The 57,671-nt window shown below is 60.5% G+C and carries 46 protein-coding genes and 6 tRNA genes (1 of these 52 running past the window's edge); 6 read left to right on the forward strand and 46 right to left on the reverse strand.

What is annotated here, in order from left to right:
• Window positions 1–2 precede the first annotated feature (2 nt).
• From ACT9T4_RS17940 to leuC, 17 genes are all read right to left on the reverse strand, one after another.
• A tRNA-Val gene (locus ACT9T4_RS17940) sits at window positions 3–75 on the reverse strand.
• A gap of 97 nt (window positions 76–172) precedes the next feature.
• Window positions 173–934: an SDR family oxidoreductase gene (locus tag ACT9T4_RS17945; RefSeq protein WP_499118246.1), complete on the reverse strand. Its 762-nt coding sequence runs from the start codon at window positions 932–934 to the stop codon at window positions 173–175.
• The gene (locus ACT9T4_RS17950; protein ID WP_042553056.1) at window positions 931–2,142 is read right to left on the reverse strand and encodes an O-succinylhomoserine sulfhydrylase; all 1,212 of its coding nucleotides are present in this window, start codon (window positions 2,140–2,142) and stop codon (window positions 931–933) included. The genes ACT9T4_RS17945 and ACT9T4_RS17950 overlap by 4 nt, the downstream gene beginning before the upstream one ends.
• 66 nt (window positions 2,143–2,208) lie before the next feature.
• The gene (purF, locus tag ACT9T4_RS17955; RefSeq protein ID WP_042553057.1) at window positions 2,209–3,714 is read right to left on the reverse strand and encodes an amidophosphoribosyltransferase; all 1,506 of its coding nucleotides are present in this window, start codon (window positions 3,712–3,714) and stop codon (window positions 2,209–2,211) included.
• A gap of 28 nt (window positions 3,715–3,742) precedes the next feature.
• Window positions 3,743–4,309, reverse strand: a complete 567-nt coding sequence (locus ACT9T4_RS17960; protein ID WP_042553058.1) for a CvpA family protein — start codon at window positions 4,307–4,309, stop codon at window positions 3,743–3,745.
• Between the two features lie 73 nt (window positions 4,310–4,382).
• Complete coding sequence (locus ACT9T4_RS17965) at window positions 4,383–5,018, reverse strand: SPOR domain-containing protein (RefSeq protein ID WP_499118249.1); 636 nt, start codon at window positions 5,016–5,018, stop codon at window positions 4,383–4,385.
• Entirely contained in the window at window positions 5,002–6,309 is a 1,308-nt protein-coding gene (gene folC / locus ACT9T4_RS17970; protein ID WP_499118252.1) for a bifunctional tetrahydrofolate synthase/dihydrofolate synthase, read from the reverse strand. The genes ACT9T4_RS17965 and folC overlap by 17 nt, the downstream gene beginning before the upstream one ends.
• A complete protein-coding gene (accD, locus tag ACT9T4_RS17975; RefSeq protein WP_042553061.1) occupies window positions 6,306–7,190 on the reverse strand; it encodes an acetyl-CoA carboxylase, carboxyltransferase subunit beta in 885 nt (294 codons plus the stop codon). The genes folC and accD overlap by 4 nt, the downstream gene beginning before the upstream one ends.
• A gap of 172 nt (window positions 7,191–7,362) precedes the next feature.
• Window positions 7,363–7,995, reverse strand: a complete 633-nt coding sequence (locus ACT9T4_RS17980) for a phosphoribosylanthranilate isomerase (protein WP_042553062.1) — start codon at window positions 7,993–7,995, stop codon at window positions 7,363–7,365.
• 78 nt (window positions 7,996–8,073) lie between these two features.
• Window positions 8,074–8,940 (reverse strand): tRNA pseudouridine(38-40) synthase TruA, encoded by an 867-nt coding sequence (gene truA / locus ACT9T4_RS17985; protein ID WP_179538680.1) that lies wholly within the window; start codon window positions 8,938–8,940, stop codon window positions 8,074–8,076.
• Window positions 8,941–8,943: 3 nt separating this feature from the next.
• Complete coding sequence (locus tag ACT9T4_RS17990) at window positions 8,944–11,805, reverse strand: motility hub landmark protein FimV (RefSeq protein WP_499118254.1); 2,862 nt, start codon at window positions 11,803–11,805, stop codon at window positions 8,944–8,946.
• 146 nt (window positions 11,806–11,951) lie between these two features.
• Window positions 11,952–12,962, reverse strand: coding sequence for an aspartate-semialdehyde dehydrogenase (locus ACT9T4_RS17995; protein WP_499118256.1), 1,011 nt, complete (start codon window positions 12,960–12,962; stop codon window positions 11,952–11,954).
• Window positions 12,963–13,100: 138 nt separating this feature from the next.
• The gene (gene asd / locus ACT9T4_RS18000; protein WP_179538683.1) at window positions 13,101–14,213 is read right to left on the reverse strand and encodes an aspartate-semialdehyde dehydrogenase; all 1,113 of its coding nucleotides are present in this window, start codon (window positions 14,211–14,213) and stop codon (window positions 13,101–13,103) included.
• 54 nt (window positions 14,214–14,267) lie between these two features.
• Complete coding sequence (gene leuB, locus ACT9T4_RS18005) at window positions 14,268–15,350, reverse strand: 3-isopropylmalate dehydrogenase (RefSeq protein ID WP_042553067.1); 1,083 nt, start codon at window positions 15,348–15,350, stop codon at window positions 14,268–14,270.
• A 171-nt stretch (window positions 15,351–15,521) separates the two neighbouring features.
• Window positions 15,522–16,280, reverse strand: coding sequence for a class I SAM-dependent methyltransferase (locus ACT9T4_RS18010; protein ID WP_042553068.1), 759 nt, complete (start codon window positions 16,278–16,280; stop codon window positions 15,522–15,524).
• Window positions 16,281–16,307: 27 nt separating this feature from the next.
• Window positions 16,308–16,955, reverse strand: a complete 648-nt coding sequence (gene leuD / locus ACT9T4_RS18015; RefSeq protein ID WP_042553069.1) for a 3-isopropylmalate dehydratase small subunit — start codon at window positions 16,953–16,955, stop codon at window positions 16,308–16,310.
• A gap of 10 nt (window positions 16,956–16,965) precedes the next feature.
• Window positions 16,966–18,393, reverse strand: a complete 1,428-nt coding sequence (leuC, locus tag ACT9T4_RS18020) for a 3-isopropylmalate dehydratase large subunit (protein WP_042553070.1) — start codon at window positions 18,391–18,393, stop codon at window positions 16,966–16,968.
• Between the two features lie 156 nt (window positions 18,394–18,549).
• Here leuC and ACT9T4_RS18025 point away from each other — a divergent pair, with 156 nt between their 5' ends.
• Both ACT9T4_RS18025 and ACT9T4_RS18030 read left to right on the forward strand, forming a co-directional pair.
• Complete coding sequence (locus ACT9T4_RS18025; RefSeq protein WP_042553071.1) at window positions 18,550–19,455, forward strand: LysR family transcriptional regulator; 906 nt, start codon at window positions 18,550–18,552, stop codon at window positions 19,453–19,455.
• A gap of 93 nt (window positions 19,456–19,548) precedes the next feature.
• The gene (locus tag ACT9T4_RS18030) at window positions 19,549–22,476 is read left to right on the forward strand and encodes a bifunctional diguanylate cyclase/phosphodiesterase (RefSeq protein WP_042553072.1); all 2,928 of its coding nucleotides are present in this window, start codon (window positions 19,549–19,551) and stop codon (window positions 22,474–22,476) included.
• A 52-nt stretch (window positions 22,477–22,528) separates the two neighbouring features.
• On the opposite strand, the gene ACT9T4_RS18035 is transcribed toward ACT9T4_RS18030, so the two are convergent.
• Complete coding sequence (locus ACT9T4_RS18035; RefSeq protein ID WP_042553073.1) at window positions 22,529–22,975, reverse strand: Hsp20 family protein; 447 nt, start codon at window positions 22,973–22,975, stop codon at window positions 22,529–22,531.
• Window positions 22,976–23,091: 116 nt separating this feature from the next.
• Here ACT9T4_RS18035 and ACT9T4_RS18040 point away from each other — a divergent pair, with 116 nt between their 5' ends.
• The gene (locus ACT9T4_RS18040) at window positions 23,092–23,838 is read left to right on the forward strand and encodes an SDR family oxidoreductase (protein WP_499118260.1); all 747 of its coding nucleotides are present in this window, start codon (window positions 23,092–23,094) and stop codon (window positions 23,836–23,838) included.
• A 9-nt stretch (window positions 23,839–23,847) separates the two neighbouring features.
• Here ACT9T4_RS18040 and ACT9T4_RS18045 read toward each other — a convergent pair whose 3' ends face one another.
• Window positions 23,848–24,825 carry a tRNA dihydrouridine synthase gene (locus tag ACT9T4_RS18045; RefSeq protein ID WP_042553075.1) on the reverse strand — a complete coding sequence of 326 codons (978 nt, stop codon included), beginning with the start codon at window positions 24,823–24,825 and terminating at the stop codon, window positions 23,848–23,850.
• A gap of 183 nt (window positions 24,826–25,008) precedes the next feature.
• On the opposite strand from ACT9T4_RS18045, the gene ACT9T4_RS18050 reads away from it, so the two are divergent.
• The gene (locus ACT9T4_RS18050; protein WP_042553076.1) at window positions 25,009–25,398 is read left to right on the forward strand and encodes a hypothetical protein; all 390 of its coding nucleotides are present in this window, start codon (window positions 25,009–25,011) and stop codon (window positions 25,396–25,398) included.
• Window positions 25,399–25,401: 3 nt separating this feature from the next.
• Here the strand turns inward: ACT9T4_RS18050 and ACT9T4_RS18055 are convergent, their stop codons facing one another.
• The 9 genes from ACT9T4_RS18055 to uvrB all read right to left on the reverse strand — a co-directional run bounded on the left by ACT9T4_RS18055 (window position 25,402) and on the right by uvrB (window position 32,526).
• On the reverse strand, window positions 25,402–25,836 hold the full coding sequence (locus ACT9T4_RS18055; RefSeq protein WP_042553077.1) for an acyl-CoA thioesterase: 435 nt from the start codon (window positions 25,834–25,836) through the stop codon (window positions 25,402–25,404).
• 246 nt (window positions 25,837–26,082) lie between these two features.
• A tRNA-Glu gene (locus ACT9T4_RS18060) sits at window positions 26,083–26,158 on the reverse strand.
• Between the two features lie 47 nt (window positions 26,159–26,205).
• Window positions 26,206–26,281: transfer RNA gene (locus ACT9T4_RS18065), tRNA-Ala, on the reverse strand.
• Window positions 26,282–26,330: 49 nt separating this feature from the next.
• Window positions 26,331–26,406, reverse strand: a tRNA-Glu gene (locus ACT9T4_RS18070).
• A 58-nt stretch (window positions 26,407–26,464) separates the two neighbouring features.
• Window positions 26,465–26,540: transfer RNA gene (locus tag ACT9T4_RS18075), tRNA-Ala, on the reverse strand.
• A 146-nt stretch (window positions 26,541–26,686) separates the two neighbouring features.
• Entirely contained in the window at window positions 26,687–28,168 is a 1,482-nt protein-coding gene (gene gltX, locus ACT9T4_RS18080) for a glutamate--tRNA ligase (RefSeq protein ID WP_042553078.1), read from the reverse strand.
• A gap of 131 nt (window positions 28,169–28,299) precedes the next feature.
• A complete protein-coding gene (locus tag ACT9T4_RS18085) occupies window positions 28,300–29,913 on the reverse strand; it encodes an FMN-binding glutamate synthase family protein (RefSeq protein ID WP_499118263.1) in 1,614 nt (537 codons plus the stop codon).
• 79 nt (window positions 29,914–29,992) lie between these two features.
• A complete protein-coding gene (locus ACT9T4_RS18090) occupies window positions 29,993–30,514 on the reverse strand; it encodes a nucleoside 2-deoxyribosyltransferase (protein ID WP_499118265.1) in 522 nt (173 codons plus the stop codon).
• Window positions 30,511–32,526: an excinuclease ABC subunit UvrB gene (gene uvrB, locus ACT9T4_RS18095; protein WP_042553081.1), complete on the reverse strand. Its 2,016-nt coding sequence runs from the start codon at window positions 32,524–32,526 to the stop codon at window positions 30,511–30,513. The genes ACT9T4_RS18090 and uvrB overlap by 4 nt, the downstream gene beginning before the upstream one ends.
• 187 nt (window positions 32,527–32,713) lie before the next feature.
• Here uvrB and ACT9T4_RS18100 point away from each other — a divergent pair, with 187 nt between their 5' ends.
• Window positions 32,714–33,910, forward strand: coding sequence for an amino acid aminotransferase (locus ACT9T4_RS18100; protein WP_499118267.1), 1,197 nt, complete (start codon window positions 32,714–32,716; stop codon window positions 33,908–33,910).
• A gap of 67 nt (window positions 33,911–33,977) precedes the next feature.
• Window positions 33,978–34,053: transfer RNA gene (locus ACT9T4_RS18105), tRNA-Asn, on the forward strand.
• Window positions 34,054–34,730: 677 nt separating this feature from the next.
• Here ACT9T4_RS18105 and ACT9T4_RS18110 read toward each other — a convergent pair.
• From ACT9T4_RS18110 to ACT9T4_RS18195, 18 genes are all read right to left on the reverse strand, one after another.
• On the reverse strand, window positions 34,731–36,140 hold the full coding sequence (locus tag ACT9T4_RS18110) for a sigma-54-dependent transcriptional regulator (RefSeq protein WP_499118269.1): 1,410 nt from the start codon (window positions 36,138–36,140) through the stop codon (window positions 34,731–34,733).
• Window positions 36,141–36,142: 2 nt separating this feature from the next.
• On the reverse strand, window positions 36,143–37,348 hold the full coding sequence (locus ACT9T4_RS18115) for a sensor histidine kinase (RefSeq protein WP_499118271.1): 1,206 nt from the start codon (window positions 37,346–37,348) through the stop codon (window positions 36,143–36,145).
• A 223-nt stretch (window positions 37,349–37,571) separates the two neighbouring features.
• The gene (locus ACT9T4_RS18120; protein ID WP_042553085.1) at window positions 37,572–39,044 is read right to left on the reverse strand and encodes a sigma-54 dependent transcriptional regulator; all 1,473 of its coding nucleotides are present in this window, start codon (window positions 39,042–39,044) and stop codon (window positions 37,572–37,574) included.
• Window positions 39,045–39,279: 235 nt separating this feature from the next.
• A complete protein-coding gene (locus tag ACT9T4_RS18125; protein WP_179538693.1) occupies window positions 39,280–39,576 on the reverse strand; it encodes a flagellar protein FliT in 297 nt (98 codons plus the stop codon).
• 26 nt (window positions 39,577–39,602) lie between these two features.
• Entirely contained in the window at window positions 39,603–39,983 is a 381-nt protein-coding gene (gene fliS, locus ACT9T4_RS18130) for a flagellar export chaperone FliS (protein WP_042553087.1), read from the reverse strand.
• 244 nt (window positions 39,984–40,227) lie between these two features.
• Window positions 40,228–40,614 (reverse strand): flagellar export chaperone FliS, encoded by a 387-nt coding sequence (fliS, locus tag ACT9T4_RS18135; RefSeq protein WP_179538694.1) that lies wholly within the window; start codon window positions 40,612–40,614, stop codon window positions 40,228–40,230.
• Window positions 40,615–42,033 (reverse strand): flagellar filament capping protein FliD, encoded by a 1,419-nt coding sequence (gene fliD / locus ACT9T4_RS18140; RefSeq protein ID WP_499118274.1) that lies wholly within the window; start codon window positions 42,031–42,033, stop codon window positions 40,615–40,617. It lies immediately after the preceding gene.
• 78 nt (window positions 42,034–42,111) lie between these two features.
• On the reverse strand, window positions 42,112–42,492 hold the full coding sequence (locus tag ACT9T4_RS18145) for a flagellar protein FlaG (RefSeq protein WP_042553090.1): 381 nt from the start codon (window positions 42,490–42,492) through the stop codon (window positions 42,112–42,114).
• An 80-nt stretch (window positions 42,493–42,572) separates the two neighbouring features.
• On the reverse strand, window positions 42,573–43,733 hold the full coding sequence (locus ACT9T4_RS18150; protein WP_499118276.1) for a flagellin: 1,161 nt from the start codon (window positions 43,731–43,733) through the stop codon (window positions 42,573–42,575).
• Between the two features lie 257 nt (window positions 43,734–43,990).
• Window positions 43,991–48,853 (reverse strand): glycosyltransferase, encoded by a 4,863-nt coding sequence (locus tag ACT9T4_RS18155; RefSeq protein ID WP_499118278.1) that lies wholly within the window; start codon window positions 48,851–48,853, stop codon window positions 43,991–43,993.
• A gap of 73 nt (window positions 48,854–48,926) precedes the next feature.
• On the reverse strand, window positions 48,927–50,327 hold the full coding sequence (locus ACT9T4_RS18160; RefSeq protein WP_499118280.1) for a glycosyltransferase family 2 protein: 1,401 nt from the start codon (window positions 50,325–50,327) through the stop codon (window positions 48,927–48,929).
• Window positions 50,324–51,274: an FkbM family methyltransferase gene (locus ACT9T4_RS18165; protein ID WP_499118282.1), complete on the reverse strand. Its 951-nt coding sequence runs from the start codon at window positions 51,272–51,274 to the stop codon at window positions 50,324–50,326. Before ACT9T4_RS18165 ends, ACT9T4_RS18160 begins: the two co-directional genes overlap by 4 nt.
• Complete coding sequence (locus ACT9T4_RS18170) at window positions 51,274–52,446, reverse strand: class I SAM-dependent methyltransferase (protein WP_499118316.1); 1,173 nt, start codon at window positions 52,444–52,446, stop codon at window positions 51,274–51,276. Before ACT9T4_RS18170 ends, ACT9T4_RS18165 begins: the two co-directional genes overlap by 1 nt.
• A gap of 36 nt (window positions 52,447–52,482) precedes the next feature.
• Entirely contained in the window at window positions 52,483–53,847 is a 1,365-nt protein-coding gene (locus ACT9T4_RS18175; RefSeq protein ID WP_499118284.1) for a polysaccharide pyruvyl transferase family protein, read from the reverse strand.
• Window positions 53,844–54,887 (reverse strand): NAD-dependent epimerase/dehydratase family protein, encoded by a 1,044-nt coding sequence (locus tag ACT9T4_RS18180; RefSeq protein WP_499118286.1) that lies wholly within the window; start codon window positions 54,885–54,887, stop codon window positions 53,844–53,846. The genes ACT9T4_RS18175 and ACT9T4_RS18180 overlap by 4 nt, the downstream gene beginning before the upstream one ends.
• Window positions 54,874–55,767 carry a class I SAM-dependent methyltransferase gene (locus ACT9T4_RS18185; RefSeq protein ID WP_499118318.1) on the reverse strand — a complete coding sequence of 298 codons (894 nt, stop codon included), beginning with the start codon at window positions 55,765–55,767 and terminating at the stop codon, window positions 54,874–54,876. Before ACT9T4_RS18185 ends, ACT9T4_RS18180 begins: the two co-directional genes overlap by 14 nt.
• 149 nt (window positions 55,768–55,916) lie before the next feature.
• The gene (locus ACT9T4_RS18190; RefSeq protein WP_499118288.1) at window positions 55,917–56,561 is read right to left on the reverse strand and encodes an HAD family hydrolase; all 645 of its coding nucleotides are present in this window, start codon (window positions 56,559–56,561) and stop codon (window positions 55,917–55,919) included.
• Window positions 56,561–57,671, reverse strand: partial view of a thiamine pyrophosphate-binding protein gene (locus ACT9T4_RS18195; RefSeq protein WP_499118289.1) — the 3' portion only. Its footprint extends 719 nt past the window's final position; the window shows 1,111 of its 1,830 coding nt (coding positions 720–1,830); the start codon falls outside the window, past its right edge — the gene reads right to left on this strand; its stop codon occupies window positions 56,561–56,563. Before ACT9T4_RS18195 ends, ACT9T4_RS18190 begins: the two co-directional genes overlap by 1 nt.

Here is a 57,671-nt window from a genome sequence, read left to right on the forward strand (position 1 = left end):
GGTGGGTGATGACGGGATCGAACCGCCGACCCTCTGCTTGTAAGGCAGATGCTCTCCCGGCTGAGCTAATCACCCTTGGCCTTGCGAGGAGGCGAAATTTACGCGGGGACCCAACCTAAGTCAAGGCCGCTATTGAATTTTTTTCAAAAAAAGCCACGCGCCCTCGCCGCCTTCAACGGTAGATCATCTTGCGCGTCATACCGCCATCCGTCACGAACTCCTGCCCGGTCACGAATCCTGCTTCGCTCGACAACAACCAGGCAACCAGCGCGGCCACATCATCCACATGACCGACCCGCCCGACAGGATGCTGTGCATGGTCGTCAGCGCTCAATGGCTCGCCAGCCTGCTCTGCCGGGTCACGGGCGTCGATCCAGCCGGGACTCACGGCATTTACCCGAATGGTCGGGCCGAGGCTAATGGCCAGGGCGTGAGTCAACGCCACCAGTCCACCCTTGCTGGCAGCGTAGGCCTCGCTCTGCGGCTCGGATTGGCTGGCACGGGTCGAGGCCATGTTGACGATGGCACCGCCATTGGGTCTCAGATGCGCTGCGCAGTGCTTGGCCAATAGCATTGGCCCGCTCAGATTGACCGCAAGCACCCGATTCCACTGATCCAGCGACAATGCTTCAAGCGGATCGCCATGGGGACTGGCCACCCCGGCATTGCACACCAGCGCGTCCAGCCTGCCGAAGTGCCGGATGACCGCCGCCACGCCGCGCTCGACCTGTCCCTCGTCGACGACATCCATGGCCACGAACAACGCCTTGTCACCGAGCGCTGCCGCCACGTCGCCGCCCCGACTGTCAGCAAGGTCGCAGAGCGCCACACGCCAGCCGTTGTGCAGCAGCCAGCGGGCAATGCCCTCACCGATACCGCGCGCAGCGCCGGTGATCAGCGCGACGCGGCCTTCGGCTTGGCGGCCGGCACTCACAGCGCTTTCAGACCACGACTGAGATCGGCTTTGAGATCAGCGACGTCTTCCAGACCGACCGCCACCCGAATCAGGCTGTCACGAATACCCGCATTGGCCCGCTCCTGCGGCGACAGCCGACCATGGGAGGTGGTCGCGGGATGGGCGATAGTGGTCTTGGTGTCGCCCAGGTTGGTGGTGATCGAAATCACTCGCGTGGCATCGATGAAACGCCAGGCGCCCTCCTTGCCTCCCTTGACCTCGAAGCTCACCACCGCACCAAATGCGCTCTGCTGACGCGCTGCCAGCTCATGCTGAGGGTGGCTGGCAAGCCCGGCGTAATACACGTGTTCGATACCGTCCTGTTGCTCCAGCCACTGAGCAAGTGCCAGGGCACTGGCACAGTGAGCCTGCATGCGAATGCGCAGGGTCTCCAGCCCCTTCAGGAAGATCCACGCGTTGAACGGGCTGAGCGTCGGCCCTGCAGTACGCAGAAAGCCCACCACGTCGGTCATCAGCTTGGCGCTACCGGCCACTACGCCGCCCATGGCGCGGCCCTGACCGTCGATGAACTTGGTCGCCGAGTGCATGACGATATCCGCGCCGAGCTTCAGCGGCTGCTGCAGCGCAGGCGTGCAGAAGCAGTTGTCCACGGCCAGCAACGCACCACGCTCATGGGCGATCGCCGCCAATGCAGCGATATCCACCAGCTCTGCCAGCGGGTTGGAGGGCGACTCGACGAAAAGCAGCTTGGTGTTCGGTTTGAACGCAGCGGCCCAGGCTTGCAGATCAGCCAACGGCACGTAGTCGACCTGGACACCGAAACGCTTCAGGTATTTCTCGAACAGGCTGATGGTCGAACCGAATACGCTGCGCGACACCAGCACGTGATCGCCGGCGCTGCACAGACTCATGACGATGGACAGGATCGCCGACATGCCAGAAGCCGTGGCAACGGCCTGCTCGGCCCCTTCCATGGCCGCGATGCGCTCCTCGAAGGCACGCACGGTGGGGTTGGTGTAACGCGAGTAGACATTGCCCGGCACTTCGCCAGCGAAGCGTGCGGCTGCATCGGCGGCAGTACGGAATACATAGCTGGAAGTGGTGAACAGCGCCTCGCTGTGCTCGCCCTCGGGCGTGCGGTGTTGTCCGGCACGTACCGCCAGGGTGTCGAAACCTACACCGTCCAGATCGCTGTCGAGTCGACCTGCATCCCATTGCTGCGTCATATCGCGTCCTCCTCCAGAAACCAGTCCGGGCCACATGGGCCCGGTCATTTACTCGTTATTTGTCGATCAGTTGTTATACAGATCGATGATCTCGCTGACCGCCTGGCTGCTGGTCTTGGAGCCATCGTTACGGGCCAGATCGATGCGATTCAGGTAAGCCTCATCGACATCGCCGGTCACGTACTGGCCGTCGAACACGGCACTGTCGAAATGCTCGATCTTGATCTTGCCCCCGCCGACCGCCTCTTTCAGGTCATCGAGATCCTGATAGATCAGCCAGTCAGCGCCAATCAGCTCGGCAACCTGCTCGGTGGTGCGCCCATGAGCGATCAGCTCGTGCGGGCTCGGCATGTCGATGCCATATACGTTCGGATAACGCACGGCAGGCGCCGCCGAACAGAAATACACGTTCTTCGCACCGGCCTCGCGGGCCATCTGAATGATCTGCTTGCAAGTGGTGCCGCGCACGATGGAGTCGTCCACCAGCATCACGTTCTTGCCGCGGAACTCCAACTCGATGGCATTGAGCTTCTGGCGTACCGACTTCTTGCGCGCAGCCTGTCCCGGCATGATGAAGGTACGGCCGATGTAGCGGTTCTTGACGAAGCCTTCGCGGAACTTCACACCGAGGTGATTGGCCAGCTCCAGCGCCGACGTACGGCTGGTATCGGGAATCGGAATGACCACGTCGATATCGTGCTCGGGGCGCTCGCGACGAATCTTGTCCGCGAGCTTTTCACCCATGCGCAGGCGCGCCTTGTACACCGACACACCGTCCATGATCGAGTCCGGGCGAGCCAGATAGACATGTTCGAAAATGCACGGCTTGAGCTGCGGATTGGGTGCGCACTGGCGCGTGTGCAACTGGCCTTCTTCGGTGATGTAAACCGCTTCGCCCGGCGCCAAATCGCGGATCAGGGTGAAGCCGAGCACGTCCAGAGCCACGCTCTCGGAAGCGATCATGTACTCGACGCCTTCGTCGGTATGACGCTGACCGAAGACGATCGGGCGAATGCCGTTCGGATCGCGGAAACCGACGATACCGTAACCGGTGATCATCGCCACCACGGCATAGCCGCCACGGCAGCGCTTGTGCACGTCCTTGACCGCAGCGAAGACGTCTTCCTCGCTGGGGTTGAGCTTGCCGCGCACGGCCAGCTCGTGGGCAAACACGTTGAGCAGTACTTCGGAGTCGGAACTGGTGTTGACGTGACGCAGATCCGACTCGTAGATCTCCTTGGCCAACTGTTCGACGTTGGTCAGGTTACCGTTGTGCGCCAGGGTGATGCCGTAGGGCGAGTTGACGTAGAACGGCTGAGCCTCTGCCGAGCTGGAGCTGCCGGCAGTCGGATAGCGCACGTGACCGATACCCATGTGGCCGATCAGGCGCTGCATGTGCCGTTGCTGGAACACGTCACGCACCAGGCCATTGTCCTTGCGCAGGAACAGCCGCCCCTCGTGGCTGGTGACGATACCGGCAGCGTCCTGGCCGCGGTGCTGGAGGACGGTAAGGCCGTCATACAGCGCCTGATTGACGTTCGATTTACCGACGATACCGACAATGCCACACATGTGACGCAACCCCTACTCAGTGAAACGACTATTTACCAGTGCCAACGGGAATGGATCCCTGCAGCACATCTTTGAACGGCAGTTCGACCGGCTCGCGTATACCACTGGCCAACCACTCGCTGGACATCCCCAGAATGAGGTTCTTCGACCAGTCTGCAACCAACAGAAAATGCGGCAGCAGCGTTGATTGCTGCCACCAGACATCCTGCTCGACGGGGGCCAGGCTCAACAGCCCGACGGCGACCACGACCAGCAAGGCGCCACGTGCGGCGCCGAATACCATACCGAGAAAACGATCCGTGCCGGAAAGACCGGTCACCCGGATCAGCTCACCGATCAGATAATTGATCAACGCACCGACCAGCAGGGTCAGTACGAACAACAGAACGCAGGCGGCGATGACACGGGCGGACGGGGTTTCGATGTAGGCACCGAGATGCTGCGAGAGCGCGCCACCGAACATCCAGGCGACCACACCAGCGACGATCCAGGTGACGAGCGACAGGGCTTCCTTGACGAAGCCTCGACTCAAGCTGATCAGACTCGATACGACGATGATGGCGATGATCGCCCAATCGACCCAAGTGAATGCCACGATGCAGGCTACCGATGGAAGAGGCGCTGCATTTTAGCAGACCCCTGCCCATCGGTTAAGCGCAGATACCGAGTCAGTTGCTTTCAGGCTGGAAGCGCACCACGAAGCCATTGAGCTTGTGCTGACGATTGAGCTGATCGCGCAGCCGATCGGCCTCGACTCGCTCGACCAGCGGCCCGACGAACACCCGGTTCATGCCATCGGCAGCGCGAATATAGGCGTTGTAGCCTTGGGCGCGCAGGGTTTTCTGAAGGGTCTCTGCGCCTGGGCGACTGGAAAGGCTGGCCAGTTGCACCGACCAGCTGACCGGCAGGCTATTGGCATCCAGACGCTCGGCCGGCGCTTTCTGCGGCGGCGGCGCCACTTCGGCGGGCTTGCTGGGCGTTGGCTGCGGAGCAGGCGTCGCAACGGGAGGCTGACTAGCAGGCAGTTCGGCGATCGGCTGCTCGACCGGCGCCGAAGCCTGATCGGTGGCCCCACTGTCGCCGGGCACCGGCTCCTGCGGCAACTCCTGAGGATCGGGGACGATGACCGGCTGCATCTCGATTTCCGGCACTACGGGCTTGGCCGGGATGCTTGGCGCGTCGACCACCACATGACGCAACTCGTCAGGACGGGATAGCAGCATTGGCAGGAAAATCACCGCCAGCGCCACCAGCACCAGAGCCCCGACAATACGTTGCTTCGTTCCACTATCCAGCATTGCCATCCTGCACATCCTCCTGGGCGTGACGCTCCAGCCATATCAGGGCTTCGGCCACGCAGAAAAAAGAACCAAAGAGCAGAATTTCATCCCCTGCCGCAGCGCGCTCGCACTGTGCCTGCAGAGCACTCGCGACATCGGCGTACATCTCGACCTGTGCAGCACAGGCGATCAGATGCCCATGCAGCTCGGCCGCGGAGCGAGAACGCTCGGTCGGCAGCGGCGTGACCGCCCAGTGCGCAATCTCGCCCAGCAGCGGCGCGACGACGGCAGGCAAGTCCTTGTCGGCCAACAGACCGAAGACTGCCAGGCGCTGCCCCTCTGCAGGGCGGGCCTGCAGACGACCGGCAAGAAACTGCGCGGCGTGGGGATTGTGCCCTACATCGAGCAACAGAGTGAGGGACTTGCCCCGCCAGTTCAAGTGACGACGGTCCAGGCGACCGGTTACCCGGGTAGCGGCCAATGCTGCGGCGATGACGCCGGCATCCCAGGGCAGATCGAGCAAGGCATAGGCCTGTAGAGCCAGCGCGGCGTTTTCCATGGGCAGATCGAGCAGTGGCAAGCCGGCCAGACGCAGCACGTGCCCACGCGGCGTGAGCCCGTACCAGCTCCAGCCGTCCTCGGCGATGCTCAGGTCGAAATCCCGGCAGCGCAGGAAGAACGGTGCATCGATTTCCACCACCCGCTCCAGCAATGGCAGCGGTGGATCGAAGTCGCCGCAAAGTGCCGGCTTGCCGGGGCGCATGATCCCGGCTTTCTCGAACGCAACCGACTCGCGGGTATCCCCCAGCCAGTCGGCGTGATCCACACCGATGCTGGTGATCAGCGCCAGGTCAGCATCGATCAGATTGACCGCATCGAGGCGCCCGCCCAGACCGACTTCCAGCACAGCGAAATCCAGACCGGCACGCTCGAACAACCAGAAGGCAGCCAGAGTGCCCATCTCGAAGTAGGTCAGCGAGGTTTCGCCCCGTGCAGCCTCGACGGCGGCGAAAGCCTCACAGAGACCTGCATCGCTGGCGTCCTGCCCATCGATCTGCACCCGCTCGTTGTAACGCAGCAGGTGCGGCGAGCTGTAGACGCCAACCTTGAGCCCTTGGGCGCGCAGCAACGCGGCGAGAAAAGCACAGGTCGAGCCCTTGCCGTTGGTGCCGGTGACCGTGATCACCCGCGGCGCCGGACGGGAAAGCCCAAGGCGCTCGGCAACCTCCCGGGAACGCTCCAGGCCCATGTCGATGGCGCTCGGATGCAAACGCTCCAGGTACGCCAGCCACTCGGCCAGGGAGCGCTGGGTCATGCCGTGACCGGCAGCGCTGCAGGGGATGGCTGGTGAGTGAACTGCGCCAACAGACGAGCCAGACGCGAGCGCAGCTCGGCACGGTGGATGATCATGTCGATGGCGCCGTGCTCGATCAGGAACTCGCTGCGCTGGAAACCTTCTGGCAGCTTCTCGCGAACGGTCTGCTCGATCACTCGCGGGCCGGCAAAACCGATCAGTGCCTTCGGTTCGGCGACGATCACGTCACCCAGCATGGCAAGACTGGCGGAAACACCACCGTAGACCGGGTCGGTCAGTACGGAAACGAAGGGGATACCCTCCTCGCGCAGACGCGCCAGCACGGCGGAAGTCTTGGCCATCTGCATCAGCGAGATCAGCGCTTCCTGCATACGCGCACCACCGGAGGCAGCGAAGCATACGAATGGGCAGCGTTGTTCAAGCGCCACGTTGGCGGCACGCACGAAACGCTCACCGACGATGGCACCCATGGAGCCGCCCATGAAGGAGAATTCGAAGGCACAGGCCACGATCGGCATGCCTTCCAGCGTACCGCTCATGGAAATCAGCGCATCCTTCTCGCCGGTCTGCTTCTGCGCAGCGACCAGGCGATCCTTGTACTTCTTGCTGTCGCGGAATTTCAGGCGATCACTGGGCTCCAGATCGGCACCGATCTCTTCACGACCATCGGCGTCGAGGAAGATGTCCAGACGCGCACGCGCATTGATACGCATGTGGTGACTGCACTTGGGACAAACGTCCAGGGTCTTTTCCAGCTCGGGTTTGTACAGCACGGCCTCACAGGACGGGCACTTGTGCCACAGACCTTCCGGCACCGAACTCTTCTTGACCTCGGAACGCATGATCGATGGGATCAGTTTGTCTACCAGCCAGTTGCTCATGCTCTCAATTCTCCAACGCTGTAGGCTTCAACATGCTTGTTGCACATGACAAGCGAATTCACAAAGTGGCCGCCTCAGGGGCCGGCGTTACGCCCGCCACCTGACCCGACCACGAAAAAAGCACGCACTTATCGCGGCGATAGGAGTATGGACGGCTCGCTGCGCGACGTCGTCACATCGACTCGCCAACCGCCCGCACTGCGCGTACGAAGTCTTTTACCCGGCTGGCATCCTTGATGCCCTTGCTCGCCTCCACGCCGCCGCTGACATCGACCGCATAAGGACGCACCTGGGCGATTGCCGCAGCGACGTTACTCGCGGTCAGGCCACCGGCGAGGATGACCGGCTTGCTCAATCGCGCAGGCACCAGCGACCAGTCGAAGGCCTGCCCCGTCCCTCCGGGAACACCTTCCACGAAGGTATCGAGCAGAACTGCGCGGGCACCAGGATAAACGTCCACCAGCGCCGCCACGTCATCGCCTGCGCGAACGCGCAGCGCTTTGATATAGGGCCGGCCGACGGCTTCGCACTCGGCAGCGGTTTCATCGCCATGAAACTGCAGCAGATCCAGCGGTACCGCAGCCAGCACCTCATCGAGCTCGGCTCGCGACATGTCGACGAACAGACCGACCGTGGTCACGAAAGGCGGCAGCGCAGTCACGATGGCCCGCGCCTGCTCGATCGACACGGCTCGCGGGCTGCGCGCATAGAACACCAGGCCGATAGCGTCGGCACCAGCCGCCACCGCGGCGAGCGCATCCTCGAGGCGGGTAATCCCGCAGATCTTGCAGCGAACGACTGACAACAGACGAATACCTCCGCGAAAGGCCGGATGGTAACAAATGACCGTAGGCGATGGGCCATTAATTACTCTGCCCGCCGCCTACTCCGGGATTGCCACGTCTTTCAAGCCGGACAGGAAGTGCGGCCCCAGATAACGCGTCGGCAAATCGAACTCGGCCGGGTAATCCACTTGCACCAGATACAGCCCGTAAGGGTGGGCCGTTACGCCGCCAGTACGCCGCACACCGGTAGTCAGTACCTCGCCAGCCCACTCGACCGGACGCTCACCGGCACCAATGGTCATCAGCACGCCAGCGATATTACGCACCATATGGTGCAGAAAGGCATTGGCGCGGATATCCAGCACGATGAAGCGACCATGTTGCAGCAACTCCAGGTGGTGCACCGTTTTGATCGGTGATTTGGCCTGACACTGCCGCGCACGGAATGCGCTGAAATCATGGGTACCGAGGAACACGCGGGCCGCTTCACGCATGCGTTCGATATCCAGTGGACGGTGGTTCCAGGTGACTTCTTCGGCCATGTGCGCCGGACGTATCTGATCGTTGTAGATCACATAGCGATAGCGTCGCGCCATGGCGCAGAAGCGCGCGTCGAAATGCCTTGGCATGGCCTTGGCCCAGGTGACACTGATGTCGCCTGGCAGATTCATGTTGGCCCCCATGACCCAGGCGTGCATGGATCGCTCGACCGTGGTGTCGAAATGCACCACCTGCCCGCTGGCATGCACCAGCGCGTCGGTGCGCCCCGCACAACTCAGCGTGACAGGCGCACCGCCGGCAACCTTGGACAGGGCTTTTTCGAGGGAAGCCTGGATCGATGGCACGCCGTCACGCTGGCGCTGGAACCCACGATAACGGGCGCCACGGTACTCGACACCCAGGGCAATCTTGTAAATGCCGACGGCAGCCATTTCGGCTGCCGTCGAGGTACGCACATCAGACATGTATCAAACCAGTTTGCCGATCAGCTCGCGCGCTTCCTGCTGCTGACCATCGTTACCTTCGGCGATCACTTCGTCGAGGATGTCACGGGCACCCTCGGAATCACCCATATCAATGTAAGCGCGCGCCAGATCCAGCTTGGTCGCGGTTTCGTCAGTGCCCGAGAGGAAGTCGAAATCCTCGTCATCGTCGAGCGATGAGCTATCCGCCTGCAGTTCCCGAGGCTCCAGCTGACCTTGCTGCTCGAGACTTTCGGCCAGTTGGTCGAGCTCGGCGGTCACGTCATCGAGTTGGGCAGCGAAGCTGGCACCCGTGGTCGGCGCCGGCGCTTCCTCGTTGAGCGACAGGTCGAAATCAGCGGGCAAGCCGAAATCGTCCTGGGCCTTCTCATCAGCCAGAGCGGAAGAGAAATCATTGGCTGGCGCCTTGTCCGCGTCGTCATCGAGGCTCAGCAGGAAATCATCTTCCTGAGCAGCGGCCGGGGTATTGGGCGAGTCCAAGTCGAGGCTGAAGTCGGCCAGTTCGCCGCCCAACTCCTGACGGTTGTCGGCTTCGTTGCCGAGGTCGAGATCGAAAGCCACGGCGTCGTCCTTGCTGGCAGCCGGTTGCTCAGGAGCCTGCAGATCCAGATCGGAATCCAGGCCCAGGGTGTCGATCTCGTCGAAACGGTCAGTGCTCTGCTTGGCCTGCGGATCAGCGGCGAACTCTGCTTCCAGTGCATCCAGATCGAGATCGAAGTCGTCGCTGGCAGGTTGCGATGCCACGGGTCGAGCAGGCTCGTCCAGCGCCAGATCGTCCAGACTGAAGGTGTCCAGATCATCAGCGGCGGCAGCGCCCGCCAGCGCAGCGGTGCCACCAAGGGCGACCATGGCTGGGTAACGGCTCTTCAGCTGTTCGACTTCGGCGTTGGCACCGCCAATCTCGCGCAGCTCGCTTTCCTGGCGAGCGAAACCTTCGCGATCACCCAGTTCGGCATAGACTTCCATCAGTTTCAAGCGCAGATCGGTGCGATGCGGTTCGTCGTTGATGGCGTTGTGCAGCAGCTCGGCCGCCTGGTTGAAGCGACCGTAAGCGATGTAGATATCCGCCTCGCCGAGGGCGTCACCGGTTTGTGCAGTAACGCGCTCTTCACTGACAGGCTGCAGCGGAGCGTTCAGGTCGTCCGGCAGATCGTTCAGGCTGTCGGCTGGCAGCTCCAGGTCGCTATCGAAACGATGGGTATCTTCCTGGTACACCGAAAGGCTCTCTTCCTGCTCGGCTTCCTTGCGTGCATTGCGGCGCGACAGGATCAACAGCACCAGCAGCAATGCCAGCAACAGGCTGCCACCGATCAACCCCAGCAGCATCGGGTTGGCCAGCAGGTTGTCGAGGGCGCTGTCCTCTTCGACCGGCTCGGGCGCGGCGACTACCGGCTCGGGTACCTGGGCAACTTCAGGGGCAACTGGTTCGGCAGGGGCCGGCGCAGGGGCTATAGCGGGTTCTGCGGCCGGGGTAGCACCATCGACGGGTGCAGCCGGGGCGGCATCGGTACCGGTCTGTGCAGCAGGCTCACCGCTCAAAGGAGTCTGGCCTGCAGGCTCGGTCGGAGCAGCCGGTGCTTCAGCCGTCGGTGCGGCAGGCGTGGAAGCCTCGCTGCCTGGAGCGCCAGCCGGAGCGGCAGGAGCCTGCCCCTGGGGAGCCGCTGCCGCAGTTGCCGACTCTGCTGCGGCACCTGCGGCACCAGCGGCCTGACCGGCAGGTGCAGAGACGTCTGCCTGCAGTTTGGCCAGCTGATTGTCTTTCAGTTGAATGAGCCGCTGCAGCTTGTCGAGTTGACTCTGCAGATCGGTCATGCGGTCTTTCAACTCGTCGTTTTCACGACGGGTCGAATCCAGGCTTTCCTGGGTGACTGCCAGCTGGTTGCTCAGCGCGGTACTGTTGTTGGCGCCGTTTTCACTGCCAGCAGTGGCCTTGCCTGCATCGGCGGCAAGCAGCTTGAGCTTGTCTTCGGCCTGCACTTCGGCAGGCGCAGCGCCAGCACCGGTACGCCGTGTGGCATCGATCTGGCGGGTGCCGGCGGCGGCCGGAGCGCTACGCGCCTGGCGCCAGGAGCTGTTCTGTTCGCCGACCTGGGCCAATGCTTCGGATTGGCTGCGACTGGCAACCTGCGCTGCATCGGGCAGGCGCAGCACCTGGCCGCTCTTCATGCGGTTGATGTTGCCACCGATGAAGGCATCCGGATTGAGGTCCTGGATGGCGAGCATCGCCTGATGCACGCTGCCGTTGCCGCGTACGCGCTGGGCGACTTCCCATAGGGTGTCATTGGTGTTGGTGCGGTATTCGCCGCCCGGCTCGGCGGTCCCGGCACGGGGGGCGGCAGGCGTGGCCGCAGGTGCTGCTGCACGTGGCGGCGTCGCCGCGGGGGTAGCTGAACGCGGCACGGGGGCAGCGACAGGCAATTGCGGCGCAGCCGCAGCCTGCGGAGAATAAAGCGGCGGATCGAGCAGCAGCGTGTATTCACGCAGCAGGCGGCCATTGGGCCACAGCACTTCCACGAGGAAATTCAGGTAGGGTTCACGAACCGGCTTGGTCGAAGTGACGCGAATCACGCTCTTGCCGTTGGGTTTGACGATAGGCGTGAACTTGAGGTCGGTCAGGAAATACTGGCGATCGACGCCGGCCTTGTTGAACTCTTCAGGCGAGGCGAGCGCAGGGCGCATTTCCGCCGCAGAAAGATCGCGAACATCCAGCAGTTCAATTTCTGCCACCAGAGGCTGGTTCAGAGACGACTGAAGCGTCAGCTCGCCGACACCCAACGCATGCGCCATACCGGAAGACAACGCCGTCGCCGCAGCGATAGCCAGTACCAGTTTACGAACCCGAACCATAGCCTTTTCCTTTGTGTTAACTGCTCTCGCATAACGAGAGGGTTGGTGATCGTCGGCTGCCCCTTTTCAGGCCCCCCAGCCAACAATCAGCGCGCTCAGTATTTGCCAAGCTCGAATAGATCTTCAAATTTCCGGATAAGTATCTTTTACAGATGGTGTTTTATCAATAACTCGCCCAGTTGCACGGCATTCAAAGCCGCACCTTTTCGCACATTATCAGACACAATCCACAAAGTGAGCTCGCTGGGGTCGTCCAAACCGCGCCGCACGCGGCCTACGTACACCTCATCCTGGCCAACGGCATCGCCGATGACGGTCGGATAATCCCCAGCATCGACACGTTCTATGCCGGGTGCCGCATCCAGCGCTGCAATGACCTTGTCCAGCTCTACAGGTGTAGATGACTGAACTGTCACGCTCAAGCTGTCGCCGAAGAAAACCGGCACCTGGTGACAACTGACCGCGACACTCAACGAGGCATCATCGAACAATGCCTTGATGTCTTCGTTCACCCGGCGCTCCAGGCGACCGTGCCCCTGCGCGTCCGGCTCGTCTACCTGAGCCAGTACGTTGAAAGCCATCTGCCGATCGAACAGACGCGGTTCGAACGAACGGCCGTTGAGCAACTCGGCCGTCTGCCGGGCCAGCTCGGACACCCCTTCCCTGCCACGGCTGGAAACCGCCAGCCCGGCGTCGATCACCAACCGACGCACCGATACCTGCTCTCTCAATGCGGCCAGCACCAGCGTTACCGCCACGGCGACCGAGGAAGGGCTGCTGAGCATGAATGGCGCCTCACGCCCCTCGAGCGCAGCGGCATTGACCTCGGGCACGACGCGGGGAGCCTGCTCGCACGGCAAGGCACCCGTTATGTCGATCAACGAGCAACCCGCCTTGCGCACCGCGTCGACATGGGCGAGGGTCACAGCCTGATCGGCGGCGAAGAACACCAGCTTCACGGCGCGAAAATCGAAACCGTCCACGGCACGCACACGCAGGTTGCGCCCCTTGTAGGCTAGCGTACGGCCGGCAGATTCGCTGCTGGCGAGCAGATGCAGATCACCGACCGGAAAATCGCGCTCTTCGAGAATCTGCAGCAGGGATTCGCCAACGCTGCCGGTGGCGCCGACGATGGCGATATCAAAGGTAGAAGTCATGAGGGGGAGCCTGACGCTCGATAGCTGAAACAGACCCGGCACTCTACCGAAAAGCAAAGGGGCGGGCGATGGCAATCGCAATGCGACCGCCATACACCCGCCCCTTCACGGCACGCGTGGTAGCGTGCCGTCAGCAGATCAACGTTCCAGCAGGATCCGCAGCATGCGGCGCAGCGGCTCGGCCGCCCCCCACAACAGCTGGTCACCCACGGTGAAGGCGCCCAGGTACTGCGAGCCCATGTTGAGCTTGCGCAAGCGCCCCACCGGTACGCTCAACGTACCGGTAACGGCAGTCGGGCCGAGGTCACGAATGCTCGCTTCACGATGGTTCGGCACCAGCTTGACCCAGGGGTTGTGCTGGCTGATCAGCCCTTCGATGTCGGACAGCGGTACGTCCTTGTTCAGCTTGATGGTCAGCGCCTGGCTGTGGCAGCGCATGGCGCCGATGCGCACGCAGATGCCGTCGACCGGGATCGGGTTCTTGAAACGACCGAGAATCTTGTTGGTTTCCGCCTGGGCCTTCCACTCTTCACGGCTCTGGCCGTTAGGCAGCTCCTTGTCGATGTAGGGAATCAGGCTGCCGGCCAGCGGCACGCCGAAGTTGTCGACCGGAAAGACATCACCACGCATGGCCTCGGCCACCTTGCGGTCGATGTCGAGGATGGCGCTGGCCGGGTCGGCCAGGTCGTCGGCGACACTGGCGTTGACCGCGCCCATCTGCTTGATCAGCTCGCGCATGTTCTGCGCGCCGGCACCCGAGGCCGCCTGATAGGTCATGGCGCTCATCCACTCGACCAAGCCGGCTTCGTAGAGACCACCCAGCGCCATCAGCATCAGGCTGACGGTGCAGTTGCCGCCGATGTAGTTGCGTGTGCCCAGGTCGAGTTGATGGTCGATGACCTTGCGGTTGACCGGGTCGAGCACGATCACCGCGTCGTCGGCCATGCGCAGCGAGGAGGCCGCGTCGATCCAGTAGCCTTTCCAGCCGGCTTCGCGCAGCTTGGGGAAGACTTCGTTGGTGTAGTCGCCACCCTGGCAGGTGAGAATCACGTCCAGACCTTTCAGCTCATCGATGCTGTAGGCATCCTTGAGCGTTTCGGTTTCCTTGCCGATGGCCGGGCCCTGGCCGCCGACATTGGAAGTAGTGAAGAACACCGGCTCGATCAGATCGAAATCCTGTTCTTCCAGCATGCGCTGCATGAGCACGGAACCCACCATGCCACGCCAACCGATAAGACCTACACGTTTCATAACCACTACACCTATATGAACAAGCCGCCGGACACTTTCCAGCGGCCTGGAAGATTACAGACTACGCAGCGCTTCGACTACCGCATCACCCATTGCCGCGGTGCCGACCTTGGTCGTACCTGCCGAGTGGATGTCACCGGTACGCAGGCCCTGATCGAGCACGCGGCTCACGGCCAGTTCGATGGCATCGGCGGCCTGAGCTTGGTTGAAGCTGTAACGCAGCATCATGGACACCGACAGGATGGTCGCCAATGGGTTGGCAATGCCCTGCCCGGCGATATCCGGCGCCGAACCGTGACACGGCTCGTACATGCCCTTGTTGTTGGCATCCAGCGAAGCGGACGGCAGCATACCGATGGAGCCGGTGAGCATCGACGCTTCGTCGGACAGGATGTCGCCGAACATGTTGTCGGTGACGATCACGTCGAACTGCTTGGGCGCGCGCACCAGCTGCATGGCAGCGTTGTCGACGTACATATGGCTCAGTTCGACATCCGGGTAATCCTTGGCCACTTCCTCGACCACGGCACGCCACAGCTGGCTGGACGCCAGCACGTTGGCCTTGTCCACCGAGCACAGCTTGTTGCCCCGCACGCGAGCCATGTCGAAACCGACCTTGGCGATGCGACGGATCTCGCTTTCGCTGTAGGGCAGCGTGTCGTAGGCCATGCGCTCGCCATTATCGAGCACTTTGCTCTCGCGGGGCTGGCCGAAATAGATGCCACCGGTCAGCTCACGCACGATGAGGATGTCCAGGCCAGCGACCACTTCGGGCTTGAGCGAGGACGCATCGGCCAGTTGCGGATAGAGGATCGCCGGACGCAGGTTGGCGAACAGGCCCAACTGCGAACGGATTTTCAGCAGACCGCGCTCCGGACGGATGGCCGGGTCGATCTTGTCCCACTTCGGCCCACCCACTGCGCCAAGCAGTACGGCATCGGCAGCGCGTGCGCGCTCCAGGGTTTCGTCTGCCAGGGGTACACCGTATTTGTCCACCGCAGCGCCACCCAATTCGTCGAACGACAGTTCGACGTCCAGCGCGAACTTGTCGTTGGCCAGACGCAGCACCTTGACCGCTTCGGCCATGATTTCAGGACCGATACCGTCGCCGGGGAGAACCAGAATCTGCTTGCTCATCGCTATTTCCTTCACGAAGCTCGAGGCGCATGCGCTAGGCGGCAAACGCGACATTATTTAGAAACCTGAGCGGGCCTGCGCCTATCGCCCTGCCGCGAGGGGCGCCATGTTCGGCGCCCGCGGGGCATGGGTCAATGGGGCGTCAGGCCCACTCGCTGATAACACGTAACCTTATTTTTCCGCCCAGAGCACCAGCACATCGGTGCTGAACGAGCCATCGGCAGCGATCTCGAAGTACTCGCGCACTTCCTCGCCCACCGCAGCCTGCAAGGCGCGAATGGCCTCGCGCATGACCGCAGGCGTACGCATGCGCTCGACCCACGACGCGAACTCCAGCCGCAGACGCTGCCGGGTGTGGCTGCGCACCTGCAAACCCGCTTCGCTGATCTGCTGCAGCCATTCAGACACCGAGTAGTCACGCACGTGGCTGGTATCGCGCAGCACTTCGACGCTCTGCAAGTAGGTATCGAGCAGCGGCCTGCCCGGCGAGGCAACATCGATGAACGCCGCCACGCCACCGGGCTTGAGCACCCGCCGCACGTCGCGCAGGGCAACCGCCAGGTCGCTCCAGTGATGGGCCGAGTAGCGACTGAACACGAAATCGAACTCGCCATCGGCAAATGGAAGCGACTCCGCAGCGCCATGCACCGTACGCAGGTTGTTCAAGCCCCGCTCGGCGGCAGCCTTGTCGACCACTGCGAGCATCTGCGCGGAGAGGTCGTAAGCCACCACGTCGCCAACCAGCGGCGCGACCTGAAAGCTGACATGCCCGGCGCCACAGCCCAGATCCAGCACGCGGGCATCGCCTCGCCCCGCTACCTCGGCCTGCAACAGGGCGAACTCGCTGCCCTGTGCATGCACGGCGCTATTGAGATAAGCGTTGGCCTGCTCGCCAAACTGGCGTTGCACCACCTGCTCGTGACCTGACATCTATCCTGCTCCCTGAAGACCGCTGGCTTACTTGATCGCGCCGAACAACCAGGGCTGACGCTGCTGGTAACCGACTTCGAACGCGCGAATCGCATCGGCGTCCTGCAGGGTCAGGCCGATGTCATCGAGGCCGTTGAGCAGGCAATGCTTGCGAAAGGCATCGACTTCGAAGCGGTACTGCACGCCATCGGGTCGAGTGACGGTCTGCGCCGCCAGGTCGACGGTCAGTTGATAGCCTTCCTGAGCCTCGGCCTGTTCGAACAGGGCATCGACCTCCTCCTCAGCCAGAATGATCGGCAGCAGGCCATTCTTGAAGCTGTTGTTGAAGAAGATATCGGCGAAGCTCGGTGCGATCACGGTACGGAAACCGTACTCGTCCAGCGCCCAGGGGGCGTGCTCACGGCTCGAGCCACAGCCGAAGTTCTCGCGCGCCAGCAGCACGCTGGCGCCCTGATAGCGCGGAAAGTTGAGCACGAAGTCCTTGTTGATCGGCCGATTGGAGTTGTCCTGATTCGGCTGCCCGACATCCAGATAACGCCACTCATCGAACAGGTTTGGGCCAAAGCCGGTACGCTTGATCGACTTGAGAAACTGCTTGGGGATGATCTGGTCGGTGTCGACGTTGGCGCGATCCAGCGGAGCGACCAGGCCGGTGTGTTGAGTGAAAGGTGTCATGTCGTGCTCCTCAGGCCTGGATCAATTCGCGAACGTCGATGAAGCGACCGGTCACCGCAGCGGCGGCAGCCATGGCCGGGCTGACCAGGTGGGTACGGCCACCGGCGCCCTGGCGGCCTTCGAAGTTGCGGTTGGAGGTCGACGCGCAATGCTCGCCGTTGCCGAGTTTGTCCGGGTTCATCGCCAGGCACATGGAGCAGCCTGGCTCACGCCATTCGAAACCGGCCTCGATGAAGATCTTGTCCAGCCCTTCGCTTTCCGCCTGGGCCTTTACCAGACCGGAGCCTGGAACGACCAGCGCCTGCTTGATGGTGCTGGCGACCTTGCGCCCCTTGGCCACTTCAGCGGCGGCACGCAGGTCTTCGATGCGCGAGTTGGTGCACGAACCGATGAACACGCGATCGAGCTGGATATCGGTGATCGGCTGGTTGGCGGCAAGGCCCATGTATTTGAGGGCGCGGGTGATCGAATCCTTTTTCACCGGGTCGTTTTCACGGGCCGGATCCGGGACGTTCTGATCGACGGCCAGGACCATCTCGGGGGAAGTCCCCCAGCTGACCTGCGGCTTGATGTCTTCGGCACGCAGCTCGACCACGGTGTCGAAATGCGCGTCGGCGTCGGACACCAAGTCACGCCATACGGCGACCGCCTGCTCCCAGTGCTCACCTTTCGGCGAATACGGGCGACCCTTGACGTAGTCCAGGGTCTTTTCATCCACCGCGACCAGGCCGACACGGGCACCGGCCTCGATCGACATGTTGCAGATGGTCATGCGCCCTTCGAGGGACAGCTCACGGATCGCGCTGCCGGCGAACTCCAGCGCGTGGCCATTGCCGCCGGCGGTGCCGATCTTGCCGATCACCGCGAGCACGATGTCCTTGGCAGTGACGCCGAACGGCAATTTGCCCTCGACCCGCACCTGCATGTTCTTCATCTTCTTGGCGACCAGGCACTGGGTGGCGAGCACGTGCTCGACCTCGGACGTGCCGATGCCATGGGCCAGCGCACCGAAAGCGCCGTGGGTAGAGGTATGCGAGTCACCGCAGACCACGGTCATGCCCGGCAGGGTAGCCCCCTGCTCCGGGCCGACCACGTGAACGATGCCCTGGCGCACGTCGTTCATCTTGAATTCGAGGATGCCGAAGTCGTCGCAGTTCTCGTCCAGGGTCTGCACCTGAATGCGCGAGACCTCGTCGGCGATGGCCTCGAGGCCGCCCTGGCGCTCGGCGCGGGTGGTCGGCACGTTATGGTCGGGCGTAGCAATGTTGGCATCGATGCGCCACGGCTTGCGTTGAGCCAGACGCAGACCTTCGAAGGCCTGGGGCGACGTCACTTCGTGAAGAATGTGGCGGTCGATGTAGATCAGCGACGAACCATCGTCGCGTCGCTTCACTTCGTGCATTTCCCACAACTTGTCGTAGAGCGTCTTGCCTGCCATCAGCCTGTCCTCATCGGTCTTTCTATGCCAGGGCAATAGCCCTTTGGCTTATGGGGCAATGCTACGACTCGCCGTCAAATTACTCAAATTCATATTTTTCATCCAAAGCATTCCCTGACAGAATGCGGCGATCATCGAACCCGCCTCGGAACTCCAATGGATCTCGCCACCCTCAACGCGTTTATCGCCATTGCCGAACTTGGCAGCTTTTCCGAGGCGGCCATACGCCTGCATCTCACTCAACCCGCGGTGAGCAAACGGATCGCCAGCCTGGAGCAACAGCTACGGGTACGCCTCTTCGACCGCCTGGGCCGCGAAGTGAGCCTGACCGAGGCCGGCCGCGCCTTGCTGCCACGCGCCTACCAGATTCTCAACGTACTGGAGGACACCCGCCGCGCGCTGACCAACCTCAACGGCGAGATCACCGGCCGCCTGACGCTCGCCACCAGTCACCACATCGGCTTGCACCGCCTGCCGCCGCTGCTGCGCGCCTTCACCCGCGCACACCCCCAGGTCGCCCTGGACATCCAGTTTCTCGATTCCGAGGTGGCCTATGACGAGGTGTTCCATGGGCGCGCCGAGCTGGCGGTCATCACGCTGGCGCCGGATACCCGTGAGCCGGTGCGCGCCGTGGCGGTGTGGGACGACCCCCTGGACTTCGTAACCGCCCCGGAGCATCCGCTGGCGCAGAGCAGCGGCGTGACGCTGGCCGATGTCGCCCTGCACCCGGCGGTGTTTCCCGGTGGCAATACCTTCACCCACCACATCGTGCAGCGCCTGTTCGAGGCCGAAGACCTGACCCCCAATATCGCCATGAGCACCAACTATCTGGAAACCATCAAGATGATGGTGTCCATCGGTCTGGCCTGGAGCGTGCTGCCACGCACCATGCTCGATGATCAGGTCGCACGCCTGCCTTTGCCGGGCATTCAGCTGTCGCGCCAACTGGGCTACATCGTGCACACGGAACGTACGCTGTCCAACGCTGCCAGGGCCTTCATGCAGTTGCTCGACAGTCATCGTGACAGCCTTGCTTTCGCGCCCGGGCAAAGGCTAACTTGATACCCATGCAGGCCATTTGCCGCCTGCGTCATGCTGCGTGCCACGGATAGCCTCACCGCATGTTCTGCCGTCCTTTTTTGTAGAGGAAGGGTTATGGGCAACTCCAATGACAAACGCCCGCCATTGCCCTACGTCCCAGCACTCGACCCTGCCGAGTTCGAGAAGACCTGGCACGACTCCCAGCACCTGCTGGCTGCCCTCAATGGCGCAGGGCTCGGCGCCTGGTTCTGGAACGTCGACACCGGCGAAGTGAACTGGTCACGCGGGGCGCAGAAGCTGTTCGGCATCGACCCCAACAGCCCGCTGAGCGCCCCCGTCGATTACATGGCGCTGATACCCGAAGAAGAACGCACTGAAGTGATGCGGATGTTCCAGGCCGTGCTCGACGGCTCGCCTACCGCCGAGCCGATCCGTCACCGCATCCATTGGCCGGACGGCAGCCTGCGCTGGCTGGAGATCACCGGCAGCCTGCAGGCTGGCGAGGCCGGGCAGCACAAGATGTTCGGGGTAATCCGCGACATCAGTCGCCAGCGCGCTCAGGAACAGGCACTGGCCGACAGCCAGGAGCGCCTGCGCATGGCCCTGGAGTCGGCGGACCTTGGCACCTGGGACTGGCACATCCCCAGCAATACCATGTTCGCCTCGGCAAGGGCAGCGACCTTGCATGGCTTGGCGGCCGAACCCTTCCACGGCCCCTTCCTGGATTTTTTCGCGCACGTGCCCTTGATGGATCGTCAGGCCATGCGCCAGGCATACCGGGACCTGCTGCCCAATGATGGACAGGATTATCAGGTCACCTACAGAACGGTACATCCAGGCAAGCAAACGCATTACCTGGAAAGCACCGCCAAACTGCATCGCGATGCCCAGGGTCAGCCCGTGCGCATGACCGGCATTCTTATCGACACCAGCGAACGCACGCTGCGCGAACAACGCTTGCAAGCCTCCGAGCGCAAATTCGCCACGGTATTCCAGGCCAGCCCGGACCCGATCTGCGTGACGACGCTTCCCGAAGGCCGCATTCTGGAGATCAATCCGGCGTTCACCCAGGCGTTCGGTTGGCAATCGGCGGAAATTACCGGGCGCAACATCTTCAAGCTCAAGCCCTGGCAAACCCTGCCCGCATCCTCAGGCCTGCGTCAGAAAATTCTCAACGGCACGGACCTCACCGACGAGCGCATCGACCTGATCGACCCCCTCGGCCGCAGCATGACTTGCGTTGTCTCCTGCCGGCGCCTGGAACTGAGCGGACAACCCTGCGTACTGAGCAAATTTCGAGACATCACCGAGCAGCAGCGTGCCGAGGCGGCGCTCAAGGCCAGCCAGGAGAAGTTCTCCAAAGCCTTTCACTCGAGCCCGGACGCCATCACCATCACCACCCGTGACAGCGGGCGCTATATCGAAGTCAATGACGGCTTCACGCGCCTGACCGGCTACAGCGCGGACGAGGTAATCGGCCAGACGTCCGCGCAAGTGAACATCTGGGCGGACGCCGAGCAACGTCGACGCATGCTCGATACGCTGCGCGGTGAAGGGCATATCCAGCGCATGGAAATGCGCGCCCGGGATCGCGACGGCAACTGCGTGGAGGTGGAAGTCTCGGTCGAGCAGATCGAACTGGACGGGCAGCCCTGCCTGCTGGTCACCGCCCGCGACATCGGCGAACTCAAGGCCGCCCAGGCGCAGATCCAGCACCTGGCCTATCACGACTCGCTGACCAACCTGCCCAACCGTGCCCTGCTGATGGATCGCCTGACCCAGCAGATCGCCCTGCTGCAACGCCATGGGCTACGCGGCGCGCTGCTGTTTCTCGACCTCGACCACTTCAAGCACATCAACGATTCGCTGGGCCATCCGGTCGGTGATGCGGTGCTCAAGCTGATCACCGCACGCCTGGAGGTCAGCGTGCGCGAGGAAGATACCGTGGCGCGCCTCGGCGGTGACGAGTTCGTGGTGCTGCTGACCGGCATCGAGGGCAAACTCAATCAGGTGATCAGCCATGCCCGCAGCACTGCCGACAAGCTACGCAAACTACTCACCGAACCGATGCTGCTCGATGGTCACCGCCTGCAGGTAACCCCGAGTATCGGCATCGCACTCATCCCGGATCACGGCCAGACCCCGGCCGATCTGCTCAAGCGCGCGGATATCGCCCTGTACCGAGCCAAGGATTCCGGCCGCAATGCCATCCAGCTGTTCCACAGCACCATGCAGCACGCTGCCAGCGAGCGCCTGCGCCTCGAGAACGAACTGCGCATGGCCCTGGCCCGCGGTGAATTCGAGCTCTATTTCCAACCTCAGGTAGACGCACGCAAGGACCAGATCATCGGTGCCGAAGCGCTGCTGCGCTGGGCACACCCGACCCTGGGGGAGCAATCACCGGCGCTGTTCATCCATGTTCTGGAAGAAAGCGGGCTGATCCTCGAAGTCGGCGCCTGGGTGATGGTCGAAGCCTGTCACGTCTGCGCGCAGTTGCTGGAAGAACGCATCATCGACGAGAACTTCAGTCTCTGCGTGAACATCAGCACCCGGCAGTTCCGTCAGAGCGATTTCGTCGAACGGGTCGAACACTGCCTGCGCAAGAACAGACTGCCGCTGGGCATGCTCAAGCTGGAGATCACCGAAGGCATCGTCATTCAGGACATCGACGAAACCATCGCCAAGATGAATCGCCTGCGCAAGTTGGGGGTGAGCTTCGCCATGGACGATTTCGGCACCGGCTATTCGTCGCTCACTTACCTCAAGCGCCTGCCGGTGGACGTGTTGAAGATCGACCAGTCGTTCGTGCGCGACGCCACCAGCAACCCCAGCGACGCGGAAATCATCCGCGCCGTGGTGGCACTTGGTTTGAGCCTGGGCCTGGAGGTCATCGCCGAGGGCGTGGAGCAACAGAGCCAGCTGGACTTTCTGCAGAGCCAGGGCTGCCACTGTTACCAGGGCTACCTGTTCAGCCGTCCGCAGCCGCTGAACGAGTTCCGCGCCTTGCTGGCCCACAGCATGCAACGCCCGCGGCTGGGCTGAAACGGAAAAGGCGCCACCCGGGCGCCTTTTCTCTCATTGCCGAAGCGAGAAATCAGCTCTCCAGCGCCGGACGCGCAGCGCCGATCGGGATACGCTTGGCCTTGGCCTCTTCCGGAACCAGACGCTCCAGCTCGATATTGAGCAGGCCGTTGACCAGATTGGCGCCTTTGACTTCGATATGGTCAGCCAACCGGAACGACAGTTTGAAGGAGCGCTGGGCGATGCCCTGATACAGGTAGGTGACGTTGTCGCCATTGCCCGCGCGCTTGCCCCCGGTCACGGTCAGCACACCGCGCTCGACCTGCAGATCCAGATCTTCATCCTGGAAACCGGCGGCTGCGATGACGATGCGGTACTGATCATCGGCATGCTTTTCGACGTTGTAGGGCGGATAGCTGCTGCTAGTCTCGTTGCGCATGGCGGACTCGAACAGGTCGTTGAAGCGGTCGAAGCCGATGGACTGACGAAACAGCGGGGTCATGGAAAAAGCGTTGCTCATGTTGAATCTCCTGATTTTTCAGCGAGTGATAAGGTGCGAGACCCGACTTCGGCATCCCGCAGTACTGAAAATGTGGACCGCCAAAAAAATTTCAAGGGCTGAAAATGGAGTTTTCGATGAGCAAAGTGATCCTGATTACCGGCGCCAGCCGGGGCATTGGTGCCGCCACCGCTCGCCTGGCTGCGCAGCGTGGCTATGCGGTTGCGATCAACTATCGCCAGCAGGCCGGCGTGGCCGAAGCGCTGGCCAGTGAAATTGTCGAAGCTGGCGGCACAGCCCTGGCACTACAGGCAGACGTAGCAGACGAAGCGCAAGTGCACCGGCTTTTCGCCGAGATCGACGAGCACCTGGGGCGTCTCGACGCGCTGGTCAACAATGCCGGCATCCTGGAGCAGCAGATGCGCCTGGAGGCGATGAGCCTCGAACGCTGGCAGCGAGTCTTCGCCACCAACGTATTCGGCAGCTTCCTGTGCAACCGTGAAGCGGTGAAGCGTATGTCCACCCGCCAGGGCGGCCGCGGCGGGGCCATCGTCAACGTTTCATCGATCGCCGCCCGCCTGGGCGCTCCGGAGGAATACGTCGATTACGCGGCTGCCAAAGGTGCCGTCGACAGCATGACGATTGGCCTGGCCAAGGAACTGGCCGCCGACGGTATCCGCGTCAACGCGGTGCGCCCCGGGGTGATCGACACCGAGATCCACGCCAGCGGCGGCGAGCCGGAGCGTGTCGCCCGCGTTGCCGGGAGCATTCCCCTGGCGCGTGGCGGGCGCGCAGAAGAAGTGGCCGAAGCCATTCTGTGGCTGGCCAGCGAACAGGCCTACTACACCACCGGCGCGCTGCTGGACGTCAGTGGCGGCCGTTGAGCGACCTGGCTAGCCTGCCTCACGGCCCTGATCGCGCGGCGCGAAGGCGACACCGAGCAACGCATCGATGTGCTCGCAACTGGTTTCGCGGCGCACCTGGGCGAACAGCTCAACGGCTTGCGGGTAACTGCGGGTAAGCATGGCCAGCCACTGCTTGAGCCGCCCCGGCGCATAGCGCGGGGAAATCTTGCGCCGTGCCTGCAACCAGAAGTCGGCCAGCAGCGGCTGCAGCTCTTCCCAGGTCATCACCCCGGCATCCTGCCCTGCCCGCGCAGCAGCGATCTGCCGCGCCAAGTCGGGCCGCGCGACCACGCCACGACCGAGCATGATGTCTTCGACGCCACTCACCTCGCGGCAGCGCCGCCAGTCTTCCAGCGACCAGATATCACCGTTGGCGTAGACCGGAACCGCTACCGCCTCCTGAACCCGCGCCACCCACTCCCAGTGGGCCGGAGGCTTGTAACCCTCGACCTTGGTACGGGCATGCACGACGATCTGCGACGCGCCACCTTCAGCCAGGGCCTGGGCACAATCGATGGCCCAGTCCTTGTGGTCGAACCCCAGGCGCATCTTGGCTGTAACGGGGATGGCGGCCGGCACGCTGCGGCGCACCTCGCAAAGAATCGCGTGCAACAGCTCCGGCTCCTTGAGCAGCACCGCCCCGCCCCGTGATTTGTTCACGGTCTTCGCCGGGCAGCCGAAGTTGAGGTCGATCACTGGCGCGCCAAGCTTGCAGGCGTAGGCGGCGTTGTCACCGAGGCACTGCGGGTCTGAGCCGAGCAGTTGCACGCGCAGCGGCGTACCCGCGGCGGTCCTGGCACCGCTGAACAACTCGGGAGCCAGCTTGCGGTAGGTGGATCGTGGCAATACCCGATCGGTGACACGAATGAACTCGGTGACGCACCAGTCGATGCCGCCGACCCGGGTCAGCACGTCGCGAAGGATTTCATCGACCAATCCTTCCATGGGCGCCAGGGCGATCTGCATAGCGACTCTCTCGAAAAATGACTGAAGCCCGACAAGCACGGGAGGCGGCTGGAGCCGGTCACAGCCCCCGAAAACGGCGCGTAGTGTAACGGCGACCGACCAGCCAGGACAGCTACCGGTGAGCTGAACGTCCGACTGCCGCACGCAGTCCATTGCAATACCGATGCCTCGCCTGGAGCCCCAATGAGCCGACCTCTACTGACCGGCAGCCTGCTTGCACTGCTGCTGCCCGCGCCCGCGGCCCTCGCGACAACGCCCATCTCCGAGGGCGTACCGATCGATCCGGCAGCCAGCGCCAAGCTCATCGTCAGTCGCGACCGCAACGCGCCGAATGCCTGCGACTTGCAGTTGCGTGTCGACGAGCAGTTAGTGGTGCCAATACCCGCAGGCGAAAGCGTGACACTGGACGTACCCAGCGGCGAGCGCAGCGTCGTGCTCACGCCGTCGCGGGAAGGCTTCTGCGCGCAGATCGATCTGGTCAGCAGTCAGTCGATCCTGCTGCAGCCCGGCGAAGTGCGGCGCTATCAGGCGATCTACGAAGAGCAGAAACTGTTTCTGGCGCCGCAGCAGTAGTACCTAGGAACTCGGCAGCGCCTTGCCGTAGCCCTCGATGAACTCGGCGGGCATGCGTTTCGGCTTACCGGTGGATAGCTCGATGCAAACGAAAGTGGTTTTTGCGCGAAGCAGCGTAGCGCCGTCCTGCGGGCGAACCAGCTGGAAGCAGCGATCCATCTTCAAGCGCTGATCGGACTCGACGATCCAGGTGCCGATCAACAACGCCTGACCTTCGTAGGCGCTGCTCAGGTAGTCGATCTCGTGACGCACCACTGCCATGGCACGATCGAGGCGCCGGTACTCGACAAGATCCAGCCCGAGCGATTGCGAGTGGCGCCAGGCGCAACGCTCCAGCCAGGTGACGTAGACGGCATTGTTGGCATGCCCAAGGCCGTCGATGTCCTCACTGCCGACCAGCAGCTCGAGGGTGAATGGATTGGGGCGATCCCACTTCACGAATGACGCCCCGGACTGACGGCCAGCTCTCGTGCAGACCGTCGCGCAGCATCCATTGTCAGCCTCATACAACCTTCCTCTATCGACCAGCCCCTGTTCAGAGCCAGACATTAGGGGCTTTGGCTGCCGCCGCGCAAGCCGCATCTGAGACCATGCGCCTGGCCGGCACGCTTTTTCGAACGCACAAAAACAAAAGGGCCACTTCGTGAGAAGTGACCCTTAAAAATCCCGCAGAGCGGGCAAAAATGGCGTCCCCTAGGGGACTCGAACCCCTGTTACCGCCGTGAAAGGGCGGTGTCCTAGGCCACTAGACGAAGGGGACGAAACCTTCGAAGAACAAGGCCAGCACTAGGCTGGCCTGTCGTGGATTGGTGGAGCTAGACGGGATCGAACCGTCGACCTCTTGCATGCCATGCAAGCGCTCTCCCAGCTGAGCTATAGCCCCAGAACCTTTCGGTCTGGCTGCAATGCCGAAGCACTGCAGCTGGAAATAATGGCGTCCCCTAGGGGACTCGAACCCCTGTTACCGCCGTGAAAGGGCGGTGTCCTAGGCCACTAGACGAAGGGGACGCAAAGCCCTTCTTTACAACTCAACCTGTTCCGAGGAACCGGTTGTGGCTATCGAGATTGGTGGAGCTAGACGGGATCGAACCGTCGACCTCTTGCATGCCATGCAAGCGCTCTCCCAGCTGAGCTATAGCCCCATCTCGAGGACGGGGCGCATGTTAAGTGCGGCCCCGCACCCTGTCAACAAAATTTTAGCCGCTGATGCGTTTTTTTTCGCTGACATAACAAACACTTACCTATCCAACCCGGTGTATCGGCAGGGAAAACGACCGGTGGCCAGGTATCAGGCGATGCTGGCCAGGAGTTTTTCCCATTCCTTGTTCTCTTTCTTCGACACGCCACCGAGCAACTCGATGGCCTGGCGCAGACGAAAACGGGTGAGATCCGGACCGAGGATTTCCATGGCGTCGAGTACCGACACCGAACTGGCCTGCCCGGTGACGGCAGCGAACATCAGCGGCATGGCATCGCGCAGTTTCAGCTCCTGGTGTTCGACCACCGCCTGAATGCAGCCGGTGATGCGCTCTTTCTCCCACTGCCGCAGGGCCTCGAGCTTCCACAGGATCAGTTGCATGAGCTGGCGCACCTGATCGTCGGAGAGCTTCTTGTGAGCGAACAGCGCTTTGTCCGGCTGCACTGCGCCGGCAAAGAAGAAGCTGGCCAGGGGAGCGATCTGGCTGAAGGTTTCCACCCTGCCCTGTACATGCGGAGCGATCTGCATCAAGTAGTCGCTGTTGAACGCCCATTTCTGCACACCGGCGGCGAATTCTTCGACGCTCAGATCACGCATCCACTGACCGTTGAGCCAGGACAGCTTCTCCAGATCGAAAATCGGCCCACCCAGGGAAACACGCTGTACATCGAAGTTGGCGACCATCTCGTCCAGGGTGAACTTCTCGCGCTCGTCCGGCATGGACCAGCCCATGCGGCCCAGGTAGTTGAGCATCGCCTGAGGGAGGAAGCCCATGCGTTCGTAGAAGGTGATCGAGGTCGGGTTCTTGCGCTTGGACAGCTTGCTCTTGTCCGGATTGCGCAACAGCGGCATGTAGCACAGCTGCGGTTTTTCCCAACCGAAGTACTCGTACAGCAGGATCAGCTTGGGCGCCGACGGCAGCCACTCTTCGCCGCGCAGCACATGGGTGATCTTCATCAGGTGGTCGTCGACCACGTTGGCGAGGAAGTAGGTCGGCAGGCCATCGGTCTTCATCAGCACCTGCATGTCCATGCGATCCCACGGAATCTCGACATCGCCGCGCAGCATGTCGGGCACCACGCAGATACCCTCGCTCGGCACCTTCATGCGGATCACATGGGGCTCACCGGCAGCCAAGCGACGCTGCACGTCCTCTTCGGAAAGCAGCAGGCCACGACCGTCGTAGCGCGGCGTCTCGCCACGGGCGGTCTGTTCGGCACGCATCTGGTCGAGCTCTTCCGGGGTGCAGAAGCAGTAGAAGGCATGGCCCTTCTCGACCAGCTCCAGCGCGTACTTGCGATAGATCTCGCCGCGCTCGCTCTGCCGGTATGGACCATAAGGACCGCCAACGTCCGGGCCTTCGTTCCACTCGATACCCAGCCAGCGCAAAGCGTCATAGATCTGCTGTTCCGACTCGCGGGTCGAACGCACCTGATCGGTGTCTTCGATACGCAGGATGAACTCACCACCGTGCTGACGGGCGAAGCACAGGTTGAACAGGGCGATGTAGGCAGTGCCGACATGGGGATCGCCGGTTGGCGACGGTGCGATGCGAGTACGGACGGTGGTCATGGAAAATCCCGGGACAATGGGGCGAAAACCGGCATGAGGCAGGACCTGAAGGGTTTCCGCGGAAAGTGCGAATAGTAGCAGGGCCAGCCCCGATGGCTCCAGAGCGGCGCCCGCGCGGCCGTGAGCAGACCCTAGCCAGGATAGGCCTCGAAGCTGTCTGCCCGTGCCATCTGCCACATGCGCCCGTAGAACTCACCCTCGATATGCGCATTCAGTAGCGCGCCAGGCTTGAGGAATACATGCAACTGCGAGTAGAGCTTGATCTCGCTGGCCGACATGCGCCGCACCAGATGCCGTGCTTCGAGCTGCGACGGATGGCTCAGGCCTGCGGCCGCCAGCATCTCGGCGAGCCCCTTGAGGGTGTTGCGATGAAAACTGTGTACGCGCTCGGCCTTGTCAGGCACCACCAGCGCACGTTGCCGCAAAGCGTCCTGGGTCGCCACGCCGGTCGGGCACTTGTTGGTGTGGCAGCTCTGGCTCTGAATACAGCCCACAGCGAACATGAAGCCGCGGGCCGAATTCGCCCAATCGGCACCAAGCGCCAGAACGCTGGCGATGTCGAATGCACTGACGATCTTGCCGCTGGCGCCGATGCGAATCTTGTCGCGCAGACCACAGCCGACCAGGGTGTTGTGCACGAACAGCAGGCCTTCGCGCAGGGGCACGCCGATATGATCGGTGAACTCCAGAGGCGCGGCACCGGTACCGCCCTCTGCGCCGTCGATGACGATGAAGTCCGGCAGGACGCCACTCTCCAGCATGGCCTTGGCAATGCCCATGAACTCCCAGGGATGGCCCAGGCAAAGCTTGAAGCCCACCGGCTTGCCGCCGGACAGTTCGCGCAGTTGAGCGATGAACTGCATCATCTCCAGCGGCGTGGAAAAGGCACTGTGCCGTGAGGGTGACACGCAATCCTCCCCCATGGGCACGCCACGGGTAGCGGAAATCTCTTCGGTAACCTTGTGCTTGGGCAGGATGCCGCCATGGCCAGGCTTGGCGCCCTGGCTGAGCTTGATTTCGATCATCCGCACCTGAGGACTTTGTGCCTGGGTGGCGAAACGCTCGGGGTCGAACGCACCGGCCGCCGTACGGCAGCCGAAATACCCGCTGCCCAGCTCCCAGACCAGATCACCGCCGTGCTCGCGGTGATAGGGGCTGATACTGCCCTCCCCGGTGTCGTGATAGAAGTTGCCGCGCTTGGCGCCCTGGTTGAGCGCACGAATGGCATTGGCACTGAGCGAGCCAAAGCTCATCGCCGAAATATTGAATACCGACGCCTCGTAGGGCTGCCGGCATTGCGGCCCACCGATCATCACCCGGAAACCGCAAGGATCGCTGACCGGTGCCGGGCGCATGGAGTGGCTGATGAACTCATAGCCGGACTGATAGACGTTGATCAGGGTGCCGAACGGCTTGTCGGCGCCTTCGTTCTTGGCTCGCGCATAGACCAGCGAGCGCTGGGCTCGCGAAAATGGCAGCTCATCCTCGTCGGCCTCCAGCAGGTACTGGCGAATCTCGGGGCGAATGGCTTCGACCAGATAGCGGATATGGCCGAGAATCGGGTAATTACGGCGTACCGCATGGCGCCTCTGCAGCACGTCGGTGATGCCAACCAGGCTCAGAAAAGCACCGATCAGGGTGAACATCCATAGCCATTCATGGGCGCCAACCCATGGCAGGCTGGCCAGGGTAAAGAGCACACAGAAAGCAAAAAAGGCGTAACGGTTCAACAGCGACAGGCTCACGGGACATCCTTATCTTGAGTAAGGTTTCCCAAGCATACACCCCTGACAGCGGATGAGCGGTCGCCAAGCCCGCCTCGGTTCAGCGGCGGCTGGCAGCCAGGCCGAGCAGATAATCGTGCAGCGCCGGCACGGCCCGCTCGACACTGTCGCTGCAGCCGGCCCAGGAACAGGCCAGCATCAGGTTGCGCGGCAGGCCGAAATCCTCGATCAGGAAGCCCTCGGCGTCACGTCCCCGAGCGTCTCCAGGCAACCACTCACGCATGCTGCCCTGGGCCTGAAAGTAGGCCCAGACGGGCTTGCCGAGGGCTACCGCTGCACCGATTTCGAAGGCCGTCCCGGAGTCAGGCTCGAAGCCTCTGAACAGGTTCAGGTTGGCCAGCACGGCATCCGCCTCGCGGATCATCGCCAGGTTCAACCGACATATCTGCGCCGCGCATTCGGCTGGCGCGAGATCGGCCGCGACCTCGTTATCGAATGGATAGAGGCCCTGCATGCCTTGCTCACGGCACAGACGCTTCAGGTATTCGCCATGCTCGACCGCATCGCGCCTGAACACGTCGAAACCGGCCAGGTAGATACGCGGTTTGCCAACTCCACTCATACCGCCAGTAGCCGCTCACGGAGTTTCTGAATGTCGTCACGCATCTGCGCAGCTGCCTCGAACTCCAGATCGCGTGCCAACTGGTACATCTTCTCCTCCAGTTGACGAATACGCTTGGTGATCTCGGAAGGCGAGCGCAACTCGGCTTCGTAACGGGCGCTTTCTTCCGCCGCCTTGGCCATGCCCTTGCGTTTGTTGCTGCGCGCGCCAGGCACCACGGCCCCTTCGAGGATGTCCTTGACGTCCTTGAAGACGCCCTTGGGCACGATGCCGTTGGCCTCGTTGAAGGCCACCTGCTTCTCGCGGCGCCTTTCGGTTTCGCCGATGGCGCGCTCCATGGAGCCGGTCATGCGATCGGCGTAGAGGATGGCATGACCATTGAGGTTACGCGCCGCTCGGCCAATGGTCTGGATCAGCGACCGCTCGCTGCGCAGGAAGCCTTCCTTGTCGGCATCGAGAATCGCCACCAGCGCCACTTCGGGCATATCCAGGCCCTCGCGCAGCAGGTTGATGCCGACCAGCACGTCGAAGGTGCCGATACGCAGATCACGGATGATTTCCACCCGCTCCACGGTGTCGATGTCCGAATGCAGGTAGCGCACCTTGACGCCGTGATCACCCAGGTAGTCGGTCAGGTCCTCGGCCATGCGCTTGGTCAGCGTGGTGACCAGCACGCGCTGCTCGAGGGCGACACGCTTGTGAATCTCCGAAAGCAGGTCATCGACCTGGGTGCGCGCCGGGCGCACCTCGACTTCGGGGTCGACCAGACCGGTCGGCCGCACCACCTGCTCGATCACCCGGCCGGCATGTTCGGCCTCGTAGGGCCCAGGCGTGGCAGAGACGAAGATGGTCTGCGGGCTGGCTGCCTCCCACTCTTCGAAACGCATCGGCCGGTTATCCAGCGCCGACGGCAGGCGGAAGCCGTACTCGACCAGGGTTTCCTTGCGCGAGCGGTCGCCTTTGTACATCGCGCCGACCTGCGGCACGCTGACGTGGGACTCGTCGATCACCAGCAAGGCCTCGGCGGGCAGATAATCGTAGAGCGTCGGCGGTGGCGCCCCCGAATCGCGCCCCGAGAGGTAGCGCGAGTAGTTTTCGATGCCGTTGCAGTAACCCAGCTCGAGGATCATCTCCAGATCGAAGCGGGTGCGCTGTTCGAGGCGCTGCGCTTCGACCAGTTTGTTGGCGCCACGCAGGTAGTCCAGACGATCCTTGAGCTCGACCTTGATCTTCTCCATCGCCTCGAGCAGCGTGTCGCGCGGCGTCACGTAGTGGCTCTTGGGGTAGAAGGTGAAACGCGGCAGGCGGCTGATCACTTCGCCGGTCAGCGGATCGAAGGCGCTGATGTTCTCGACCTCGTCATCGAACAGCTCGACGCGGATCGCCTCCAGGTCGGATTCGGCCGGAAAAATATCGATGACATCACCGCGCACCCGGAAGGTTGCGCGGGCGAAATCCATGTCGTTGCGGGTGTATTGCAGCTCTGCCAGGCGGCGCAGTAGCGCACGCTGATCCATCTTGTCGCCCCGGTCGAGGTGCAGCACCATTTTCAGGTACTCCTCGGGACTGCCCAGACCGTAGATCGAGGAAACGGTACAGACCACGATGACGTCCTTGCGCTCGATCAGCGCCTTGGTCGCCGACAGGCGCATTTGCTCGATGTGGTCGTTGATCGACGCATCCTTCTCGATGAAGGTGTCCGACGACGGCACATAGGCCTCGGGCTGGTAGTAGTCGTAGTAGGAGACGAAGTACTCCACCGCGTTGTTCGGGAAGAACGACTTGAATTCGCCATACAGCTGCGCGGCCAGGGTCTTGTTCGGCGCCAGCACCAGCGTTGGTCGTTGTACCTTGGCAATGACGTTGGCGATGCTGAAGGTCTTGCCGGAGCCCGTCACGCCGAGCAGCGTCTGGTGCGACAGGCCTGCCTCCAGGCCCTCGATCATCTGCCGGATCGCCTCGGGCTGATCGCCGGCGGGCTGGAAACGGGTGACCAGTTGGAACTCGGACATAAATACCTCAAAAGGCTGTGACGCCGCGAAAGAGCTGGCGTCATACCTGGTGTACGCTGTCGCGACACAGAATATGGGCCGCTATACTAACGGCCCGCTTGCGCAACCCCTAGTCTCAGTTGCCGGGGTTGCTCTAAGAACGTAAATCGGTTTCTAAACCCACCCTCACTACAGAGCTGCCGCCCTCATGAGTCTGTTCTCCGCCGTCGAAATGGCTCCGCGCGATCCTATCCTGGGCCTCAACGAAGCATTCAACGCCGATACACGCACGGACAAGGTCAACCTTGGCGTGGGTGTCTACACCAACGAAGAAGGTCGCATTCCCCTGCTGCGTGCCGTGATCGAAGCGGAAACCGCATTGACCGCCGCCCACGCACCCCGTGGCTACCTGCCGATCGAAGGCATCGCTGCCTACGACAAGGCCGTGCAGAAACTGCTGCTGGGCAACGACTCGCCACTGATCCAGCAAGGCCGCGTGATCACTACCCAGGCCATCGGCGGCACCGGCGCTCTGAAAACCGGCGCTGATTTTCTCAAGCGCCTGCTCCCCGACGCGACCGTCGCCATCAGCGACCCGAGCTGGGAAAACCACCGCGCGCTGTTCGAAACCGCTGGTTTCCCAGTGCGCAACTACCGCTATTACGATGCCTTCAGCAATGGCGTCAACCGTGGCGGCCTGCTCGAAGACCTGAAGAACCTGCCGGCTCGCTCCATCGTCGTCCTGCATGCTTGCTGCCACAACCCTACCGGTGTCGATCTGACGCCCGAAGACTGGCAAGCGGTGCTGGAAATCGTGCGCGAGCGTGAACATGTGCCCTTCCTCGATATCGCCTATCAGGGTTTCGGCGACGGTATTGAAGAAGACGCCGCCGCGGTGCGTTTGTTCGCCCAATCTGGCCTGACCTTCTTCGTCTCCAGCTCGTTCTCCAAATCATTCTCGCTGTACGGCGAGCGTGTCGGCGCCCTGACCATCGTCACCGGCGACCAGGAAGAGACCGGCCGCGTGCTGTCGCAGGTCAAACGCGTGATCCGCACCAACTACTCCAACCCGCCGACCCATGGCGCCAGCGTAGTCGCTGCCGTACTCAACAGCCCTGAGCTGCGCGTGATGTGGGAAACCGAACTGGGTGAAATGCGCGATCGCATCCGCACCATGCGCCTGGCCATGGTCGAGCAACTCGCTGCACTGAACGCCAAGCGCGACTTCAGTTTCGTCGCCGAACAGCGTGGCATGTTCTCCTACTCGGGGCTGACCACCGAACAGGTCGAGCGCCTGCGTAGCGAGTTCGGCATCTACGCCGTGGGCACCGGCCGCATCTGCGTGGCCGCACTGAACACCCGCAACCTGCCAGTCGTCACCAAGGCCATCGCCGAAGTGCTTTGAGTGGCTGGAGGGGAAGCAGGCAGATGCTTGACTTCCCCTTCGTAATCAGTAGGATACGCGTCGTTGTTCCGCGATAGCTCAGTCGGTAGAGCAAATGACTGTTAATCATTGGGTCCCTGGTTCGAGTCCAGGTCGCGGAGCCAAATTCAAGAAACCCGGCCAATCGGCCGGGTTTTTTATTGCCTGCGACTCTCCCAGGGACTGCATCCCAGGCTATTCGCTTCGCTCACTCCCACGGTGCCGCGCTGAAGCGCGTTCAAACGTAGGGTGGGCTTCAGCCCACCCATACCGCCAAGCGCGAGGAGCGACCTGATAATTCGTTCACGCCACGGACAAGCTGGCGATAGCGGATATTCGATGTGGTGGGCTAAAGCCCACTCTACTGCACTCACTCCCACGGGGCCGCGCTGAAGCGCGTTCAAACGTAGGGTGGGCTTCAGCCCACCAATATCGCCAAGCGCGAGGAGCGACCTGATAATTCGTTCACGCCACGGACAAGCTGGCGACAGCGGATATTCGATGTGGTGGGCTAAAGCCCACCCTACTGCACTCACTCCTACGGGGCCGCGCTGAAGCGCGTTCAAACGAAGGGTGGGCTTCAGCCCACCCATACCGCCAAGCGCGAGGAGCGACCTGATGATTCGTTCACGCCACGGACAAGCTGGCGACAGCGGATATTCGATGTGGTGGGCTAAAGCCCACCCTACAGCGGGGGTAGCGACGCCTGGCTTGGTGGTGTAGCTGGCGCGTAACCCACCATACGATAGCTGCCTAGAACGCATGCAGGACTACGGCACGCTTTCAGAGCGCTTGCTCGCGCTCAGCTCGCGTAGAGATAGGCCTCGACATCCATACCGGCGTCACGCATCTGCGCAAGCTTGTAGCGCAACGTGCGGGGGCTGATGCCGAGGCGCTCCGCGGCTTCCTTGCGGCGGCCTCGCTCGGCGCGCAGGATGTCGATGATCACCTGATACTCACGGCGGCGCAGATCCTCACCCAGCGCCCCATCCGCCACGACAGGCTCAGGCGCAGATGGCGCTGCCATGCTCTGCACCACAGCCAACTGCGGCTGGGCGACCTGGGGCGGCTGAGCGAGGCCGATCGGCGCGGTCAGACACAGGTCGTGAGGCTCGATGACGCCATTTTGCTGAAGAATGACCGCACGCTGGATGGCGTTGTCCAGCTCACGCACATTACCCGGCCAGGGATGGCTGGTCAGGCAGGCGACCGCCTGAGCGGAGAGGCGCAGCGGCGCCAGATTCATCTTGCCGACGTACTTGGCCAGCAGTCGCTCCGCCAGGGGCAGGATATCCGCCGGACGCTCACGCAGTGGTCGCCAGGCCAGTGGAAATACCGAGAGGCGGTAGAACAGATCCTCACGGAACCGCCCTGCCGCGACCTCAGCAGCCAAGTCACGGTTGCTGGTAGCAAGCACCCGAATATCCAGACTGATCGGCTTGCGCGCCCCGACCCGCTCGACCTCGCGCTCCTGCAGCACACGCAGCAGCTTGGCCTGCAGGGCGAGCGGCATCTCGGAGATCTCATCGAGCAGGATAGTGCCGCCCTCGGCCAGCTCGAACTTGCCCGGCGCACTGGCAACGGCTCCCGTGAACGCGCCCTTCTCGTGACCGAACAGAGTGGCTTCGAGCATGTTGTCCGGAATCGCTGCACAATTGATGGCCACGAACGGTCCAGCCGCGCGCGGCGACTGTTGATGGAGATAACGGGCCAGCACTTCCTTGCCGGTACCGGACTCCCCCGTGATCAGCACGGTGGAATCGCTACGTGCCACCCGCGCAGCCAGCTCCAGCAATTGTAGGCTGGCTGGTTCACGTGCCACGGGCCCGTCTTGCTCGAGCCCACCCGCACGGCCCAAGGCATGCCGTGCGACCAGCGCCAGCAGCACCTTGGGCTCGAACGGTTTGACCAGGTAATCGGCCGCACCGCGGCGTATCGCCTCGACCGCACGCTCCACAGCCGCGAACGCCGTCATCAACAGAACCGGCAATTGAGGCTGGCGCTCACGAATCGCAGCCAGCAGCCGATGGCCGTCCATGCCAGGCATGTTCACGTCGCTGATCACCAATCCGAAGGGTTCCTCGGCGATGGCAACCAGCGCCGCTTCGGCGCAGTCGACCGCTCGATAGTCATAGCCACCCAGCTCAAGGGTATCGGCCAGGGCCTCGCGCAGCGCGCGGTCGTCTTCAACCAGCAGGACTTTGGCAGCCATGGTCACTCCTGAATCGTGGGATGCGCTGACTTGATCAGCGGCAAAATCAACAAGGCACAGGTACCACGCCCTGGCCGCGAATGCAGTTGCAGCTCACCCTGGTGAGCTCTGGCAACGGCCTTGACCACTGCCAGCCCAAGGCCGGTTCCGGTGGTTTTGGTGGTGAAGAACGGTTCGCCCAGACGCGCCAGGGTTGCATCGTCGATACCGGGCCCGTTGTCACTGATGCACAAGCGCAAGGTGTCGCCACGCACATAGGCATGAACCTTGAGGCGCGCGCCCTGCCCCGCCGCCTGAATGGCGTTTTCCACCAGATTGAGCAGCGTGCCGACCAACGTGTCGCGGTTACACAACAGCTCGCCGCGCCAGGCGTCGCACTGCCAGCGCACGTCCACACCCTGCACCAGCGACTCGCCTGAGCGCCTGAACGCATCGAACAGCTGGCCCGGGGACAGACGATCCGACAGCGGCAGCTCACCACGGGCAAACACCAGCATGTCGCGCACCTGATGCTCCAATTCGTGCAGCCGCTCCTTCAGGCGACCTGCGAAACGCTGCTGCTGCTCCACCGGCAACACCTGATCGGTCAGGTGACTGGCGTATAGCAGCGCGGCGGACAACGGCGTACGCACCTGATGCGCCAGGGAGGCAACCATGCGCCCGAGGGCGCTCAGGCGTTCGTGGCGAGATAACTGATCCTGCAGACGACGGGTTTCCGTCAGGTCGGTAAGCAGGACCAGTTGCCCTGGTTCGCCCTGCAGCGAGCGCGTGGATATCGACAGACGCCGGCCATCGGTCAGCGAGATCTCATGACCATCGTCCTGTCGAGGCGCAAAACGCTGCGCGATCACTTCACGCCAGAGCCTGCCGAGCAGCGGCTCACCGAGCATGTCACGGGCAACGGGATTGGCCTCACGCACGACGCCGTGGCCATCGATCACCACCACGCCTCCGGGCAGCAGATCCAGCAGACTTTGCAGGCGATGAGCGAGGCGCTCTTTCTCGTTCAACTCCTGAACGCGCTGCTCACTGACCTGGGCCAGTTGACCAGTCAGTTCATTGACGCGATTTTCCAGAAGGCTGTAAGAGCTGCCAAGCCGACTCGACATCTGCTCGAACAAGGCCAGCGACTGCTCCAGATCCCCACGTTCCGCCCGCGCGGGCGCCGTGGGTTCGATCTGGGCATGTAGATGCGGGCTTGGTTTCATTGCGCTCTCTCGCGTGGCGAGCCGTCATGGAACGGTCAGTTGCCAAGGAGATAGCAATACTCATGCCTGAAAATAAAAACCTTTATTTTCAGGCAGATAGGGATTCATTGAGCGGGGCGCCGTCAATCGACTGACTGACAGGTCGTGCATTCTTGCACTGCCAGGAATCTGGCCCAAGGGCGGCAGCAGATCGCTGAGCCGCCATCTCGCTTCGGCCAGCGACCTACTCGTCGCCGGCCTCGTCCTCGCGCCGGCTCATGCCGTACTTGCGCATCTTCTCCACCAGGGTGGTACGACGAATGCGCAGCCGCTCGGCAGCACGCGCCACGATCCCGCCAGCGTCATCCAGCGCCTGCTGAATAAGACCCTGCTCCAGATTACCGAGGTAATCCTTCAGGTCCAGCCCCTCGGCAGGCAGCATGGCCGACGACCCCAGGCTTGGCGAAGCGGAGGTCAATACCGCACGCTCATCGAGCTCCTCGCGCAGGCTGGCCGCCATTTGCTCGTCTTCATCATCCACATGGCGGAATTTCTTCGGCAGCTCGCCAACGCCAATGACCCCATAGGGGTGCATGATCGCCATGCGCTCGACCAGGTTGGCCAGCTCACGGACGTTGCCCGCCCAGTCATGTCGGCAGAGCGACATGATCGCTGCCGAATTGAATCGAATGGAGCCGCGCTTCTCGTGCTCCATGCGCGAAATCAATTCGTTCATCAGCAACGGAATATCTTCGATGCGCTCACGCAACGGCGCCATCTCGATGGGGAACACGTTGAGACGGTAATACAGATCCTCACGGAAACTGCCACCCTCGATCATGTTCTCGAGGTTCTTGTGCGTCGCGGCGATGATTCGTACATCGGCATTCTGGGTCTTGTTGCTGCCCACACGCTCGAAGGTGCGCTCCTGCAACACACGCAGCAACTTGACCTGCATAGGCAGCGGCATGTCGCCAATCTCGTCGAGGAACAGCGTACCGCCATTGGCCAGCTCGAAACGCCCGGCACGGCTGGTGATTGCGCCGGTGAAGGCACCCTTCTCATGGCCGAACAGTTCACTTTCCAGCAATTCCGCGGGAATCGCGCCGCAGTTCACTGGCACGAAGGGCGCTTCACGGCGCTTGGAATGGTAATGCAGGTTGCGCGCAACCACTTCCTTGCCGGTGCCCGACTCGCCGAGGATCAGCACGCTGGCTTCGGTATCGGCCACCTGCTGCATCATCTGCCGCACCTGCTGAATGGCCCGACTGGTGCCTACGAGGCTGCGAAACAGGTTCGGCTCGCGCTGCCGACCACGCTCGCGAGCCTGGTCGTACATTTCGCGGTACACCTGGGTACGGTGCAGAGAATCCAGCAGCTTGTTGTAGCTGGGCGGCATTTCCAGCGTGGCGAGCACGCGACGGCGAAATTCTTCCGGCCATTCGGTGATGGCATGCTCGTCGATCAGCAGCACAGGGAGAAACTCATCCCATGCAGCGAACTGCTTGAGCAGGTCCAGGGCTCCACCCTTGAGCCGGACCTCGCCGAGCAATACGCCAAGCACGACTCTGCTGGATTCCAACTGATCGGCCATCTCGCGCCAATCGCCACTGCCGCAGGCCAGATGATCCTCGCCGAGAAAATTGAGGATCACCGATACATCACGGCGTCGCTCGAGGTTGTCATCAATCAGCAGGAGTTTGGTTTCACGCCACATAGTTGGTCTGGCCCAGAAAGAAAAAGCCACCTAACGCCTTTTAGCGCCAGCATTTGGCCAGCAGTTAAGACAATTATTGGCGCTTAGTCAATTTTATGGCGTGTTTTTTTGTTAACTAAAAAATTGGCGGGGTGATATTTCGCGACAGCTGGTGGATTCATCCCGGTGCAGGGGTGAAGTCATGCGATGACGGGCAAGGCGCGGATCGCCTCGGCCCATGATCTGATTAGGCAGATCAGCCGAACAGCTGATAGACCTTAGCGCCTTGTTGCGACTGATTCAATTGAATCAACTCACCGGCCAGCCGCTGACGTTCGACCTGACAGGCACTCACCAGATCCTTGTACAGATCCAACAGTTCCTGCATACGAGCGCGCAAGGCGCCGTCGTCATCCGCGGCATCGACCATTGCCTCTTCAACAGCCTGGCGGCACTGCAGGTCCAGTTCACCGATGGCAGCCCAGTCCTGGGTGGACAACGCCTGACGCATGGCGCTACCGGTGCTCTGCAAGCGCTGAACAGATGTATTCACGGGGATGCTCCTTTCACGCGTGCCTGTCACTGGGCGATTGCGTCCCAGCCGGTTTTTACATTACGCAGCAGACCGGCAACTTCATCGAGCGGCTCGACGCTGTTCTTCAGATTAGCTTCGAGCAAACGACGGGTCATGTAGTCGTACAGGTTATCCAGATTCTCGGCCAGTTCGCCACCCTGCTCCAGGTTCAGACCAGCACGCAGGCCACCGATGATGCCGATGGCCTTGCCGATCAGTTCACCCTTCATCGCGAACTGCTCACGCTCCATGGCACCACGCGCCTGAGCCAGACGAGTCAGGCCACCTTCCATCAACATCTGGATCAGACGATGCGGACTGGCATCGACGGCCTGAGCCTGAGTGTTGACGTTTTGATACTGACGCATAGCGGCCATGGCGTTCATGCTGATGTACTCCAGTGTACAGCGGGAATACTTAATGTATCGGCATGGCGGGCGTGAGCTTTAGCGGGGATTAATCATTAATGTAGATTCCAAGTCACACCATGAAACTGGCTGTCACCGAAGAGCGCACACGCTCGGACAACCAGAAATGGTGGCTCGCGCTGGAGCGCAACGACTCAACCGCCATGAGTAGGCGGCCTGCTCACTCTGGGGGAGGCAGTATGGCCGATCGCGGCAGAGCGGCTCAGCTTGCAGTGGGCTCGACCTCTGGGCCAATCGCTTTCCAGGCATCACGGATCTGCGTCAGCAATTCCTGCACTTCTTCCAACCTGCGCGGCGTCTCGTCGAGCGCTACGCCAACCAATCGGCGGTTGATGTAGTCATACAAGTTGTCGAGATTCTGCGCCAGCTCGCCGCCGAGCTCCTTGTCCAGGCTCGACTGCAGTACCGAGATGATGGAGATCGTGCCGCTGACCGCCTCACCGCGTAACCCGGGATTAGCCTGCTGCTGTGCCAGCAGCGCCAGTGAGATTCGCTCGATGGCGCCATCCAGAAGGAGGTGTACCGCCTGATAAGGCGTAACGACCTGACTGGTTTTGACGCTTTTGTAAGTATCGATAGGACCGTTCATTTAGCTACTCTTCTTCACTACACCGGGCAGACTGGAAAGCGTGTTCTGCAGCTGACTGCTGGTACCATTCAACTGACCGACCAGAGCGTCCATCGCGTTGAACTGAGCAAGCAAGCGCTTCTGCATACTATCGACACGCAGCTTGAGATCTTCGGTTTGCTTCTTGATATCGGTTCGGGTGGACTCCAACGCCTGCATACGCTGCGAAAGGATGCCGCCCGTCTGGCTGTATGCAGCGACCTGGCCATCGAGACGCTTCGCCAAGCCGGTATCACCAAGGAAAAATGACCCGACCGCATCGAAATTGCTTTTCAGTGCGGCATCGAGCTTGGTGTCCTCTATTTTCAGCGTACCGTCCTTCTGGGTGGTAATGCCCAGATCCGCCAGCACCTTCACACCATCACCGCCAACAGGGTTCACCAACTCGTTGCGAATACCGCCAAGCAGATTTCGAACGGTCGAGTCCCCTATAAGACCACCGACCAACGGCGTTCCATCCTCACCGACCTTGGTGACGCGGGTCAGATCGTTGGTGGTATTGATCAGCTTGTTATAGGCATCGACGAATTTCTTGATACCTGCTTTGACGCCGGCATTGTCCTCACCGACCTTGAGGGTCAGTGGCTTGTCCTTTTCGGTTGCCGCAAGCAACTCGAAGCTGACGTCAGCGATCGCACCCTTGATCGAGTTGGTCGGGCTGGTAAGCGCAAGACCATCGATGGAGAACTTGGCATTGGCCGCCTGGACGATAAATCCGGCAGCGGAGTCATCACCCGTAGCGAGCTTGTTACGACCATCGACACTGAGACCGGCAAGATCGCCACTGCCGGAAACGATGACGTCCTTGCCCTCGCCCGTCTCGTTACCACTGAAAACCAGGCGAGACTTGCCACTGGCAGGATCGTTGATCGTGCTGACGGTTACACCCTTCCCCTTCAACGCGGTATTGAGCTGGTCACGAATACTGGCAAGGTCAGACCCTGCGGTAATCTTCACATCGATAGCGGTACCGCTTTCGCCGAGCTTGACGCTCAGCGTCTCGTCGCCAGCTCCACTCTTGAAGGTGCCGTCCAGAGCTTTCGTCGCTACCTTGCTGGCCGAAGCGAGACTGTCCACGGTCACCTGGTAGTTGCCAGCTGATGCCGTCTTACCGGCAGTGGCCGTCAGCGCACTGGCGTTGGATGACGTGGCAGTACGTTTCTCGAACAGCGTCGCACTGTTGAGATCCTTGAGCGAGGTCTGGAATTCGCCGAGCGCGCTGTTCAGTTGCCCCAAGCCGGACAGCTTGGTGGTCGTCGACGTCGACAGGCGCGCCAGCTGCGCTTCCTTGGGCGCCTTCTCGGCGTTGACCATCGCCGTAACCAAATCAGAGATGGGCAGCCCTGAGTTGATGCCTGTCGAAACTCCACCAATAGCCATAATCTACTCCGTCACGATATTGACGCTCATGCGTGAAAGTTCATTCAGTCCCATCCTGCATTCAAAAACCGAGCCATGTCAGGCCTCGGCCTTGAACAGGAGACTGCGCACCTCTTCCAGACTCTCTGCCAAACGCAATGCCTCTTCAGACGGCAATTGGCGAATGACATCACCTGAAGCACGGTCGGTGACCTTGACCACAACCCTGCCGCTCGAGTCGTCGACGCTGAAATTGAGATCACGCCGAATGTTCTGTACGAAACTCTGGATGGACGTGACAGCATTATCCACCTGCTCGTACATCTGCCCCGCATCTTCAGCCGCGGCCTGCCCCTGACGCACAGCAGGCTGGTCACTAGACGCTTCTGAAGAAGCTGCCGCCCCGGCATACGCAGCAGGTACAGACGTACCTGTGGGCTTTGCCAGTACTGGCGACAAACTATTTATTGCGATGTCCATTTCTTTTACCTCGCAAGGCAAAACGGGGAGAAGCGCTATGCACTTCCCCCCGGAGTTTAGAGCAGCCTAGCCGACTTGGCTTACTGCAGGAGGCTGAGCACCGCCTGCGGCAGCTGGTTGGCCTGAGACAGGATCGCAGTACCGGCCTGTTGCAGGATCTGGTTCTTGGTCAGGTTCGCGGTTTCTGCCGCGAAGTCCGTATCCTGAATCCGACCACGTGCAGCCGAAACGTTCTCTGCGATGTTCTGCAGGTTGCCGATGGTGTTCTCGAAGCGGTTTTGCACGGCACCGAGGTCGGCACGTTGCTTGTCGATCGCTTGGATAGCCTGGTCGATGACGATTACCGACTCCTGGGCACCTTGTACGGTGCTGACGTCGATGTTGGTCATCTCCGTTTCGGTGACAGCTGCCGCGGCGGTATAACCACCGTTGGTGATGCCGGCAACAGAACCGCTGACACTGAGGGCAGACAGCGCGTTGGCGGTGCCTTCGGTGTTTTGACCAGAAACCAGCGTGGTCACACCAGCATCATCCACGAACGCACCTACACCGATGTTCGCATCGTTGATGGCAGTTGCAACGGACTGGCTGAACTGAGCAGCAGTCGCGCCGCTAGCCACGCTGACTTCAACAGAGAAGTCGGTGCCATTCACAGTGCCGGCAACGGTAACGGTGCCCGAAGCGGAAGCGGTACCAGTAGCAGCAGCCACTGAGCCTTCGTAGTACTTGCCCTTCAGCGACGACGTGCTCATTTCGTCGATTTTTACGCTGATGGTTTCGTTGGCCGCGCTACCTACCTGGAAGGTAGTGGTGCCGAAATTGCCATCCAGCAGTTTCTTGCCACCGAAGGTGGTGGTGTTGGAAATACGGTTCAATTCTTTCTTGAGCTCGGTCACTTCCGAGTTCAGTGCTTTACGCTCGCCTTCGCTGTTCGAGCCGTTGGCCGACTGCAGGGACAAGTCACGCATACGCTGCAGGATGGTGGTCGACTGCTGCAGTGCGCCTTCAGCGGTCTGCGCCATGGAGATGCCGTCGTTGGAGTTCTTCACCGCAACGTTCAGGCCGTTCACCTGGCTGGTCAGACGGTTGGCGATTTGCAGGCCAGCCGCGTCGTCCTTGGCACTGTTGATGCGCGAACCGGTCGACAGGCGCTGCAGGGAGGTGTTGAGCGCGTTGGACGAGGTGTTCAGGTTACGCTGAGTGTTCAACGACGCAATGTTGGTGTTTACGGTCAAAGCCATGATGTTTGTCCTCCATCGGACACTAACGTGTTTGCCTGGGCTTGCGACTCTGGCCTGCAATGCTCAGGCAACATTGAGTTCGCTTTCATACTCTTTATCGACCTGAATCTGCGAAGCTTTAGGAGAGAAGTTGATTTTTTTGCGGCTCCCTTGACAACCCTGGAGCCATGACCCCTCAACTTCCGCCTGAACATCATATCGGCGCTTGTTTTGAATTCTTGAGCCTGACAATAAATCCGCGCCAGAGCATCGACACCTCAGTCAGGCAACCACGCTTTTTGCCAGGCAATCAGGTTGTCTCCCTCAAGCATCCAGTCACGCATGACCTGCTGGTGCAACATATCGCCGGCACGGGCCGTTGCGTCCAGATCGGCAAGGTGCATCCTTATTGCATCTACCCAGTCCCGATAACGGTTCTTCACACGGGTTACCGACAGATTTCCCTGGTAGCTGCGCACATCACTGCAGACCACTGGAAATCCGCAAGCGCCATACTCGAGCAGGCGAAGGTTACTCTTGCACTCGTTGAACAGGTTTTCTTCCAATGGGGCCACTGCCAGATCCAGGTTGAGCGCTGCCAGTGCCTGCGGATAGGCATTGATGTCTACCCCCTGGTGAATCTCCTTGACAGCGGGCCGCAGTTTTTCCGGGCACATGCCCATGAACACCCAGTCGACCTCATCGGCCAGCGCGATTACCACATCGGCGATCATGTCCAAGTCGCCGGTGTGCCCCACGCCTCCCGCCCAGCCAACCCTCGGTTTCCGCGAGCGGATGCGCGAAGTGACAAGCCCTTTCCACCAGGCAGGAGGCAAGCAATTCTCGATAACCCGGATGTCATCATGCAAACCACTACAAGCCTCTGCCAGTGCCTGAGTCGACACGACGAAGCGATCCACATAGCCCAACCCGCGGCGCATGGACTTCAAAATGTCCTTCGGCATCTGAGCACGGTGAATACTTTTTACCGGCAGATTCGGCAGATAGTCATCGAGCTCGTAGACCTTTAGTGCGCGTGAGAATGCCTGCATGCGGCGCATCGCATCGAAGCGCTCATCACCAATCTGTTTCTGCAAGATGATGACATCAGGCTCGTAGCGCTCCAAATCCGTCACATGCATGAGGCCTGGGGACAATCCTCCTTCGACCAGCCCCGCCTGCTGCAAGGCGCTAAATGGCTGGATCACTCGATAGTGCCCCGAACCATAGTTGTCGGACGGGTGAGCGAGCACCGTTGGCAAAGGTTTCCACGACGCCAATGGCCGCCATGACAGGGCAGTATCGGCCAGCCTGAACCCACCCGGCTGAGAGAGGGAGAAATTCGGGTTGTAGGCAGGATCCCGTGCCAGCACGGGCAGCCACTTGGCATACATGGCATCGTGCTCAGTTGTGCTGCCCCGGGTCAGGTCTGCTGGGTCAAGCATCAACTGGGAGAACGGCGTCCACACCGTCAGATAACCGGCCTGTCTCGCTTTCAGACATAGGTCAGCCCCTGCGTAGCGCAGGGGTACATCGCTTTCGCTCAGCCCCCCCAATTGCAGGTACAACGCTTTTTCCACCAGCAGGCAGTCATGCCCCACGGCGCTGCTGTTCTGTACCACCTGTAAGCGCTGCATATAACCAGGCGCATCCAGCGCCTCACCAGCATACGGCTTGCCCAGCGGCCCCTGGAGCCCCAGGATCAGGCTAGCCTGAGCGATTTTTCCATCGGCCGACAGAAGCTTGGCGCCTACGCAGCCCACTTCCGGACGTTGCGCATGGTTCAGCAACTCATCGAGCCAGTCATCACTGATCGCAGCCGCATTGGTTGAGAGCAGAAGCAGGTAGTCTCCATAAGCCTGCTGAGCAGCCTGATTAAGCAGCGCCTGAGGCTCCAGCAGCTCGCTACTGGCAGGCAGTACCCTGACACGGGCTTCGCCAAGCGAGGCTAACGCACTGAGCCATGCACCGATCTCTTCTGCCTGGAGAGAATGCTGAATCAACAGCAATTCGTAGTTCGAGTAGCGGGTGTTCTCAAACACACTCTCTACACAGCGCTGCAGGTGTTCGAGGCGCTCGCCAGGAAGAATCAAAAAGGATACGAGAGGCGATTGCCCATGACCGTAGTCGATTCTGTAGCGCCCCGGTTTCGCCGAGGCTACAGCCGCATACGAGTAGCCACGCTGCTGCAGATGCTGGGTGATTGCCTGCTGTTCGGCCTCGTTGTCGGCAAGCGCAGGCGCCTCTGTGATCAGCAAGGGTTCAGCCACATGGCCCAAGCCATCGAGGCCACCCTCGTTGATCAACCTGAGAATCAGCTCCAGCTCCGGGGCATGCTCGAAGGCAGGGTCGAACCCTCCAGCCGCCACCACGACATCCCTGCGGAACAACCAATGCCTGGCCATTCCCGCCGGGAAACTCAAGAGATAGTCAAGATTGAAAGCAGGGCGCAACGCAGCAGCCAACTGCCCGTCCTGGCGAAACATTTCGTCGCAGTAGATTGCACGGCAATCAGGAGCTGTAAGCAACTCCAGCCCGGCCATCATAAGGCCTGAGGGTGTCAGCTCGTCCCCTGCACGAACCAGAACGCACCAGTCGAAAGACGAGGCCTGCAGCATCTCGTTGAGAGGCACGATCCATTGATCGGGTCGCACCGCTACGGTCTGAGAGGTTATTGAAGACTTCGGAATTTCTTCAGCACAGCTCAGCACGAACGCCTGCACGTTCTCATAGTTCTCGCGGGTGCTTTGCAGAGAGGCAAGCGTTAGCGCCAACGCTGCGCTATCTCCCTGCAAGTCCAGAATCAGAACACCGAAGTGTGCCGCCTCACCTTGACCTTGCAGGCGCTCATCCACCAGTTTTTTCTGAGTGGGTGTCAACGTGCGCTTTTTCAGCCAAGCCAGCATGCTTGGCGTGGTGCGGACAACGTCGACATCACCTCCAAGACGCTGCAGCAGCGCTGCCCTGCCTGCAATCACCGCGGCACTGCCGGTGTCGCTGTGGCGCCGGTAAATTTCCCGGTACAACGACGGATAGTCCTTGAGCGCCTGCTCAGAGCGACGAGCGGGAGCCGACTCGTCAGCGCGCATGCGTACCTGCACGGTTTCCTGTTGCAGATGATGGAAAGGCAACCGAGCGGCAAGCCGCTGCAGAAAATCCCAGTCCTCCAGACCTGACAAGGTCTCGTCGAAGTCGCCGACCTCCAAAGCCACGGAACGCGGCCAGGCAAAGGTATTGACCGGAATGTAGTTGTCTACCAGCAGGCGCTCACGTGAATAATCACCATGGGTATAACGACTCTCCTGGTTGAGAATGTGGCGCCCCCCGTTCTCGAGTCGCTCGGCAATGAACAAAGCGTCGCTGTACACCACCTCCCCCGGATGCTCCTGTAGCCCACTCGCCAGCACCTGAAGGTGCTCTGGCAGAAAAATGTCGTCGTCGTCCAGATAGACCAGGTACTGACCGCGAGCCAGGCGATGGGCTGCGTTGCGCGCCCCAGCAGGCCCCGTATTGCGGCCCTGGCGTAAGTAGGTAATACAACAGGAGTACTGATTCAGGAGCGACTCGACACCTTCTCCGTGGTCATTCACGAGAATGACCTCGAAATCCTTCAAGGTCTGCCTCGCGATGCTGTCAAGGGCATCCTTGAGCAGATCGGGTCGGTTGTAGGTCGTGAGGATAATGGAAAAGAGTGGATACTCGCCTCGCATGGCTTGGGCCTGTAGCCGCTCACACAAACGCTTTGCTCGCTCGCCCAATGGCGTATGGCGTTCCTGAGGATATAGCGCCATACGCCTTTCGATGTGTGCTAACACCTCTCGCTCTCGCCCCTTGAGCAGCTGCTGCGCATTGCGCTCAAAGACACCTTCGACTATTGCGAGATGGCCTTCTAGCGGTTGGTTAGATGCGTAGAAACTGCTCGATTCCTGCGCGCCATGCCAGCGGTAACTGACGCCAGGGATATCGATATAGGCAAAGTCGGGGTAACGCTCGGCCATCTGCACGACCATTTCCCAATCTCCGGCCCCATAGGTCTTGCCGGGATTCCAGGTCTTGCAAAAGGCCTCACGGCGATAGATCACCGCAGATGGCGTCATGTAAAGATCATGGATCAGCAGATCGGCAACTTCATTGCGACCACCGAAATAATCCGAAATGCGGTATCCAGGGTGCCGAGGCTGATTCAGCGCCTGCCCTTGTCCATCGACCCATCTGATCCCGGTATAACCCACTGCAATATTGGGTTTTTCCTCCAAAACGGGAAGCAAACGAGATAGATGACCTGAATTGAAGAAGTCATCGGCAGATAGGAACGTGAAGTAGCGCCCTTGGGCGATCCACAGCCCGTTTCGCCAGTTGTAGCCGGGGCCATAGTTGTACCGGTTACGGACATAACGAACCCGGGAATCGGCAGAGAATGCCTTCATGACCTCCGGCGTATCGTCCGTCGATGCGTTATCCAGTACCAGCACCTCGATACCGTCCACCCCTTGATCGAGTACCGACTTGACGCATTGCGCGAGATAGCGACCATGGTTATAGGTGGGAATGACCACACTGATGAGTGGCTGGACAGCGAGTTCATTCGCCGCATCAGAAGCAATGGCAGCGGTCACCCGGAGCAGCCAATAATCAGCCGAACAGTGATAGAGACGGGAATGATCACGCTCGTCTGAATTGCGCTCGATAGGCCAAGCTGAAGCAGTAGCCCGCGCAGGTTCGGGCACCACCAACACATCGACACTGACCACACGCTCGTCGAAGAACGGCGTCTTGGTCGGCGTAAAAATCGCGGCGAACTGCGTTTCATCGACCAACGTCTTGCGCTGGTCCGCATGGCCGAGCAGTAGATAACGCCGCCATTGTGGAGCCAGCTCAAGGCTCGGCTGGCCTTGGCGCGCCAAGGCGATGAGTAGAACGCCATCGCAATGGAGGTGCGCGTCAGATGCACGTTCGAACAGCAGCCCGTTGCCAGCTCCATACGCCTGCAGGGGGTGCAGCGGCAAACGTCGCTGCAACTCGCTCCAGTCGGTATCGGAAAGCAAAAACGCCTGCTGATCGTCGGGATCGATGCCTACGATACCTACCTGCCAAGGCCGCTGGGTGCTGCGTCCTCCCGCGATCAAAGTCCAATCCGTCATGCCATCTCTCCAAGTGTTACGGCTCGCGCGCGTGCACTGCGACGAGGCGCCCAATGAATCAGTGTGTTGACGCTCATCCAACCAACTCTTTCCAGGAAACGATGCAGGCCTGCGTCGAGAGGTTTTGCTGAATAAGCGCCGCGATGTAATGTTCGTGGTCACGTTCGGAGGTGATCACGACGGCATCCTCGGCTTTGACGTGGTCACGCATCCAGACGAGCGGCTGAATGGGCACCCCAAGCAACGCCCTGCCCTGTCGATTGACGTTGGAGTCCACACACGCGATGACCTGATGACCGCCTTTTTTCGCCTCCAGGATCAACAGCGCGGCCACGAAGGCGCTGCCGAACAGGACGATGCGCCTGCCGTTCAGTGCCGCTAGCACGTTGGCTCGCGGGAAATGAGCACGCTGTCTGGCCCATGCCAATAACGTGCCCGTGGCACTAGCATGGTTGTCGGCGTTCAAGTTGCCCAGCTCGTCGGCTGGCTGTTTGGACACCAGCAGGTAGTCCAGCAATATGATCGGCAGCCCCGCCAAACAGGCATCGGGGGCACTCTGTCTGTTCGCTTTCAGCTTCGCCGCTACCCTGCCGACACGAGCGCTCAAACGCGATCCGACGCGTTCTGCCTGCTGGGTGGTGATGGCCTCCTGAATGTCGAAACGCACCGTGCATGCATCGAAATGCAGTGCCTCGGCTTCCAGACCCGGCACACCCCGGGCGATGCGCTTCAAGTCCCGATACAGGTAGACACCGGGCCGCGACAGGCTGGCTGCGTGAGAAAACTGATCGGTGTGCACCCGGCGGCGCAGCAACGGCTGATCGAGGTAACCGATTGCATGGCGCCGATTGATTCGTGCTGGCATCAGCACATCCTCGATACCGGCAGCATCCAACGGGTTGCCCGGCGACACCGCCCTGCGCAAATAAGCGTCCACCGAATAGAAACCCGGCAACGCGGCACGCACCAGCATCACTCCACTAGGCATCGGCCACAGCCGCTCCCTGAGGAAGCTGGTGATATATTCACCAGCGCCAAATATACGGTTCACTCGCTTGATGGCTGTGTTTTGAGCAATTGGGCGACCGTCTTGATCGATGTCGCTGACACGAACCCATGCCAGGCGCACCTCGGGATTGTGATCAAGAAAGTGCATCTGCCGCTCCAGCATATCGTTTTCCATGATGTCATCGTCATGGGTCACGATGACCCGCGGCGCGGAGGCGATGTGATACGCGGAGCGGCAATTGAACTCAACAGAAGAAAGATTGGAGGCATTCCTGACATAGCGAATTCGCGGGTCTTGCAAACCGAGAACAAACTCTGCTGTGCCGTCAGTACTATAATTGTCTAGTACCAGAAGCTCGAACTCTGAATAGCTTTGCTCAAGAATTGCAGCAATGGACTCCTTGAGATAGTGCAGACGGTTGTATGTCAGCAGCGCAACTGTAAGAGGGGGTGCTGACAGGCTCATGGCACAACCCGCGGCATATAGGCTCCGGCAAGAATATGGCTGTGCTGCTGCGCGTGCAGAAAGATAAAATTCGTTTCGACTGTATTCTCATCGATGCTTAAAAAAGCATTCAACCCCATGGGACCTACGGTAAATGCTTGGTAGCCATGCTCGCCGAGCCTTTCGATAATGTCGTTGGGATGATAGTTGAACTGTTTGGCCCACTTTCTCAGCAACTCGATAAGAATCACCGGCCTGTGGGTGGCGATCGTTTCTTCTGCTCCCTGGATCACCATGAGCTCCGCTCCTTCCACATCGCACTTGATGATCTGGGGGGCAAGACCGTGCTGCAAGCAGAACGCATCGAGAGTTGTGGTTGCGCAAAAGATTTTCTCCAAACTATCCTCACTACCAGGCTGCCCGACTCGCGCCAAAGAAGTGGCACCGGAGCAGTTGGGTGTATAGAGGAACTCCAGGATAGCCTCCTGATTGGAGAAGGCCAATCGGTGCGCAGCAATATTACCGAGGCGGTTATGGCGAATATTGCGCTCAAGGATCTCATGGGTATGCGGAATTGGCTCGAAAGCATGAACCTGAGCAGACGGGCAATGTTTGGCCAATGCGAGGGAGTACCAACCGCAATTGGCACCGATGTCCAGAATGACTCCATTCGGTTCTGTAATCGCTTTGAGAAATTCAGTTTCAGCCGGCTCATACGCGCGGAAGTTCATCAGCGTACAAGGTACAAGGTGCTGATCCTTTGGATCCAAGAGCAGTTCGATTTGCTGCGATCGAGACCGGACGAAAACGCCGTCCGGCTGAATGAGCAGGGCCTCGACATCGGTACCCTCAATGAAATCGGGATAAGCAAACAAGGAGGTATGCAGCGAATGAATAGCTTCGATGTAATCCTGCTTCGTGGCTTCCCCCGCCTCATAGGCGGCTCGAATCTGGGTAAGCATATTCATCAGTTTTCCAAAACTCCCGAAACGAGACTAACCACCCTGCCTCTCCAACCGTACCGGTTCATGAGAACGTCGCGGATTTCCACAGCATAAGTAGTGCTTGCAATGAAAATCGTAGCCCCTTCGTGCTTCATGATGGACTCAGGCGCAGAGATGGTAACCCCAAGCAACGATCTGCCTTGCAGATTTCGGTTCCGATCTACGATACCGCAGATGTTCGCTCTACCCAGGCGGGTATCACAAAGCAATCGGCTGGTAAGCGAGCCGGCTCCCCAAATAAGCACTCGCTCGCCACTCAACTCCAACTGCTCGGCGAATGCCTCGATCGGACGCAGCGTTTGCCGCGACTGTTCTATATAGCGATGCAGACTATCAGCTGATGCACCATCGACACTGAAACGCTCCGCAGCCCCGGAAGCCTTGCGGTAAATGGCCAGGAGGTAGTTGTTGTCGTAAAAATCATTATGCTGGGAAATAGCTTCCACTTTCTCGAAACCACCTAGGCTCAACAAATTGTCGAGGCTGGTAGCACTGAAAAAATTGATGTGCTCAAGAGCGAACTCAAGGAACGCCTCCGCAGGCGGTGACGCACCAAACGACTCGGCATCAGGCACAGCGATAAACAGGTATCCACCCTCCTCGATCAGCTCACCGATCCTCATCACGCTCGAGCGGAGATCGGCGATGTGCTCAAGCACACCACACAGGCTCACTAACCCGAAAGGTCGTGTTGGCGCGTAAGTGTCCAGGGTCTCAGTTCTGATTTCCAGATCGTGATACTCCCTTCCCAGGCGGGCAGCCAAAGGACTCGGCTCGATACCAAGCAGCGCCTGTAGGCCCACACTTTTGAACCGGGAAAGGAAATGTCCCATGCCCGAGCCTATGTCCAGCACTCGAGTCGCTGCAGATAACTCGACATGCTGTCGAACAAAGGCGAAAAAATCATCATGAATACGCGCCAAACCTGCAGGCACGTCGGTGTGTAAGTGGTGCTCGGAACCTTGATAGAAACGATTAAGAGCTGACTGATCGGGAATCTCGCTGGCAAAGGCGAAGCCGCAGCCGCGACAAGCCACTACGTCATAGTGAACGGGCGAGGCCTCGCCAGGAAAAAGAAATTCCTGGCGATGAATGTGTTGCAAACTGCCGCCACCGCAAATTTCGCAAGTTCTCATGTCGTCCAATCAACACCTTCAATTTTATGAAAGCCGCTACTTTTTGTATCCCGTGCCTTTATTAAGGCGCAAAAGATACTCGTCATGAGCAAGCGCTTTTATTTGGTTGAGCTTTAAAAAAATATCATCCGAAATTTCGGAGCAAATAGATACCTGCCTCTCGAGGCTCGACATGTCCTCCGCTGTATGCCGAACCGATCCTTCTTCGTGTAAAACTTGCGGATCAGGTTCGGGCATCCAGTTATCGATAATGCGCCCCTGTGCATCTATGTTTTCGCCAAGACCGTGGCGGTGTAGCGTCCGAAAAAACTCGCCGTAGGCGACCTTGTACCGCTCGCTGGCTGGAACGTAGTCGCAGCGTGATAGAAAAAAATCAATATTCATTTCTTCAGGAAGTTCGCGCTCGGATACGAAGGGCAACGAAAAGAATTCGCACATTTCCCTGACGCGTGCATCGTGGGCAATGAATACAGCAGGTACGCCAGCATGCAAGGCGGGTGTAAGACCATGCATTCTGGCGCCAAACGCAAAATTCATGGTACCCAGAAAGTCTTTCCATACACGGTAGTTGGTGAAATACCGTACTTGCCCTTTTTTCAGCAACGACAACAAAGGCGCCAGATCTCTATACACACGCCTTGCTGTATAGATATCCTCACCAGATAACTTCCCAGGATAATACAGAGCTTGGGTGACCAACCCGAAGGTTTGTTCGACGTAATGATAACCAGCTCGGTCTGCCAAGCGGAGGAAGTCTTCAATTCGGCTGTGCGAATTCCCCTGATAATTGGAATAACAAACGCCAACTTTCTCAGGTTGCTTCGGCACGCTCAGCAACGACACCGGAAGCGACGGGCCATTCAAATAAAGAGAAGGGCACCCAAGCGGGGCAGCCGTTTTGATACCAAGTTTACTTAGTACATCTGCAGAATACTCACCACGAGTGCCCACGAGTGGTGACGTGTCGGCAATGGTCTTGAGGTATCGAACCACTCTAGGCGAGAGGCTTTTATGAAAAGCCGGATCGTATTCGTACTCCCTCGCCTGTATAGACTCTCCCAAGCTGAAGAACGGAATTCTCAAGCGCTCGATAAAACGCGTTACAAACTCGTAAGGGTAGCCGTCTTGCTCATAAAGCGAAGGGGCGATTCTGCACGGAATGAAAAATACGACGTTGGAAAATTTTTCATTAACCTCTTCGGCTGACATGCGGAAGTTCCAGGCCTCGAAATTCCGACCGGACGTCAACATGGCACCCGCATAGGCGTAAACGATATCCCCTATGTTGATAAACTGGGAGTGACCTGGGTAGTTCGCGCCAGTCTTGCGAATACCCTCTGGCGGAGGCAGATAGCCGATGAGAGTCGGACGAGAATCATAGTGGGTGCCGACCGGTGTCATACGCTTACCTGCAAAAGCCTAAATAGACCCGCCTCAAGGTCGATCTGCGGCTCCCAGCCCAACGCACGAATCTTGTCGATTTTGAAATGACCAGAATCTCTTGCCGCCGGAGCGAGACCACCACGGGCCTTGGCGCTGACCACCAGTTTGCCGCGTTTGCCAGCCGCAGCGATCATTTTTTGAGCCAGTTCCATGATGGAGGTCTCGTGGGTTTGCCCCACATTGTAAGCATTGCCAACCTGCCCTAGCAGCAAGACATAAAAAAGCCCCAAGACGGTGTCGGAGATATAACAGAATGGCCGTGAAGCGCTACCGTCCGAATCAAGCTGAATGTCTCTGTCATGAACGACGTCCGCAAGCAAATCGGCGATGGCCCGACCGTCATCCAGACGCATTCCCGGGCCGTAGCAATGTGAAATGCGCGCGATCCTGGCGTCCACGCCGTACTGCGTGTAGTACGCGCGACACAGGGTTTCCGCCAGTCGCTTGCTTTCGCTGTAGCAGGCTCGGGCCGATAACGGATCCTCGCAGCCGAAATCGGTTTCCCCGATAGCGTCGACCTGCCGGATATTGTCCCCATAAACGGCGCCGCTACTGAGAAATAGCAAACGAGCTTTTTTTTCTCTGGCCAGTTCGAGCAGTTGCCGGGTTCCATCGACGTTGGCACGGATAGTCTCGACCGGCTCTGCCAGGTAGTAGCGCGGGCTGGCAGGACTGGCAGCGTGGAGAATGAAATCCAGTGGCGCCTCGAACCGCCAAGCCTCGCAAACATCCTGGATTACCGGGTTAAGCTCTTGCGCGACATCGATCCACGGCAGGCGCTCCTGCAGCTTGCGCAGCTCCCTCGCAGAGGCATGAATGTGTAGGCCAGCGCCTGCATCACGGCGATTGAGCCAGACCAGTGCCTCAACCAGATGCCCGCCGATGAAACCAGACGCGCCAGTGACCAAAATGTGGCGACCGCGCAGCGCTTGCCATGGCAACGCTGCAGCGAGAATACCGGACAGATCTTCGGCGAGTATTGGCTCAGGCTTCTTCATAAATGGCCTCGAGACCAATGATCCGCTCACTGTCGATCCCGGCTGCGAGCAACTGCTGCTTGATCCCGGCACCGAATCGAATCGAACAGACCAGAATCGGCAGTGCGCCATGCAATACAGGATCGTAGCCAGCAATGATGTGGACGCCGACCTTCTGCCCCCACTTGCTTGACGAGGAATCGACCAACGCGTGGATCTCCAGCGACTCAGCCAACGGCGCAACGTAATTGAGGTAGTCACCGCCGATGCCGTAGACAATGAATGGCCCGCCAAACTTGCGCTGGAAACGCTGCAGAAGCTGTTCACGCTGCTCGCCAGCGGTCAATTGACGTCGGGCGACCACGCGGATCGAATCAGGGTACACCGGCGACTCGTAATGCCCCAGGGACAACTCATGACAGACGAAGCCACAACCCACCAGAAGAACAGTCAGCGACGCTGGAGTGAATTGATGCAGATGCTCGGGATTTCGATCGCCCTCGAGCAACGGGTGACCCGCCTGATTAGGCACTTCAATAAACAGCTTGCCCTTGGGAGCCAGCAACTTGGACCAGCTCTGGAGCTCGGCGCGTAAGTCAGCGATATGTTCGAGTACATGAAAAGAGACGATCAGGTCATAGGGCTGCGAATGCACCTGGCTCGCATACACATGAAAAACCTGGTTCAGCGTGTCCCTGGCGAGCTCGCTGTCCTGGGATAACTCCAGTCCGTCATAAACAACAGGGAAGCGCGCCTTGATCTCGCCACCGAGTGCACCCTCCGCGCAACCTATTTCAAGCACACGGCCCATGCCAGGCTCAAGCAAAGTGGACACCGCACTGGCCCGATCGGCGATCTTTCTCTTGAACCAAGACGTATGAGGATCATTTCGAGCGACCAGAGCCTCATAGTAACCGGCACATGCAACCTCGGCAGGCGCGCGCCAACGGTGCCCGCAGGTGAGGCAGCGTGTGTATGCAGGGTTAGGTAGAAGCCTTTCAACGGTGTGACAACAGGGACATGCTGCCGCCGCAGATGGCGGCGCAGCAATCACTCGTTCTGCAGGCATGCCAGACGCTCCAACAGCTGCTGTGGCGCTTGCAAAGGTCGCGTTTCAGGAGAAAAGCGGCCATAACCCCACGCAACGGGCCAGAAGTCGACGGTATTGGCAGCGGCCGCAAGACCATCATGCACGGTATCACCAACGTAAACGGCGTCTTGGGAAGCGATCATGCCCTCGATCAGCAACGTGCCAATCATCCCACTCTTGTCGGTATAGCGCCCAGGGTGCGAGTCACTCGCGAAAACCTTGGCAAACATCTCTCCCCAACCCAAGGCGGCAATAATTCGCTCGGTCGGCAGCAAGCGCTTGTTGGTCGCGATGGACAAGGTAAAGCCCTGCTCAAGCAACTGCTCCAGGACGGCCTGACAGCCCGCATAAGCGGGCGTGCTCAAGCAGGCTTCACTGTCATAGATGTCCTTGAAACTCGCGCTCAGGGCATCGAGCATCCGAGGTGAGCTCTGGCCACTCAATTTTTCGAGTGTCTGCCGCAAGGGCGGGCCGATCAGACTCTCTTCGACGACACAACATGCCTTCAGACCATGAACCTGCAGCACACGGGTGAAGCAGCCGAGAATTGCCGGCGCGGAATCGACCAGCGTGCCGTCAAAGTCGAACAGGATATGGGTCTTCATCAGCGCGCCTGAGAACGTACTTGCCGCGACACCGAAGCAAGCCTGCCACTCATTTCCTCTTCGAGAACATCCAGTGGCAGCAGCGGACTCATATCTTCCAGAGGCATGGAAGTAATCGAACCGTCCGCCTGCGGAATGGCTGCGACTTTTGGACTGAGCGCCTCGTCGCTCATGAGCATCACTTCCACGATCATCGGCCGCGGCAGCGCCATGGCTTCAGCCAAACCCTCGGAAAGCTCGGTGACATCGCGGATACGCTTGAAAGGCAGGTGATAGGCACTCGCCAGTTCTTCCAGATCCGGCATCCACAGCCCTGCCTCGGGACCCGTGCCGACATAGCGGCTTTCGAAGTAATTGCGTTGCGTGTTGCGGATCGATGCGTAACCACCGTTGTTCATCACAACCAAGCAGATCGGTAGATCGAATCCACGCATGGTAGCGAACTCCTGGATGTTCAACTGCAGGCTGCCATCGCTCTCGACCGCCACCATCGGTTTGCGTCCATTGGCAAAGCAGGCCCCAATGGCAGCTGGCAGCCCATATCCCATGGCACCAAGGCCTGAGGTGAGAAACACGCGCTGGCCGGGGCGATTGCGAAAAACGGTGTAGAACACCTCTACTGCCAATCCTGAACTGCCGGTACTGACCAGCGTATCGGCAGGTATAGCCTCGGAAAGTGCATCGGCGAACAGGAAGTGGCTGATCGGTCCGCTGGATGGAAACGGCTTGCCATCGTTGACACTGTAACGCGCCTTCCAGTCGCTGCAGCGCGCCAACCAATCCGAACGGCTGAACTCGGCACTGCCGAGCGTTTTTGCCAATGCGTCGACGAAGCCGGCTGCATCGCTGGTGATCGCGACATCGATCTCCATATCGAGCTTGGCGATTTCATTGGCATCCACATCCACCACCACCTTGCGCGCATTTCGAGCGAAATCGCGAGGCGCATAAGCGGTGATGATATTGTCCAGGCGACTGCCGATTGTTATGAGCAGGTCACAATTCTGGATGGCGAAGTTCGGCGCACGCAGCGCAACCACCCCCGGACGCCCAACATAGAGGGGATGATCATAGGGCAGTAGATCCATCGCGTTCCAGGTAGTCACTATC

This window comes from Pseudomonas sp. SZ40 (assembly GCF_052958135.1).

What these genes read in the sequence shown, in the direction of transcription:
- ACT9T4_RS17950 (WP_042553056.1), bottom strand. Translation starts at nt 2,142, where the DNA reads ATGACGCAGCAATGGGATGCAGGTCGACTCGACAGCGATCTGGACGGT.
- purF (WP_042553057.1), bottom strand. Translation starts at nt 3,714, where the DNA reads ATGTGTGGCATTGTCGGTATCGTCGGTAAATCGAACGTCAATCAGGCG.
- ACT9T4_RS17965 (WP_499118249.1), bottom strand. Translation starts at nt 5,018, where the DNA reads ATGGCAATGCTGGATAGTGGAACGAAGCAACGTATTGTCGGGGCTCTG.
- folC (WP_499118252.1), bottom strand. Translation starts at nt 6,309, where the DNA reads ATGACCCAGCGCTCCCTGGCCGAGTGGCTGGCGTACCTGGAGCGTTTG.
- accD (WP_042553061.1), bottom strand. Translation starts at nt 7,190, where the DNA reads ATGAGCAACTGGCTGGTAGACAAACTGATCCCATCGATCATGCGTTCC.
- truA (WP_179538680.1), bottom strand. Translation starts at nt 8,940, where the DNA reads ATGTCTGATGTGCGTACCTCGACGGCAGCCGAAATGGCTGCCGTCGGC.
- ACT9T4_RS17990 (WP_499118254.1), bottom strand. Translation starts at nt 11,805, where the DNA reads ATGGTTCGGGTTCGTAAACTGGTACTGGCTATCGCTGCGGCGACGGCG.
- ACT9T4_RS17995 (WP_499118256.1), bottom strand. Translation starts at nt 12,962, where the DNA reads ATGACTTCTACCTTTGATATCGCCATCGTCGGCGCCACCGGCAGCGTT.
- asd (WP_179538683.1), bottom strand. Translation starts at nt 14,213, where the DNA reads ATGAAACGTGTAGGTCTTATCGGTTGGCGTGGCATGGTGGGTTCCGTG.
- leuB (WP_042553067.1), bottom strand. Translation starts at nt 15,350, where the DNA reads ATGAGCAAGCAGATTCTGGTTCTCCCCGGCGACGGTATCGGTCCTGAA.
- ACT9T4_RS18010 (WP_042553068.1), bottom strand. Translation starts at nt 16,280, where the DNA reads ATGTCAGGTCACGAGCAGGTGGTGCAACGCCAGTTTGGCGAGCAGGCC.
- leuD (WP_042553069.1), bottom strand. Translation starts at nt 16,955, where the DNA reads ATGACACCTTTCACTCAACACACCGGCCTGGTCGCTCCGCTGGATCGC.
- leuC (WP_042553070.1), bottom strand. Translation starts at nt 18,393, where the DNA reads ATGGCAGGCAAGACGCTCTACGACAAGTTGTGGGAAATGCACGAAGTG.
- ACT9T4_RS18025 (WP_042553071.1), top strand. Translation starts at nt 18,550, where the DNA reads ATGGATCTCGCCACCCTCAACGCGTTTATCGCCATTGCCGAACTTGGC.
- ACT9T4_RS18030 (WP_042553072.1), top strand. Translation starts at nt 19,549, where the DNA reads ATGGGCAACTCCAATGACAAACGCCCGCCATTGCCCTACGTCCCAGCA.
- ACT9T4_RS18035 (WP_042553073.1), bottom strand. Translation starts at nt 22,975, where the DNA reads ATGAGCAACGCTTTTTCCATGACCCCGCTGTTTCGTCAGTCCATCGGC.
- ACT9T4_RS18040 (WP_499118260.1), top strand. Translation starts at nt 23,092, where the DNA reads ATGAGCAAAGTGATCCTGATTACCGGCGCCAGCCGGGGCATTGGTGCC.
- ACT9T4_RS18045 (WP_042553075.1), bottom strand. Translation starts at nt 24,825, where the DNA reads ATGCAGATCGCCCTGGCGCCCATGGAAGGATTGGTCGATGAAATCCTT.
- ACT9T4_RS18050 (WP_042553076.1), top strand. Translation starts at nt 25,009, where the DNA reads ATGAGCCGACCTCTACTGACCGGCAGCCTGCTTGCACTGCTGCTGCCC.
- gltX (WP_042553078.1), bottom strand. Translation starts at nt 28,168, where the DNA reads ATGACCACCGTCCGTACTCGCATCGCACCGTCGCCAACCGGCGATCCC.
- ACT9T4_RS18090 (WP_499118265.1), bottom strand. Translation starts at nt 30,514, where the DNA reads ATGAGTGGAGTTGGCAAACCGCGTATCTACCTGGCCGGTTTCGACGTG.
- uvrB (WP_042553081.1), bottom strand. Translation starts at nt 32,526, where the DNA reads ATGTCCGAGTTCCAACTGGTCACCCGTTTCCAGCCCGCCGGCGATCAG.
- ACT9T4_RS18100 (WP_499118267.1), top strand. Translation starts at nt 32,714, where the DNA reads ATGAGTCTGTTCTCCGCCGTCGAAATGGCTCCGCGCGATCCTATCCTG.
- ACT9T4_RS18110 (WP_499118269.1), bottom strand. Translation starts at nt 36,140, where the DNA reads ATGGCTGCCAAAGTCCTGCTGGTTGAAGACGACCGCGCGCTGCGCGAG.
- ACT9T4_RS18115 (WP_499118271.1), bottom strand. Translation starts at nt 37,348, where the DNA reads ATGAAACCAAGCCCGCATCTACATGCCCAGATCGAACCCACGGCGCCC.
- ACT9T4_RS18120 (WP_042553085.1), bottom strand. Translation starts at nt 39,044, where the DNA reads ATGTGGCGTGAAACCAAACTCCTGCTGATTGATGACAACCTCGAGCGA.
- fliS (WP_042553087.1), bottom strand. Translation starts at nt 39,983, where the DNA reads ATGAACGCCATGGCCGCTATGCGTCAGTATCAAAACGTCAACACTCAG.
- fliS (WP_179538694.1), bottom strand. Translation starts at nt 40,614, where the DNA reads ATGAACGGTCCTATCGATACTTACAAAAGCGTCAAAACCAGTCAGGTC.
- fliD (WP_499118274.1), bottom strand. Translation starts at nt 42,033, where the DNA reads ATGGCTATTGGTGGAGTTTCGACAGGCATCAACTCAGGGCTGCCCATC.
- ACT9T4_RS18145 (WP_042553090.1), bottom strand. Translation starts at nt 42,492, where the DNA reads ATGGACATCGCAATAAATAGTTTGTCGCCAGTACTGGCAAAGCCCACA.
- ACT9T4_RS18150 (WP_499118276.1), bottom strand. Translation starts at nt 43,733, where the DNA reads ATGGCTTTGACCGTAAACACCAACATTGCGTCGTTGAACACTCAGCGT.
- ACT9T4_RS18155 (WP_499118278.1), bottom strand. Translation starts at nt 48,853, where the DNA reads ATGACGGATTGGACTTTGATCGCGGGAGGACGCAGCACCCAGCGGCCT.
- ACT9T4_RS18160 (WP_499118280.1), bottom strand. Translation starts at nt 50,327, where the DNA reads ATGAGCCTGTCAGCACCCCCTCTTACAGTTGCGCTGCTGACATACAAC.
- ACT9T4_RS18165 (WP_499118282.1), bottom strand. Translation starts at nt 51,274, where the DNA reads ATGAATATGCTTACCCAGATTCGAGCCGCCTATGAGGCGGGGGAAGCC.
- ACT9T4_RS18170 (WP_499118316.1), bottom strand. Translation starts at nt 52,446, where the DNA reads ATGAGAACTTGCGAAATTTGCGGTGGCGGCAGTTTGCAACACATTCAT.
- ACT9T4_RS18175 (WP_499118284.1), bottom strand. Translation starts at nt 53,847, where the DNA reads ATGACACCGGTCGGCACCCACTATGATTCTCGTCCGACTCTCATCGGC.
- ACT9T4_RS18180 (WP_499118286.1), bottom strand. Translation starts at nt 54,887, where the DNA reads ATGAAGAAGCCTGAGCCAATACTCGCCGAAGATCTGTCCGGTATTCTC.
- ACT9T4_RS18190 (WP_499118288.1), bottom strand. Translation starts at nt 56,561, where the DNA reads ATGAAGACCCATATCCTGTTCGACTTTGACGGCACGCTGGTCGATTCC.